The following is a 53879-nucleotide window of genomic DNA, read 5'->3' as shown; positions in this document are numbered from 1 at the left end:
TTCGAGCGCGATAGTTGGACCCAGGATGATTTGCTTGCCGCCGCGTTCGCCGGCTACCAAAAACGTGATGCGTTGCTCAACGAAGCGGCGCCTAGGGATCTCCCATGAAAACTGCATCTCCTGCCGGCAAACGTAGTGGCAACTTCTATGGCCTGGGCACTTATCTGGGCCTGGCCGGTGCCTTGCTGGCGATGATTGCGCTGTTCTCGGTCTTGAGCAGCCACTTTCTGTCGTATAACACCTTCAGTACGCTGGCCAACCAGATTCCTGATCTGATGGTGCTGGCGGTCGGCATGACCTTCGTATTGATCATTGGCGGCATCGATCTTTCGGTGGGGTCGGTGCTGGCATTGGCTGCTTCGACGGTCAGCGTTGCCATTCTTGGCTGGGGCTGGGGCGTGTTGCCGTCAGCGTTGCTCGGCATGGCAGTGGCCGCACTGGCTGGCACCGTCACCGGTTCGATCACGGTGGCGTGGCGGATTCCATCGTTCATCGTTTCTCTCGGTGTGCTGGAAATGGCTCGGGGTCTGGCTTATCAGATGACGGGATCGCGCACCGCGTACATCGGTGATTCGTTTGCCTGGCTGTCGAACCCGATCGCGTTCGGCATCTCGCCATCGTTTATCATTGCCTTGCTGGTGATTATCATCGCTCAGGCCGTGTTGACCCGTACCGTGTTCGGTCGCTACCTGATCGGCATTGGCACCAACGAAGAGGCGGTGCGCCTCGCGGGGATCAATCCGAAACCCTACAAGATTCTGGTGTTCAGCCTGATGGGGCTGCTGGCCGGTATCGCTGCGCTGTTTCAGATTTCCCGTCTGGAAGCTGCTGACCCGAATGCCGGTTCCGGTCTGGAGTTGCAGGTAATCGCAGCTGTGGTTATCGGCGGTACCAGCCTGATGGGCGGGCGTGGTTCGGTGATCAGCACATTCTTTGGGGTCTTGATCATTTCGGTCCTGGCGGCAGGTCTGGCGCAGATCGGTGCGACTGAACCGACCAAACGAATCATCACCGGCGCCGTCATCGTGATCGCGGTGGTGCTCGACACTTATCGCAGTCAGCGCGCCAGTCGCCGGGGCTAAGAGATGGCAACGATCAAGGATGTGGCAGCCCTCGCGGGGATTTCCTACACGACGGTGTCGCATGTGGTGAACAACACCCGTCCGGTGAGTCAGGAAGTGCGGTTGAAAGTCGAGGCGGCGATCAAGAGCCTCGACTATGTGCCGAGTGCGGTGGCGCGCTCGCTCAAAGCCAAGACCACTGCAACCATCGGCCTGCTGGTGCCCAACAGTCTCAACCCGTACTTCGCCGAGTTGGCGCGGGGCATCGAGGATTATTGCGAGCGTAACGGCTATTGCGTGATCCTCTGCAACTCCGACGACAATCCCGACAAGCAGCGCAGCTATTTGCGCGTGTTGCTGGAGAAGCGCATCGACGGTTTGATCGTTGCTTCCGCTGGCGGTGACAGCGGCCTGGCGCAGGGGTTGGCCGGGGTGAAAACGCCGATGGTCATCGTCGACCGAAGTCTGGATGGCGTCGATGCCGATCTGGTGCGTATCGATCACGAATACGGCGCTTACCTCGCGACCCGGCACTTGCTTGAACTGGGGCACCGCGACATCGCCACCATCGGCGGCCCGGCCAGCACCAGTGTTGCGCAGATGCGTCTGGCCGGCTATTGCCGAGCGCTGAAAGAGGCGGGCGTTGATGTCCGTCAGGAGCGCATGCTGGAAAGCGATTTCACCAGTACTGGCGGGTACAACGCAGCGGCGATTCTGCTCGAGCGCAATCCGCCGAGCGCAATCTTTGCCGGTAACGACATGATCGGCATTGGTGTGCTGCGAGCGGCGGCGGAGCGCAATGTGCGCGTGCCGAGCGAGCTGTCGGTGATTGGTTTCGACGATATCCAGATGAGTCGTTACGTCTACCCGGCACTCACCACGGTGGGGCAATCAATCCTGCAACTGGGCGAGATGGCGGCCGAAGTGCTGCTGCGCAGGATTGCCACGCCGAACCTGGGCACTGATCAACGGATCGTGACCCCGAGTATTGTCTTGCGCGAATCCACTGCACCGTTGTCCGGCGTGTTCACCGAATACCGCTGAAACCGAATTGACGAGTAATGATGTATGCCAGCAAATGTAGTGGTAATAGGCAGCCTGAACATGGATCTGGTGACCCGGGCGCCACGGCTGCCGGTCGGTGGCGAAACGTTGATCGGTCATTCGTTTGCCACGGTTTCCGGCGGCAAGGGCGCCAATCAGGCGGTGGCCGCAGCGCGTTTGGGCGCGCAGGTGGCGATGGTTGGCTGTGTTGGCAGCGACGATTATGGCGTGCAACTACGCAACGCCTTGTTGGCCGAACAGATCGATTGCCAGGCAGTGAGCGCTGTCGATGACTCCAGTGGTGTGGCGTTGATCGTGGTCGATGACAACAGTCAGAACGCCATTGTCATCGTCGCCGGCGCCAATGGCGCCATGACGCCCGCAGTGATCGACCGGTTTGATGCGGTGCTGCAAGCCGCAGACGTGATCATCTGCCAGCTCGAAATTCCGGATGCCACGGTGGGGCATGCGCTCAAGCGCGCGCGCGCGCTGGGTAAAATCGTGATCCTCAATCCGGCGCCGGCCAGTCGTCCACTGCCGGCAGACTGGTTTGCGGCGATCGACTACCTGATCCCCAATGAGAGCGAAGCGACCGTGTTGAGCGGGTTGCCGGTGGACTCGCAGGAAACGGCAGAAAGTGCAGCCAGTCAGTTGATCGCCATGGGTGCGGGCAAAGTCATTATTACCCTTGGTGCGCAAGGCTCGCTGTTCGCCAATGGCCAAAGCTTTGAGCATTTCCCGGCGCCCAAAGTGAAGGCCGTCGACACCACGGCCGCAGGCGACACGTTCGTGGGTGGTTTCGCCGCTGCGCTGGCCAATGGCAGGTCCGAGGCCGAGGCGATTCGTTTCGGGCAGATCGCCGCCGCGTTATCGGTAACCCGCGCCGGCGCGCAGCCGTCCATTCCAACCCTATCCGACGTACAGGCCTTTAAACCCGCATGAAAAAGACTCCTCTGCTCAACGTCGCATTGTCGCGACTAATCGCGTCCCTGGGCCATGGCGACATGGTGGTCATTGGTGATGCCGGGCTGCCGGTGCCGCCGGGTGTCGAGCTAATTGATCTGGCGCTGACCCACGGTGTCCCGGATTTCGTCAGTACCCTGAAAGTCGTGCTCAGCGAGATGCAGGTGGAAAGCCATGCACTGGCCAAAGAAATCTTCGACAAGCAACCGACCGCACTGAATGCGCTGGACGCGTTGAATGAAGAGGGCGCTCTGGGCCGTCGTGATCTGCTCAGTCACGAGCAATTCAAGGTTCTCAGCCGACAGGCACGGGCGATTGTTCGTACAGGCGAATGTCAGCCGTACTGCAATATCGTGCTGGTCGCTGGAGTCACCTTTTAACTTTTGATTTCACAAGCACAAGGAATGCGCCATGCAACGCTATGCTCAGAAACTGCATCAACTCATCCGGGGTTTACTGCTTTTGTCCGTAATCACTGCGACCGGCGCTCAGGCGGCGGAAAAAATCGACCTGATCATCGATACCGATCCAGGGGCCGACGACGTGGTCGCCCTGTTGTTCGCGCTGGCCTCGCCGGAAGAACTGAACATTCGCGCGCTGACCACCGTCGCCGGCAATGTGCGCCTCGACAAGACATCGCGTAACGCACGACTGGCGCGCGAGTGGGCAGGGCGCGAGGACGTACCGGTTTATGCTGGCGCGCCGAAGCCGCTGATGCGCACACCGATCTACGCCGAGAACATCCATGGCAAGGAAGGTCTGTCGGGTGTCACCGTGCACGAACCGAAAAAGGGGCTGGCTGAAGGCAATGCGGTCAATTACTTGATCGATACCCTGAAAAAAGCCAAGCCGCACAGCATCACGATCGCCATGCTCGGTCCACAGACCAACCTGGCGCTGGCGCTGATCCAGGAGCCTGAAATTGTTCAGGGCATCAAGGAAGTGGTGATCATGGGTGGTGCGCACTTCAACGGCGGCAACATCACCCCGGTGGCTGAATTCAACCTGTTTGCTGACCCGCAAGCGGCCGAAGTGGTCCTGAAAAGCGGCGTGAAACTGACCTACCTGCCACTGGACGTGACCCACAAGATTCTCACCAGTGACGCGCGACTGAAGCAGATCGCTGCGCTGAACAACAACGCGAGCAAGATTGTCGGCGACATCCTCAATGAGTACATCAAAGGCGACATGGAGCACTACGGTATTCCGGGTGGCCCGGTGCATGACGCTACGGTTGTGGCCTACCTGCTCAAGCCGGAACTGTTCACCGGTCGCTCGGTGAATGTCGTGGTGGATAGTCGTGAAGGGCCGACTTTCGGTCAGACCATCGTCGATTGGTACGACGGCCTGAAGGCGCCGAAAAACGCCTTCTGGGTGGAAAATGGCGACGCGCAAGGCTTCTTTGACTTGCTGACCGAGCGTCTGAAACGTCTGAAGTAAGCCGCTCCCCCGCAGGTGCCAGCCTGCGGGTTTTTACACCCTCTCAGTGTGTTCAACCTGTTCGGTCGGGTAGCGCTCGAAAATCTGCTTGATGAATTGCTGAGCCGCCTCCGTGCCCAGCTCCTTGACCAATAGATCGATACCAATCAGCGCAAGCTCCTCGGTGGTTCCCGGGCTGTAAGAGCTGTGTCCGTCTGCCCATTTGGCATTAATGGCGGCGTCGATGCTGATGGTGGTCATGAGAGCGCTCGAATAGTCGGAAGATCTTGGGTTTGAGTTAACCATTTTGTCGGGCGTTTGGCACTGCGACTTAGGCATGAACGGAGCGCTATGCGACACTTGGTCTTTTAAGGCTTTCCAAGGATTCTGTTGTGCAGATCGATTTGAACACTCCTGACGGCCTCACGCTCGACGCAGTGCGCCAGTTGCTCGCCTCGGCCAGTGATGACGAACACACGCAGCTGCGCGTGACCAAGGGCGGTATCGCTTACATTTCTTCGGGTATCACCGGTGGGCAGGATATCGACGGTTTGCTGTTTCGCCTGGAAACCTGGGCCAAGGGTTCAGGGTACGTGGGTAACGTCGCGGCCAGTGATGAGGTGTGGGTGATGCAGATTTTCAACGCGTTGAAGGAGAACTGGCCGAATCCGCCGTATGACTACATCGATGTCTATTGAGCACCGTTAATATTCAGTCACGATTGATTGATGAAGTGGTACGTGCCGCTCAGGCACACTCGGCGCTTTTCCGGTCGTGGGGCAGGGTGATGGCCTTGGCTGTGAAACCAATCGCTTGAATGGCGGTCGCACGATCTCAGCTTAACCATTTTGAAAACAAGGAGGCTTCATGCCTTTGAAGTTCGCGACACTGGGTGCACTTATGGCCGCTGTGATGTTGGCCGGTTGCAGCACGACCTCCAGCGAGTCGGCAAAGGAATCTGTGGCGACCGAAGCCGGTCATAGCCGCTGTGAAGCATCGGCGGCGGAGTTCGCCATTGGCAAGAAAGCTTCGCCAGAGTTGCTGGAGCAGGCGCGCAACAAAGCCGGGGCGCAAAATGCTCGCTTCCTCAAGCCGAACGACATGATCACGCTCGAGTACCGCTCCGATCGCTTGAATCTGAACACCGACAACAACCTGGTGATCACTCGTGTCAACTGCGGCTGATTAGCGAAGGCTTTTATTGCAGGCATAAAAAACCCCGTCACATGGACGGGGTTTTTTTAGTGCGCGCAGAAATTACTCTGGGCGAACCTGTGCAGCTTGCATACCCTTTTGGCCTTTCTCAGCCACGAAAGAGACGGTCTGGCCTTCTTTCAGGCTTTTGAAACCGTCGGATTCGATAGCTTTGAAGTGTACGAACAGGTCGTCACCGCCACCTTGAGGAGTGATGAAGCCGAAGCCTTTTTCATCGTTGAACCACTTAACGGTGCCGGTTTGGCGATTAGACATGGTGTATCTCCAAGAAACATATATTTTTCAGTACTGTGCTGCTCAGGCCAACTGGGCACACCCGGGTATCATAGTCGAAATGTTCGCTTTGGTAGCCCCCCGGACGTGCTGTTTGCCAATCAGTCGTGTTTTCTTTACTGCCTTTATCGGCTGAAAGCCCCGGTTTACAAGGCTTTTGGCGGAACGTAAAGACGATAAAAAAACCTGTAAAACCTGCATAAATCATCTGAAAAGGCTCAAATTCAGCCCTTTTTAGCGGCGCTGAGCCGACTCAGAATGCTTTTTCGATCACTTTTTCGCCGGGGTGTTTGCCTTGCATTTGGCGATTTGGCCCAGCGCTTTCTGCTGCAATTCAGGAGTGGCTTTGTTGTCCATCAGCGCCTGAATGTCGCTCGCTGGATAAGACTTGATGGCATCAGCGCCGCAAGCACAATGGGATTTGGCAGCCGCAGCACCGATTTGTTGGGTCGCCGCCTGGGTGCACTGGGCCATGTACTTCTCGCGTTCGCCCTTCGGCCAGTCGGCGTGGGCACTCAGCGGCAGCAACATAACTATAGGGGCGACGACGGCGAACAGGGTATTCAGACGCATGCGAGGATGCTCCTTGTGGGTCAATGTCTTGTTATCTGAGGGCTGAAGGGGCCATCAAGTTCAGCACTCTGGCATAAAAACAGACGATTTGCCTTGTGATCAAACAGAGGCATAAGTGACCGCTCATCTGTGCTAGCATGCCGGGCTCAAGCGTTCTCAGGCTCCGGATGACCTACAGTCCCGGCAGCGGTCGACGTGCGAATAATTCGATTTGAATCCCAGTCACTCTGGTTCGGTTTTCCGGTTGGCCGCAAGGCTCCTGCCGCTGTAAGGCAGGCGTTCGTCATTGAATGGCCTGGATCGGATCTTGTACTGGCTCATCCCAACCCACGTGACCTTTGGTAGGGGTCACCACTAGGAGAGGAGGCGCCATGCCAACTATTACTCTTCCCGACGGCAGTCAACGTTCATTCGATCACCCGGTTTCCGTAGCCGAGGTCGCCGCATCCATTGGTGCCGGTCTGGCCAAAGCCACACTGGCCGGCAAGGTCAATGGCCAACTGGTCGACGCCAGCGACATCATCAGCAGCGACGCGACCCTGCAAATCATCACGCCAAAGGATGAAGAGGGGCTGGAGATCATTCGCCACTCTTGCGCGCACCTGGTGGGTCACGCGGTCAAACAGCTGTACCCGACTGCGAAAATGGTCATCGGGCCGGTCATCGACGAAGGCTTCTATTACGACATCGCCTTCGAACGTCCTTTTACTCCGGACGACATGGCCGCTATCGAACAGCGCATGCAACAGCTGATCGAAAAAGATTACGACGTGATCAAGAAAGTCACTCCGCGCGCCGAAGTGATCGAAGTGTTCAAGGCTCGTGGCGAAGACTACAAGTTGCGCCTGGTCGAGGACATGCCGAACGAACAGGCCATGGGTCTGTACTATCACGAAGAATACGTCGACATGTGCCGCGGTCCGCACGTGCCGAACACGCGTTTCCTGAAATCCTTCAAGCTGACCAAGCTGTCCGGTGCCTACTGGCGCGGCGACGCCAAGAACGAGCAGTTGCAGCGCGTTTACGGCACCGCTTGGGCAGACAAGAAGCAACTGGCGGCTTACATTCAGCGCATCGAAGAAGCTGAAAAGCGCGATCACCGCAAGATCGGCAAGCGTCTGGGCCTGTTCCACACCCAGGAAGAATCCCCGGGCATGGTGTTCTGGCACCCGAACGGCTGGACTCTGTACCAGGTGCTCGAGCAGTACATGCGCAAGATCCAGCGCGACAACGGCTACCTTGAGATCAAGACCCCTCAAGTCGTTGACCGCAGCCTGTGGGAGAAATCCGGGCACTGGGCCAACTACGCCGACAACATGTTCACCACGCAGTCGGAAAACCGCGACTACGCGATCAAGCCGATGAACTGCCCGTGCCACGTGCAGGTGTTCAATCAGGGCCTGAAGAGCTACCGCGAGCTGCCGATGCGTCTGGCCGAGTTCGGTGCCTGCCACCGTAACGAGCCATCGGGTGCTCTGCACGGCATCATGCGCGTACGTGCGTTCACTCAGGACGACGCCCACATCTTCTGCACCGAAGAGCAGATGCAGGCTGAGTCCGCCGCGTTTATCAAGCTGACCATGGACGTTTATCGTGACTTCGGCTTTACCGATGTCGAGATGAAGCTGTCCACTCGTCCGGAAAAACGTGTCGGTTCCGACGAGTTGTGGGATCGCGCTGAAGCTGCATTGGCTGCAGCCCTTGATTCTGCGGGCCTGCCGTACGATCTGCAGCCGGGTGAGGGCGCGTTCTACGGTCCGAAGATCGAGTTCTCGCTGAAAGACTGCCTTGGTCGAGTCTGGCAATGTGGTACTCTGCAGCTCGATTTTAACCTGCCTGTCCGTTTGGGCGCTGAATACGTCTCCGAAGACAACAGCCGCAAACACCCAGTGATGTTGCACCGTGCGATCCTCGGTTCCTTCGAGCGTTTCGTCGGGATTCTGATCGAGCACTACGAAGGTGCGTTCCCTGCCTGGCTCGCGCCAACGCAGGCGGTGATCATGAATATCACTGATAAACAGGCAGATTTTGTTGCAGAAGTTGAAAAAACTCTCAACGAAAGCGGATTTCGTGCCAAGTCCGACTTGAGAAATGAAAAGATCGGCTTTAAAATCCGCGAGCATACTTTGCTCAAGGTTCCCTATCTCTTGGTAATCGGAGATAAGGAAGTCGAAATGCAGACTGTCGCTGTGCGTACTCGTGAAGGTGCTGACCTGGGCTCGATGCCCGTCGCCCAGTTCGCTGAGTTTCTCGCGCAAGCGGTTTCCCGGCGTGGTCGCCCAGATTCGGAGTAATTATTATTAAGCGTGAAATGAGACAAGATAAACGAGCTGCACCGAAAGCCCCGATCAACGAGAATATCTCGGCACGCGAGGTTCGGTTAATTGGGGCTGAAGGTGAACAGCTTGGGATTGTGTCAATTGAAGACGCGCTTCTTAAGGCTGAAGAGGCCAAACTGGATTTGGTGGAAATTTCCGCCGATGCAGTACCCCCTGTTTGCAAACTGATGGACTACGGCAAATCGATCTTCGAGAAGAAGAAACAGGTTGCCGCAGCCAAGAAAAACCAGAAGCAGATTCAGGTTAAAGAAATCAAGTTTCGTCCAGGGACGGAGGAAGGGGATTACCAGGTAAAACTGCGCAACCTGGTACGTTTCCTGAGTGATGGGGACAGGGCCAAGGTATCCTTGCGATTCCGCGGCCGTGAGATGGCCCACCAGGAGCTGGGGATGGAACTCCTCAAGCGGGTTGAAGCTGACCTGCTCGAGTACGGTTCGGTCGAACAGCATCCTAAGATGGAAGGACGCCAGCTGATCATGGTCATCGCCCCGAAAAAGAAGAAGTAATCAACAGGGCACGGCAGGCCTTCTGATTATGTTTATCAACTGAATGCGGAGTATCCGAACATGCCAAAAATGAAAACCAAAAGTGGTGCTGCTAAGCGGTTTCTGAAAACTGCTAACGGTATCAAGCACAAGCACGCTTTCAAGAGCCACATCCTGACTAAAATGTCGACCAAGCGTAAGCGTCAACTGCGCGGTAGCAGCTTGCTGCATCCGTCTGACGTGGCAAAAGTCGAGCGCATGCTGCGCCTTCGTTAATTTTAGTCAAGAATAGAGGAAGTAACTCATGGCTCGTGTAAAGCGTGGCGTCATTGCCCGTAAGCGTCACAAAAAAATTCTGAAACTTGCTAAAGGCTACTACGGCGCACGCTCCCGCGTATTCCGTGTTGCCAAGCAAGCGGTAATCAAGGCAGGCCAATACGCCTACCGTGACCGTCGTCAGAAAAAACGTCAGTTCCGCGCTCTGTGGATCGCTCGTATCAACGCCGGTGCTCGTGTTAACGGTCTGTCCTACAGCCGTTTCATCGCTGGCCTGAAAAAAGCGTCCATCGAGATCGACCGTAAGGTTCTGGCTGATCTGGCAGTGAACGAAAAAGCGGTGTTTGCTGCGATTGTCGAGAAAGCTAAAGCCACCTTGGCTTAAGTACCCCCGACAATCACCCGGCCTCACTTCCGTGGGGTCAGGTGGTAAACGTCTTAAATAGGGGAAGAGCCTTCAAGCTCTTCCCCTATTTTGTATCTGGAGTCTGTACATGGAAAACCTGGATGCGCTGGTCTCTCAAGCACTAGAGGCTGTGCAAAGCGCTGAAGATATCAATGCCCTGGAGCAAATCCGGGTTCAATACCTTGGCAAAAAGGGCGAATTGACTCAGGTGATGAAGACCCTGGGGAATTTGCCGGCAGAAGAGCGTCCGCAAGTCGGCGCCCTGATCAACGTTGCCAAGGAACGTGTTACAGGCGTTCTCAATGCGCGCATGGCTCTGTTTGAAGAAGCCGAACTGGCTGCCAAACTGTCTGCCGAATCCATTGACGTGACATTGCCGGGCCGTGGTCAGACCTCCGGTGGTCTGCATCCGGTGACCCGGACTCTGGAACGTGTCGAGCAGTTCTTCACCCGCATCGGCTACGGCATTGCCGAAGGCCCTGAGGTCGAAGACGACTATCACAACTTTGAAGCGCTCAACATCCCAGGCCATCACCCGGCCCGGTCGATGCATGACACCTTCTATTTCAACGCCAACATGCTGCTGCGAACCCATACCTCGCCGGTACAGGTCCGCACCATGGAATCGAAGCAGCCGCCGATCCGCATCGTCTGCCCAGGCCGCGTGTATCGCAGCGACTCCGATATCACCCACTCGCCGATGTTCCACCAGGTCGAAGGCCTGCTGGTTGATCGCGACATCAATTTTGCCGATCTCAAAGGCACCATCGAAGAATTCCTGCGGGTGTTCTTCGAAAAAGAGCTGGCCGTACGTTTCCGTCCTTCGTACTTCCCGTTCACCGAGCCATCCGCTGAAGTCGACATGGAATGCGTGATGTGCAGCGGTAAAGGCTGCCGTGTCTGCAAGCAGACTGGCTGGCTGGAAGTGATGGGCTGCGGCATGGTTCACCCGAACGTGTTGCGCATGTCCGGCATTGATCCGGAAGAGTTCTCCGGTTTTGCTTTCGGCATGGGTGTCGAGCGTCTGGCCATGCTCCGTTACGGCGTGAACGACTTGCGTCTGTTCTTCGACAACGACTTGCGGTTCCTCGCGCAATTTCGCTAGTCGTAACGAATTCTTAGGAGAGCAGGATGAAATTCAGTGAACAATGGCTGCGTGGCTGGGTTAGCCCGCAGGTAGATCGCGATGAGCTGGTTGCTCGTCTGTCGATGGCGGGCCTTGAGGTCGATAGCGTGACCCCGGCCGCCGGTGTTTTCAGTGGTGTGGTGGTGGGCGAGGTGCTGAGCACCGAGCAACACCCTGATGCCGACAAGCTGCGTGTGTGCCAGGTCAGCAATGGCGCGGAAACTTTCCAGGTCGTGTGCGGTGCGCCAAACGTGCGTCCGGGCCTGAAGATTCCGTTCGCCATGATCGGCGCTGAGCTGCCGGGCGACTTCAAGATCAAGAAGGCCAAGCTGCGCGGCGTCGAGTCGAACGGCATGCTGTGCTCGCAAGCCGAGCTGCAGATCGGTGAAGGCAACGACGGTCTGATGGAGCTGCCGGTCGATGCACCGGTGGGCGAAGACTTCCGTGTGTACCTGGATCTGGAAGACGCCAGCATCGAGGTCGATCTGACCCCGAACCGCGGCGACTGCCTGTCCCTGGCCGGTCTGGCCCGTGAAGTCGGCGCACTGTATGCCGCGCCGGTCACCCGTCCGGTGGTCATGGCCATTCCTGCCGTGCACGATGAAGTGCGTTCGGTAGAAGTGCTGGCGCCTGCCGCGTGCCCACGTTACCTGGGCCGCGTTATCCGTAACGTTGACCTGTCCAAGCCGACGCCGCTGTGGATGGTGGAGCGTCTGCGTCGCGCTGACGTGCGCAGCATCGACGCTGCCGTCGACATCACCAACTACGTGATGCTCGAACTGGGTCAGCCATTGCACGCTTTCGATCTCGCCGAAATCAACGGTGGCATCCGTGTACGCATGGCGGAAGAGGGCGAGAAGCTCGTTCTGCTCGACGGTCAGGAAGTCAGCCTGCGTAGCGATACGCTGGTCATTGCCGACCACACTCGTGCACTGGCGATTGCCGGTGTCATGGGCGGCGAGCACAGCGGCGTCTCTGCGACGACTCGCGACGTATTCTTGGAGAGTGCGTTCTTCGACCAGATCGCTGTTGCTGGCAAGGCTCGCTCCTACGGCCTGCACACCGATGCTTCGCACCGTTACGAGCGTGGCGTCGACTGGCAACTGGCCCGTGAAGCCATGGAGCGCGCCACTGGCCTGCTGCTGGACATTACTGGCGGCGAAGCCGGCCCGATCATCGAGACCGTCAGCGAGCAGCATCTGCCGTCGATCGCGCCGATCACTCTGCGTTCCCAGCGCATCACCCAGATGCTCGGTATGGAAATGGATTCCGCGCAGGTCGAGCGTTTGCTCGGCGGTCTGGGTCTTGGCATTACTGCCGACGGTGAAGGTCAGTGGCGCGTAGAAGTGCCAAGCCATCGCTTCGACATCAGCCTGGAAGTCGATCTGATCGAAGAGCTGGCCCGCCTGTACGGCTACAACCGTCTGCCGGTTCGTTACCCGCAAGCACGCCTGGCACCGCAAGCCAAGGCTGAAGCGCGCAGCGATCTGCCGGAGCTGCGCCGTCTGCTGGTGGCGCGTGGTTATCAGGAAGCGATCACTTACAGCTTCATCGATCCGCGTCAGTTCGAACTGTTCAACCCGGGCGTCGAGCCGTTGTTGCTGGCCAATCCGATCTCCAATGACATGGCGGCAATGCGCTCTTCGTTGTGGCCAGGTCTGGTCAAAGCGCTGCAGCACAACCTCAACCGTCAGCAAGATCGCGTGCGTCTGTTCGAAAGCGGTCTGCGCTTCGTCGGTCAGCTCGAAGGCCTGAAGCAAGAGCCGATGCTGTCCGGCGTGGTTTGCGGTAGCCGGCTGCCGGAAGGTTGGGCGCAAGGTCGCGACACGGTTGATTTCTTCGACGTCAAGGCTGACGTGGAAGCGGTGCTGGGCTTCGCCGGTGCACTGGATTCGTTCACCTTCGCTCCGGGCAAACACCCTGCGTTGCACCCTGGTCAAACCGCGCGCATTGAGCGCGAAGGGCGTGAAGTCGGTTTCATCGGCGCCATTCACCCGGAATTGTCGAAAGCCTTGGGTCTGGACCGTCCGGTCTTCGTTTTCGAGCTGGTTCTGGCTGAAGTGGCACTCGGTAAAATGCCGAAATTCCACGAGTTGTCGCGCTTTCCTGAAGTGCGTCGTGACCTTGCACTGATTGCGCACAAAGACGTCGCGTCCGCGGCCGTACTGGACGTAATCCGTGAAAATGCAGGCGAATGGCTCACGGATCTCAGGCTGTTTGACGTGTATCAGGGTAAAGGCATTGATCCTGATAGAAAAAGCCTTGCAGTTGGCTTGACCTGGCAGCATCCATCGCGCACTCTTAATGACGATGAGGTGAATTCGACGACGCAAAATATCCTCACCTCGCTCGAACAAAGGTTGAACGCCACGTTAAGGAAGTGACGTATGGGGGCTTTGACGAAAGCTGAGATGGCGGAACGTCTGTATGAAGAGCTGGGCCTGAACAAGCGGGAAGCCAAGGAATTGGTAGAACTGTTTTTCGAGGAAATCAGGCACGCTCTTGAAGACAACGAGCAGGTCAAATTGTCCGGTTTCGGCAATTTCGACCTTCGGGACAAACGCCAGCGGCCTGGCCGCAACCCGAAAACGGGGGAAGAAATCCCGATCACGGCTCGCCGTGTGGTCACCTTTCGTCCAGGGCAGAAGTTGAAGGCCCGAGTTGAGGCTTATGCTGGAACCAAGTCATAACGACGAACTACCCGTCATCCCGGGCAAACGCTACTTCACCATTGGTGAAGTCAGCGAGCTGTGTGCCGTAAAGCCACACGTGCTGCGCTACTGGGAGCAGGAGTTTCCTCAACTCAACCCCGTCAAACGCCGCGGAAACCGCCGGTATTATCAGCGCCAGGACGTGCTGATGATCCGGCAGATCCGCGCGCTCCTTTACGATCAGGGTTTCACCATCGGCGGCGCACGCTTGCGCTTGTCCGGCGATGAAGCCAAAGACGACACGACCCAATACAAACAGATGATTCGGCAGATGATTGCCGAATTGGAAGATGTGCTGGTGGTTCTCAAGAAATAAAAAGCAGCGTTTGAATACTTCCAGTTTTCAAACGCTTGCGCTATATTCTTGAGCGTTCTTCGAGGTGAAGAACAGTTGCAAAACCAGTCGGGGCGTAGCGCAGTCCGGTAGCGCACTAGCATGGGGTGCTAGGGGTCGAGTGTTCGAATCACTCCGTCCCGACCATAATTCCTGATTAAAATCAGACACTTAAGCCGATCAGATGGATCGGCTTTTTTGTGCCTGCGCAAAACCCGCGCAAAACTTGCGCAAAACTACCCGGTGAATTCGCTGATATTGAGGTCTGGAATTGCTTCAGACCAAACGATTTCGGCGTGATCCTTCTGGTAGTTTTTGGTCATGCTCTCACTGGCATGTCCGGCGATTTTCTGCCCGTCCTTTCCGGCTTTCTGATACAGGTGCAACGACAGCGCCCGAACTTCATGGAAGCCCGGCATTTCCTCTTCTTTCCATCCCTTATAGCAACCCGCCGCCTCCCGAGCCTTTTTAAAGGCTCCGGTCAAATATCGTTCTTCGACCTTTGTCCAGTGTTCCTTCGTCAGTGCCTGTTTCTGCTTTTTGCGGTCAGGTCTGCGGTGGATCAGGTAAGGCGAGACGATGTCATCCCGGCACCGGCTGATGACCGCCTGGAGCTCGTCGGTCACTTTGAACCGGATCCACGCCGCATCACTGGCCTTGGCTGTCTTTTGCTGTACCACATACAAACAGCCTTCCCGAACACCATCGAATCGCATGTTGAGGATGTCGGTTCGACGCTGCGCAGTGATCAGCGCCAGGTCGATTGCGTTCTGCAGCCACGGCGGAGACTTCTCTCGGATGGATTTCAGGCCTTCAACGGTATGCCGCTTGCGCTGCTTCTTCTCGATCCGGTTGATGGTGCTGCCCGCTGGGTTGTCCGGGCACAGGCCCTTAGCCGCTGCGTGGTTGAAGATGTCGATCAGCAGGGCGCGGCACTGGTTGGCAGTGCGCGGCGTGAGGGCGTCCAGCATCTCCGCAATCATACGAATCGTGATCTGGTCGACCGCTTTACCTTCGAACTGCTTCCGGAAACGTCGGAAGTGAACGGCATATAGGCCCAAGGTTCCTTTCGCCAGTTCGCGCGGCGGCAGCACGTCGCGTTCGTATGCGTCCAGGAAGCCGGCGAATGACTCGGAAGTGCTGCCCATCACTGCGCCAATCAGGTCGGCGCCGCGCATGAACTCCAGATTTAGCTGCTTCGCCGCATCGATCGCTTTGATTCGGTCCGAGCCGAACTGGAACCACTTACCGTCGGTAGGCCGGCGGTAGCGATAGGTCGAACGCCGCGAATCGAAGTACAGGTTCTGCGGAAGGCTCTTGTTCGCCTTGTTGCGCGGCCGTGGGACCATCATGCAGCTCCTTTCAATACCATCGCGACCAAGTCATTGCCGTCTGACCTGCTGAACGCCGTCCAATCAACGTACCAGAGTTTCCCGATCTGCTCGCCGGGTACCTGGCCATTGCGGATGTAGTTGCGGATTGCCTGGGGGCACGGAGGCGTGCCGTTCTCGCCCCAGCGCCGGCGCTGGAACTCACTGATCTTGATCAGCTCTTTTCTCATTGTGATGCTCCATGCCGCGCGTGGCGGCAGAAGGTGGTTAAATATTTCGAAGTTCTTTTCGCTGCTCGGGGGACTGGGCGGGGTAACCGAAGTGAAAGCGCCGTTTGCCCGTGTAGCCGCACTCGCCGCATCCAGATGACGGCCCGCAACTACAGCCACCCTCACATCCGCAACTGCACCCGCTACACGACAGCGTCACGACGCCGTCTTCCTCAACCTCGCCGTCCTCGGTAATCCAGTAGTTGCGCCGCCGATCAAGACGGAACCCTGCAGCCTCTTCTGCCTGCTCATATGTGGCAGGCTCGATTCGGAAGCCGTGTTCCGCACTTTGGTCTGCGACCCATCGCATAACTTTTGGCATGCAGAGTTCCTCGCCCGCCGAACACCGGCAGGCTGTTGAGTTGGGGGGCTATTGCTGGATCAGTTCGACGGGGACCTTCACCGCAGCGCCGCGCTTGGCAAAGACCACGGCGCGGAACACAGCGATGGTTCGGGTTTCGCCGGTCTGGCGATTGAACGGGTCGTTTGTCATGTCGGCCAGCCATGGGTGCCGATGGCCAACATCGACCCAGACGCCGTACTTCGTGATCAGTTGCTCGGCGTCGGGCAGGGCGAAGAGATCCAGCTGACCCGCTGCGGGCTGCTGATCACCCTCGATCGCGTTGATTGCCCAGTCCAGCGCCGGGCCGGTCAGTTCCTCGGTGCGGACGCTGACCATGCGGTTCATAAGTAAGCAACCTGTGCGGATAATCGTTCTTCAAAGACTCTCAGCTTGCGATGCATTCCCTGGACGATCCTTTCCTCAAGCTCTACCGACGCCAGCAATATGGCCAACGACTCGGCTTTTGCATTAACCCACGCCGCATGAGCCTCAAGCTCTGAGCTGAAGTAACCAAGTGCCTTGCGATGGTTGCCGACGTTGCATTGCGCTCGATATTTTCCAGAGGCTTTGTGAAAGCTCACGCCTACAAGTCCGGAATTTTTATCCCCGCACTTCGTCCAGAAAACGTTCACGCTTTTTGGGACGAAGCAGCATGTCTGTGGAGAGTAATAAGTGCCGTCGCCGAGGATATCCTTGTCCAGTTCATTGCCCTGCCACGGCATGCTTTCCATCCAAGCCCTGAATTTCGAGAAGCTCTTCCACTCATCACAAACGGTTGTGTTCGCGTAGGTTGGATTTCTGGATCTGAACTTGCCGCTGTGGCACCGCATGAGCATATGTGACCAGCGCCGGTAATAAGGGCAGTCGAACTCTGTAACGTATTTTTTGACTCCATTAGCAAAGTGCGGCTTGTTCACCTGGATTTCGTAATCGGCATCGTTGATACCCCACCCACAAACCAATTTATTCATCGCCAAGGACCTCGATAGATGAGGTAGGTCATGTAGAGCGGGGCGAAGATCATGGCGCGGCCCTCCTGACATCCTCGACGGTCACAGTGTGCGGGGTGATCTCCTTGATGGTGAAGAAGTCAGGCTGGCAGTGCTTCCGCGCCCAGGCCATCAGTGGACGCATTGCTCGCTCAAGATCCGCCTTCGCCGCAGTGTCGAGCGTTGGATAATTGTCGACCCACTCGCCGGCGTCGCTGTCATAGGCGCGCTCGCTCATGTGTTCGAGCAAATCATCCTGGTCTGGCAGAAAGGTTGCCGGGTCATCCTTGCACTCGGTACCGCGATAGACCGTCCCGCCTTCGTAAAGGCCAGGTCTGAAACTGGCCGGGTGTCCATCACCATCACTGTCATGGCCGTAGTTGTCCTTGAGCAGTTCATCAAGGCTGTCGTAATCCCACGAACCGTTCTCACCGGTGAGTGACCATTTCTCGCCGGTTGCCGGAGCTTCGTAGTCTGGAATTGAGTTCGCCGCAGCGATAGGCAGAGCCACCCTGAACTGTTCAAGGTAATCGGCCGGCTTCGATCCCCAGCGATTGACTAGGCAGTCCGCATCAACCGGCATGCCTTCGTCTTCTGGCTCGCCTGACGGTTCGCCCGGCACCATGAAGAACTCGCGCTCAACATCTTGCAGAAGATCGGAGAAGCGCTTGGTGTTTTCGATGTTGGCCAGCAGTGTCGACAGTTCATGGTTGGAGCTGAGGCTGAACACGCTGAAGAGGGGGGCCAGCTCTGGTTTATGTTTGGGCATGACTTCGTCCTTGCCGCTATTGCGGCTATCAAATTCACATGAGGGAGAGGTATCGTTGCCGCCATTAAAAAATGGAGGTGGGAAGTGGTCGTTCACGGAGTCGAGTATCGGTTTTGCTGCGTTTCAAGCGTTGCTGAAGGACACGATGGCCTTGCGCTTGAATGCTGGAGAGGTAACAACGGACCGTTATTTGAAATCTTTCGAAATGACGAGACACTTCGCTTTGAGGTGACTTTGTTCGTTCAGGACGTTCCGCTTGAGCTGCTTGAATACGCTGTACCGATCGCCCGAGAACGTTTAGGGGATTTTGTTCCTTATTCCTGACACTTCGTCCTTGCCGCTATAGCGGCTGACTTGAATGTGGGGTAGGGGTGAGGTTTTTGCGGGTGGAGTACAAATATACTCCTATCGGGATTTAGCTGGCTCAGTCTTCACGGCTAGGCCCTTTACTGCCTTGCTGTAGATGAACTTGATCTGGTCCCATGGGATGGTGTGATTCTGCCCATACTCGCCTCCACCGTCGCAGATTGAGCAGTCTTCGGTAGGCTCTTCAAGCTCGCAACATTCAGGGCATTCTTTGGTAACCGGCAACTTGAACTCGCGAAGCAACAGGGCTTTGGCACCATTCTCTGCGGTGAGCTGCTTGGGAATCAGGCAGTGGCCATCAGGGATCGATATAGCTGACGCGCTCAGCTCTGTGCTGGCTGATAGGAGGGTTTCAAGGTGGCTGTGCTGCATAATTTAGCGCATAAAAAAAACCGGCTTCTCAGCCGGTTTTTATTATTCTTTGCTATATATTTCTCTAAGGAAATATGTGCCGCTTTTTTTAATTTCATCTTCGACCCACTGAGTGGAGTATGAGTTGTTTAGTTGATCGTTTTCAACTAGAAAACTTTCGAAACTCATGTTTATCGAGGTCATGTTTTCACGTATCTCGGCAGCGCGTTCGCTGTCGAGGCTAGGCTTGGAGGTTAGTCCGAGAAAATAATCCTTTAGGCTCATTGATTTCCTCCTCCGGGAGCGTCCATTGCTGCAATGTTACGCTCAATATATATTGACAAGAGTTTTGCGGTAGTTAATGCAAAAAACTTATCAAGCTCCCAATCAAATTGATTGGTGTGACTACTCGTGAACACTAGCACTCCTAGCGGTTTTTTACCATTCGTATTGCAGGTGTCACTCACAGGTATAGACATAAATGAGCGATATTTTGTTTTGTCAATAGGCTCATTTGATGCTGATGTGGCAAGCTCAGAGCTGGTGAGAATATCATGACAAATTTTTGCCTCTCGTTGAGCAAATGCCAATCCCACGTGGCCTACGCCTGGCTTCCAGCGGCGGTTGGAAGTCGCTAATCTATCATCATGCTTCCGCCAGGCGATAAAAAGCTCATCGCTCTTGGCATCATAGAGATAGAGCGCCATATTATAAAGGCTGTCGGCCTTATATCCAAAAAGTTGGGTTCGGTGCTTGGCGATGTGCCAAAGCATTGCTTGAAGGCCCTTTTCCCAATTTTTCCATCGATTTCGGAGTAATCCATTTTCCGGGACGGTGTTTAACTCTTCAATACGTGCTTCCAGCTCAAGTGTCATCAAATAGATCACACTTTGCTGCGCGGCTGATTTTTCGAATAGTTGCTCTGCTTTAGGAATTATCTCATTTTTATATTTTTCATTTTTTTCAAGGATTTCATCAACAGCTATTGATAGTGATTTTTTATTCGCCGCTTCAAACATTGACCAAGCAAATTTAAGGTGAATTAGTGCTGCTACCCCGTACAATACCCATTCTGTATTGTCTATCGGGGTTGTGCCGAATATCTTGCTGGCAAGCAAGCCGATGATTAAAGGGGCGGCTAATGTCATCCAAGTGTTGGCGCAATACAGCGAAAATGACGCTATCCGTACTTCAATTGCTTTGTTGTAAATGTTGTTAGTTCTGATGTCCATCTCGTTGCTTCTCAATTACGTACGCACCTGTATGCTCTAACGTAGCGCTCACGTCAAGATCTTGGCATCATTCTGGCCAAGGTTTCTTGGATTCTTATCCCGAGCCACCGCACAACTGTCACGGCCTTGGAGTTGCCGATCGCTTTGTAGCGCGGGCCATCCGGGCATTCGCTGGCAGGCTTGCCGCGCCACGGGATCAGCGTGTAGTCGTCTGGCATGCCCTGGAGGCGTTCGCACTCGCGTGGGATGAGGCGCCGAACCTTCGAGGCGGCGGCAAGATAGTTCTGTTGCTGCGCGCCTGTTTCGGCCGCGAGCGCACCAACTATCTGACCGTCGCCGCCAATTTGCCTGACTTCACTGCGACTGTTCTGGGTGAAGGCAACAATCGGCTGGCCGCGCCCAGTACCGTCCTCGCTCCCGTCGAAGCCGTCGGCCTTCAGCGTGTGCGTGATATCGCCAGTGATGCACACTGCGACCTGGCCGCCGGCGTTCGCATGGCTTCCAGAGTGATTCATTGCGCGAAGTGTTGGCGCGACATCGCCGGCGTCGGCGCCGTGATCTTTGCAGGAGAACGCGAGAACAGCGTTTTCTTGTCCATGGTTCCGGCCGAGGGCGAAGGCTGTTGAATCGCTCACGCCAGGATCTTGCGTGCCATGGACAACCAGCAAACCGGATTCCGCATCCTGCTGGGTTGCGCTGCCGGCCGCTTTACCGTTGGCATTGAGTGTCCCGGCCACGATGAAAGCCTCGGAGTCGGCACGGTGGCTGCTTTGTGCCTGAGCTCTAAGCGCTGGCGCGGTGATCGGGATATCGTCGAGCGAGTAACCTCCGGACTTGCGTCCGCCACCGGCCAATGTTGGCGCCACGAAGAACGTCTCGCTTTCCATGTCGAGTCGAGTGTCCTTCGCGGTGAGCGTGGCAGACCGTTCAACGGAACCACCCAAGCTGTGGCCGCCGAACGCCGGCACGCCGCAGAACACACCAACCGCCGGGCCTTCGTCGCCCTCGCAGCTCGGGCAACCGTATTGCCCTAATGACTCGTCGAAGGTGTATCCGCATCCGCACTGGAGCGCAGGGCCGAAAGGAGCTGATCCGGTAACGTCTTGCCCCTCGCCTCGGCGCGGCGCAGTATCCCGGCGCACGCCTTCTCGCTCAAAAAGTACCTCGGTGGGATCGAATCCGTCTCGAGCACTTGCGACAACGAACACACGGCGGCGTCGTTGGGCCAGGCCGAAATATTGGGCGTCCAAGATCCGCCACGCGATTGTTCTTTTGGGTCCATACACACAACCAGCGTCCGGCCATTTCTTCCCTGAAGGCTGCAGTTCGCAGTCTTCCCCAGCAAGCGCGCCAAGAAAGCATCCGAAGGCGTTGCCTTTGTCGCTGAGGACACCGGGGACGTTTTCCCAGACGATGACGCAGGGCGGCTTTCGCTGGCCTGCTCGAACATAGTCAACTGCATCTGCGAGCTCCACGTATTTGATTGTGAGGGCGCCGCGCGGGTCGGTGAGGCCTTCGCGCATCCCGGCGACCGAGAACGCCTGGCACGGGGTTCCGCCAACGAGCACGTCCGGTGCGGCGATCTTGCCGGCCAGCACCAGGGCGCCGAGCTTGGTCATGTCGCCGAGGTTCGGCGTGTTTGGGTAATGGTGGGCGAGTACCGCGCTGGGGAACGCTTCGATCTCGGCGAACCAGGTCGCCTGCATGCCGAGCGGCTTCCATGCAAGCGTTGCCGCCTCGATGCCTGAGCAGACCGAGCCGTAAGTGATGGGCATAGTGGCGCCTCGCCGGTATATTTGCCGGAAACAAATTGGGGTTTGTGATGATTCTGGATATTCGAAGAAAAGGTCTGATTGGAACGCTGGTAGGGCATGCAACACTTTTAGCCTGCCTCGTCATTGTTTCGACTAGAGCAGATGTTCAAACCAATCAGGTTATTTCGGGATGGCTTCAGGCTGTCGGTTCGGTACTTGCTATTGTCTTCGCGGTAATTGTTGCAAACACGCAGTATTTGCGAGCCGCAGAGGCAAAAAAACTATCGGAGGTAGAGCACTGTACAAAGCTCGTGCTACAAGCTGCGCACCTTTGTGTTGGGATGGAAACCAGCCTTAAGCTTATGAAGGAAAATAACCTTTCGCAGCCAGATTTTGAAAGACACAAAAACCTATTAGAAAGCGCGATGCGCGTATATCACTCATTCAGCGTAGACTTGATTCATAGCGCTGAAATATTCAGCGCATGGTCAACAATTGGTCATTGCTGCGAGGACTTTTTAGCTGATTGTCACAGTAATGACGGTGATCTTCTTATGGTCATGAATCAGCGTCTGACGCATATGGATCGATGTTACGAGAGAGCTGCTGCTGCCGATAAAAAGCTTGAGGCGCTGTGGCGTATTTCGAAAAGTAAAATCCAGCATTAATCGAGAATGTGTTCAGTGCCGGTCGCGGCGAACGCTTCAAGCTGCCGCGACCACTTATCCTTAACGACGATTTTAGGTCGCGACATTTTTACGAAGCGTTCCGACTCTTCCGCAGGCGCTGCGGCGAGATTGATCATGAACGTCGACACCGTCTCCTGCCATTCCTCGAAGCCGTGGCGCTCGCCGAGCACCTGAAGCGCATCATCAAGCGCCTTCGAAACAATCAACGATCGCTTCTCGGCGCCGATCCGATCGAGCAGCGCCTTCTCCTTGGCTCGCTTGTCCTTCTGCAATTGCGCGTTGCTCTTGGCCATGGCCTACCTCTTCAATTCCGCTGGCCGGCAAGTCCAGCCAGGTCTGTCGTTTGCGTTGTTGGGTGCGAAAATGTCTCACGCTGCGACCTTCACCTGATGCCAGGCGCCGGCGGCGTAGAACAGCTTCGCGGCTTGGGCTTCGTCCATTGATATCTCATCCGGAATAGCGATCCAGCCTGACGCGACCAGATGGGTCGGGTTCGCGCTGTTGCGCAGCTCCAGGTAGTAATGCTCGATGGCGTCGGTAAGGCGCTCGACCTTGTAGATGCCCTCGGGCGATATCTCGACCGACTTGATGTACTCAGCGCCGCGCTCGTCGCGACACATGGCGCCGATGTAAATCGTCCAACGGTAGGAGAATTCGAAGATTGCGTTGGCGATCGCCAGACTGCGGATCTGCCGGCAGCTCTTCCAGTTCGCCATGATCTGGCTGCCGCTGGGGTCAATGTTCACCACCGCGACGTGGTTGGTGCGCAGCAGCGCCCGGCAACTGCGTTCGGCCCGGGCGAAACCGTTGTTGGGTTTGCGTTTCGACTTCATATCAAGTCCGCCATTTTTCGCAGAGCCTTGCGGTCGGCGGCCGATATCGGCTTCGGCCGACGCTTGAGGACCGTCTCAGGGTCTACCCAATCGCGCCGCTCAGGCTTTGGCTTCATTCGAGCCGGCGGCAGTTCCTTGAAGGTACTGCCGGGCCGACTCCAGAAGTCAGCCATCGCAGCGGCGATCCGTTCCGACTCAGTCTGCTTTTCACGAACTGCATTTAGGTTGAGGCTGATCATGCTCAGGCTCCTAATCGATGGGCTTGTGCCCGCGCTTTATCAGCCACTTCGTCAACCATCCGGCCAAGCTCCAAATTGAACTGGACCAGCTCTTGATGAAGCATCGCGATGTACTCGTCATCGCGCTTGATGGTCTCGATGTACAGGCGGCAGTCTTCATCTTGTCGCGGATCGAAGGACAGGAAATCCCACCATTCCCGGCCCGTGACGAACATGCAGCCCTGAACCTGCGGCTTGTGTTCGTCGGGCATTCCTTCGAGCCAGGTACGGACGTGAACGGCCTCATTGAAAGGACACTTCGACTCAATGCCGCCGTCTTCGCCAATCAAACCGTCCGGCGAGCAGCCCAGCCAGTCGTATTTTGGGTGAACCACAAAGCCCGACTTGATGACTGTATTGCCGGTGAGAATTTCGTAAAAGTCGTGACTCGACTGCTCAACCTCGGTACCCCAGGCCATCGACTTGCTGCTGACCGAATGCTTTGATCGGTTGGCCAGTCGCTCGAAAGCCAGCTCGCGCATATAAGTGGTGCGAGCCGCGAGCGGCTTACGTTTGCCATTTTTGTCACGATCACCCCAAGCGATCACATCCTTGAACCTGCTTGCCGTTAGGCGCCCGCTGCGGTCTTGATGCCACTGCTCGGTGCGCTGAAGGTCTACTGAGGCGTTCATTGATCGCCGTCCTGCAGATCGTTGTCAGCACTGACGTTCGAGCTTTCATTGAGGGTTGTGAACTCTGCCTCGATTGTCTGCGCAATCGACTTCAGCTCACCGTGACGTGTCACGCCAATAGCACCACGTTGCTGCGGCTTCAGCGCCTTCCATGCTTTTTCGTAGCCATCAATACCTTGGTCTTGAGCGATCTTTTTGAGCTGCTCGAACAGGTCCGTAGTTGCGTCGGTTGTGTCGCCCTGAGGAACCGACGCGGCTCCCACATCTGCTGGCTTCTCGTTGGTAGATCGGGGGGTAACATCCGTTTCCGGAAGCGCGTAGCCGTCGTCCAGCTCGTCACGTGTGTACACGCCCAGAATCACGTCGGGGCAATACAGACGAGCCCATTTTTTGAGGGCCAAGTATGCGATCTGCTGCTTCGGATCGTCCGCCCATAACCCGGTCCCGCTCTGTTACGGCAAGCGCCGTGTAGGCGGAGCAATCATAAGCGCCGCGATCTACGCCGAAGACCAGATGTAGCCGAACGAACGAACGAACACCATAACCGCCCGAGAGGCGGTTTTTTATGGCCTGGAGGAAAAGATGGGCGCAGTTCTGCAAATGGAAGTCCACGGCGAGAAGAGCGGCAGCAGCAAGCCAAAAACGCCGACCGAGGCGCCAGATAGCCTGCGCTCTGTGGCCGTGGCAAAAATGCTGATCGCGATGGGTGAGGGCGAGTTTGCCGGCAATCCCACCGCTCAGGACATCTATCTCGACAACACGCCACTGCAAGATCCGCAAGGAAACATGAACTTCCCGAACGTGAAGTTTGAGTATCGCAACGGCTCAATTGAACAGGACTACATCCAGGGTATTCCGTCAGTAGAGAATGAAACCACTCTTGGCATTGAGCTGCGCAGCGGGACGCCTTGGGTGCGTGCGATTACCAATACCGATTTGTCGGCGGTGCGCCTGCGCTTTGCCTGGCCCATGCTTCAATCTGTCGATGCAAACGGCAACGTGAATGGCTACCGGATTGAGTACAAGGTCGAACTTGCCACAGACGGTGGCACATATCAGCAGGTGCTGAGTGAGGCGGTCGACGGCAAAACCGGAAGCACTTATGAACGAACCCGCCGTATTGACTTGCCTACCGCCACAAGCGGTTGGCTAATGCGCGTCACTCGAATCACACCGAATCAGAACAACCCCAACAAAATCGCCGACACGATGAACATCGCGGGCTTCACCGAGGTGATCGACGCGAAGCTTCGGTACCCGAACACTGCGCTGCTTTACATCGAGTTCTCTGCCGAACAGTTCCGAAGTATCCCGGCAGTGACTGTCGACACCCTGCTGAAAAAACTGCCGGTGCCGAGCAACTACAACCCGGAAACTCGAAGCTACACCGGGATCTGGGACGGCACGTTTAAACAGGCCTGGTCGGATAATCCTGCATGGATGACTTACGACATCACCGTCAGCGATCGCTTCGGCCTTGGCCGGCGCATAAAGCCGTGGCAAGTCGACAAATGGGAGCTTTACCGAATCGCCCAGTATTGCGACCAATTGGTGCCGGACGGGAAGGGTGGTCAAGAACCTCGATTCCTTTGTAGCTTGAACCTGCAAGGCAAAGCCGATGCTTGGTCGTTGTTGCGCGACATTTCGGCAATTTACCGAGGCATGACTTACTGGGCTCAAGGCCAAGTGTTTTCGCTTTCGGATATGCCGCGCGCGACTGACTTTGACTTCGCCTACACCAGGGCGAACGTGATCGACGGCAAGTTCACTTACTCGAGCGCATCGGAGCGCACCCGGTACAGTCGCGCCCTGATCAGCTACGACAATCCGTCGAACAACTACGACACCGATGTCACGGCTGTTACTGACCCAAAACTTCAGCGCCGTTATGGTGATAATCCACTTGAGATCAGCGCCATCGGCTGCACTCGAGAGTCGGAGGCGCAGCGCCGCGGGAAGTGGGCGCTACTTACCAACTCGCGCGATCGTGCAATCACCTTTAAAGTCGGCCTTGATGGTCGGATTCCGTTGCCAGGATATGTGATCCCCGTTGCGGATGAACTGCTTGCAGGTCGCCCCATCGGCGGACGTATTTCGGAGGTCGCTGGACGTACCATAAAACTGGATCGCGACACTCAAGCGAAGGCCGGTGATCGGCTGATCTTGAATCTGCCGAACGGCACCTGCGAGGGACGCACCGTGCAATCGGTAGCCGGCCGCGCGATCACGGTCACCGCAAATTACTCGGTGGCCCCAGAGTCTGAACTGGTCTGGGCGCTGGATGCCGATGACCTTGCCGTCCCTTTGTATCGGGTTACTGCGGTGTCTCGGCCGGAACCGGGAGTGTTTGAGATCTCGGCCGTCCAGTACGACCCGAGCAAGTTCGCACACATCGACACTGGTGCGCGACTAGAAGAGCGCCCAATCAGTGTGATTCCAATCACTGTGGTTCCACCGCCAGCCAGCGTTACGCTTACTTCTGCTTCGGTCATTTCGCAGGGCTTGTCGGTAGCCACTATGACTATCGCCTGGCCAGCCGTTCCCGGCGCAGTTGGCTATGACATCGAATGGCGCAAGGACAGCGGGAACTGGATCAAGCTGCAGCGCACCGGCATGACCAACGTGGACGTGGTCGGCATCTACGCTGGCGCCTACGTGGCCCGGGTGCGCGCGGTAAGCGCCTTCGATATCACGTCGCCGTGGCGAAACTCGATCCTGACCAACCTCAGCGGCAAGCAAGGGTTGCCGCCGGCGCTGGCTTACCTAACCGCTACACCGCTGTTGTTCGGCATCTATCTCAAGTGGGGCTTCCCTGCTGGCGCCGAGGACAGCCAGCGCACGGAGATCTGGTACGGGCCGACTACCGAACTGGATGCCGCGACCAAGCTGACAGACCTGGCCTATCCGCAGAGTGATTTCTCCATGCTCGGCCTGCGCGCCGGCGTGACCTTTTTCTTCTGGGGGCGGATCGTCGACCGGATAGGCAACATCGGGCCGTGGTATCCGATCGGCCTCGGTGTGCAGGGTCAATCCAGCTCCGATGCTGCTGCCATTCTGGAGATGATCGCCGGGCAGATCACGGAAACAGAGCTTGGCCAGGATCTGCGAGACGAGATCGACAAGATTCCGGGGTTGCAGGCGCAGATCGATGCGTTGGATGGTTTGAAGGGTTACGACCCCGAAGCCACCTATGAGGAGTACGACCTCGTAGTGCAGGGCAAGCGGATCTATCAGGCCACTGGCCCGGTACCGCTCAACATGCCGCCGCCGAACCCGCTTTACTGGCTCGACGTTGGTCAGACGGTGGAAACGGCAAATGGCCTTGCTCAGCAGGTGGCGACAAATACCGCCGAGATCATCGAGATCGACGGAGTTGTTACTGCCCAGGCCGCGTCGTTCGAAGCCCTTCGCGCCTCCTATCGAGACGATGACGGCGCTGGCGATCTCGCGGACGCGATCAAAAGCCACACAAGCACCGCCGCGATCGCTTCCGAATCGAAGGTTCGCGCCTCCGAGAACGAAGCAATGGCAAGGCGCGTAACCACCTTCGACGCAAAAATCGGGCAGAACGCGGCAAACATAACCGAGCTTGAAGAGGTGGTGGTCACGAACCAGCAGGCAACCGCTCAGCAGCTAACCCAGCTCAACACCATTGTCGGCAGCCAGCAAACGGCGATTCAGCAAAACACCTCGATCATCAATGACGTGAACGGCAAAGTTACTGCGAGCTGGTCGGTGAAGATGCAATACAACTCCGGCACGGGCCAGTACATCGCTGCGGGCGTCGGCCTTGGCATTGAAAACGGACCAGCAGGATTGCAAAGCCAGTTTCTGGTCAGCGCTGACCGTTTCGCCATCGTCAACACTATTGCTGGAGGTGCCATTGCGGTTCCGTTTGCAGTGCAGGGCGGGCAGGTGTTCATGAACTCGGCTTTCATCCAGGACGGAACGATCACCAACGCCAAGATCGGCAGCTACATCAGCTCCACCAACTATATTCCCGGCCAGCAAGGCTGGATCCTGAACAAAGACGGCACACTTGAAATAAACGGTATCGTTCCGGGGCAGGGGCGTCTGGTAATCAACTCACTGAACGTCTCGGTCTACGACGCCAACAACGTGTTGCGTGTTCGTCTCGGCTATCTGGGGTAATCAATGGCGCTATTTGGACTGCGTGTCTTTAACGAGAGCGGTCAGCTCGCTATGGACACCAACAGCTTCACCTACCAAGTGATCTGGCAGGGCGTGATTGACTTCAGCGGGGCGGTACCCAGCTATACGCTGAATATCCCTGGCTTCAATCCTGCCAATTGCGTGTTCATGATCATCCCGACGAGGGTGCAGGACGTGCAGCCATCCGAGACGGACGGCAGCGCTAACCAAAAATCCTATCCATTCGTCACCACTGCGGCAGGCCAAGTTGTTGTGCTTAAGAAAAATCCATCAGCGAGCGCTTCCACAATCGGGTCAACGGTAGTGGCCAAGGCTTACGCGATTAGGTATGCGATATGAGTTACGGGTTTCAGAGCATCAATGACAACGCTTTCGTGCAAATCGACTCGGAGGCTCCACGGCTTTGTATGTTGACGCGGGGGTCGTATTCAGGGGCGGCCAACGCTACGGCAACATTTTCTCGCGCAGTAACGAGCCAAGATCCACCGCTTGTTTTCATTCGGCCTGATCAAACTGGAGTAATTCAGGTTCCGTACTCGGTCTGGTTCACCGGAGGGCCTGGAAATTGGACGGGGTTTTCGATGAACGCCTCCAAGGTCAACGAGTCGTTGAGCGGTCAGTATTTCGTTGCGGCATGGGCGTCGATGGGCACCGCCTCTTACGGTCTTCGCCTATGGGATCAAAACGGTGCGCTTTGCTACGACAGCGGTGCGCCGGCGGTCATCGTGACATTCGCGGCGGGAGACTGGACGTATATAGGGATGGAGCAACTGAGTGTTGGTCGCCGATATGTCTGGGGCATCAACAAAGCGCTTGGAACTGGGGAGTACGTATCTATAAACCCTTTCACTATGGCCTGTCATAACGAAGGCACCGGCGGTAGTTGTGCGATCGGCGTCGATTACGCCAACGGCCGAATCATGATGTACAGCCTCGCTTTCACTGCGTGGACCAATCAGGGCCACCGCCCGTTTCTCTGCGCCAAATTGCTGGCCTGAGCCTTTCATATCTGGAGATACACAATGCCCTGGTACAAGACAGGAACGGTCTCTGTCACCCAAAATTCTAATGCGGTGATCGGTGCAGGTACTGCGTTCATTGCCAACAGCCGGGTCGGCGACGGTTTTCGTGGACCTGATGGGCGGTGGTACGAAGTGACCAACATCGCCAGCAATACCGCGCTGTCGATCTCTCCGAACTACGAAGGCCCGACAGCGGCTGACGGCTTCTACGCCATCATGCCGGTTCAGGGCTACCAGAAGGATCTGTCCGACCAGGTACGCGCGATCCTCAACGACTACGGCGAGAAGCTGGCGGCGCTCGGCACGACAGGAAACTACGACATTTTGCCGCCCAGCAAGGGTGGCACTGGCATCACCGATCTTTCGGTTTTCATCGAAGGGTTATTGAATGATGCGGACGCACCAGCGGCCCGCACCACGCTTGGAGCTGCCAAATCTGGTGCCAACGCCGACATTACATCACTCACTGGCTTGACCACAGCTGTGCCTGTTTCTATGGGCGGGACTGGCGGAACTGATCAGGCAGGAGCTCGTACAGGCCTCGGGCTTGGATCGGTAGCCGTCGAAAACATTGTGCCAGTGACTAAGGGCGGGACTGGTGGAGCGAGTCAGGCAACTGCCAGATCCGGGCTTGGCCTTGGCACTGCGGCTGTGGCGGCGATCGGAACTGCGGCTGGGCAGGTCCCTGTAGTCGGAAACTTCGGCGTTGGTGATGTCTCGATAACAAACGCTAGTTGGAACAATTCCCTTAGAACCGGTTTCTCGTCCTATAGCGGCACTGCCACCGGGGGGCCAACATTTAACGGGGGTAACTGGTTCGCCAACGGAATAGACGTAGTCTATGGGGTGGATCCCACAGTAAAAACGCAACTGGCGATACGAGTGAACTCGTCTGACTTCGCTATGCGATCCTTGAATATGAATTTGGCTTCAGCAAGTAGCTGGGTTTACTTCTGGAATACCGGAAACACGACAGTCGACGGCAGTGGCTTTATCAAAAAAGCTTCACCGATTGTTCGCATCACGAATCCTGTGAAAAGCACGCGACCCGACTTGAAGGATGGATTTTTTGAGGCGGGATACGGAACTGTCAACGAGGAAGCGTTTGGCGTCACAGTAGAGCGCCTCGAGTTGGGGAGATATTTGATCCGTGGGAGCATGGGACTTGCGAAATCCGGCTGGCAGGTGAACTCTCCGTCAGACCGTAATGGGGGTAAACTGTTTGGCTTGGCTGTAGGCGAAGACCTAACGGACGGGACAATTTTGATTGAGTTCCGCAAGATCAAATACGCGCTTACAGATGAGGGTGAGCTGGAGCAGGTTCATGGCGAGTTGGTAGAGGCACCAGTGGATAACTGGATTGATGTTAGGGTGGATATGCCCGCGCCTTAAGCAGGCGGGCCACCTTCACATGACGCCGTTGTTGATAGCGGGCAGGCCGGACATTATTAGGATGTGAATACGTCCGGCCTGAAACGCAGCGTGGCTTGCGAGCCGCATTTAGCAATAAGATTGATAAATTAGGATCTGAAGGCCTGCAAAAAGCGTCTTAGCGGAGCGGTGATTCGCCAGCTAGTGGAAGCAAGGACAGCATCGAGCATATCACCGAGCTCCTTGGACTTGGCCCGCTCAGCCTCTAGAAGATTTGCGAATGTGTCTCTGTCTGTCACAACCCGCTCGAAATCAGCAACTGAAACCATTGAGGATCGAGGATCCGGAAGCTTATAGGTAGGCGGGCTGCAAACTCGTCTTTCAAACTCGCTTATTTTTTCGTCAGGGACCAGGATAAAATCCCAATACACATGATTAAGGCAAGACCGCCACGAGATCACGTCGTCCACCTTATTCAAAAATAGATCATACGGAGTGTAGCAGTGCGCTTTGGCAAACTCGAAAAGTGTGTCGCTTGAGTTTCCGTAAGCTTTGTACGTTAACTCTCCGTATTCAAGAGCGATGATAGGTCTGAATTTTGAAATTGTTACTTCGGCACCTCGAAGACAATTTATTTCACCGCCTTCTATGTCAATTTTAATGAAAGATACAGAGGTCAGTGATTGAGTGTAGTTGTCGAGAGTGTCGACCTTTACATTTATCTTTGAGGGCTTGGCGGAATCCGGATTGTTGAACTCTCGCTCAACCAAGCCGCTTTCTTCTGGAGAACCTTCGGCGTATGTGAACTCAGAAAATCCGGTGTAATCCGAAAGTGCCATGTTATTCAGCGTCACTGGGCAATCAGTGAATTTGGATTCTAGCGTTTTATAGATGGCCGGGATCGGCTCAAACGCAATCGCTCTGCCTGTTTGGCCAATGCAATCTAGCAACGGTCTTAGGTGCCGCCCTACGTGAGCTCCAATATCGATAACTGTATCACCCGGCTGAACCCACCGCCGGTAGTGGTGTTCGAGTATCTGTTCGAAATCGAAGTAAACAAAACCTCGATCAATCAAGCTTCTTACTTGATCCAGCTTCGTTCTTATCAGCGTCCGTTCCATGCTGCGCTCCGATCTAATCGCAAGAGTTTAAAAATGCCGGTGATTGTATCTGAGTTGTGGCCATCCAGACGTAATTTTTTGCCCGGAGGAAAGTGATGATTACAACCGATAAAGACCGTGACATCCTTGCTCGCACACTGTGGGGTGAGGCTCGAGGGGAAAGCATCGCCGGCCAGATCGCCGTGGCCTGGACGATCCGCAACCGCGTGTTTGATGGAAAGACGAATTCTTGGTGGGGCGAGGGCTACGCCCGTGTATGCCAGAAGCCGTATCAATTCAGCTGCTGGAACAAGAACGACCCGAACTATCAGTTCCTGATTGGCGTGCAGCAGATCCCGTTCCGCGAACTCGCGCAGTGCCGGATCGCGGCTGACCAGGTTATCGACGGCAAGGTGCCTGACCCAACTGACGGCGCCACGCACTATTACGCCGCCAGCATCAAGGCGCCGGCCTGGGCGGCGAAGGCAAAGCAGACGCTCAAGCTGGGCGGGCACGTCTTCTTCAAGGATGTGCCGTGATGGTCGTTCCGTGGCGGCTTCTCGGGGCGCTGGCGCTGGTGCTCGCCGGCTTCGGCAGCGCCTGGCAGTTTCAGGACTGGCGCTACGGGAGGCAGTTGGCCGAGCAGGAAAAGCTGCATTCCGAAACCCTCAACCAACTGACCCGGGCCGCCGCCACCGCGCAGCAGGCCGAGCAGGACAAACGTCTGGCGCTCGAGCAGCGGCTGTCGGCCAGTGAGCAAACCCACTTCAGGAAAATGAGTGATGCCCAACTTGACCAAGATCGCCTGCGCGATCGCCTTGCCACTGCTGATCTGCGGTTGTCAGTCCTCCTCGACGCAACCGACGTTGCCAAAAGCTGCGACGTGCCAACCACCGCCAGCGCCGGCAGCGTGGATCATGCAGCCGTACGAGCCAGACTTGACCCGGCGCATGCTCAACGAATTATCGCCATCACCGATACCGGCGACCGCGGACTGATCGCCTTGCAGGCGTGTCAGGCCTACGTTCAGGAATTGTCCCGCTGATGAGGGAAGGGATCTTTGAACGGACTGTCCCCGCTGAGGATCCGAATCTGGGTTCGCAGCTCGGCTATATGCTTGTCCTTCGCCATCAGCTCCCAGTTGCTTTTGGTCTCGATATCGGTAGCTCGCCGGCTGGCGGCCGACGTTTCTGACTTCGCAACGCACAATTGAGAGCGGAGGGTTTCGCACTCAGCCGACGCAGCAGCGTGCATCTCAACCAGCTTGAATATCCGCTCCCTGGACTGTTGCAGTTGAAGGTTCAGTTCCTCGAACTCATTTTCGTAGAGGGCCAGCTGGTGCCGGCAAGTTTCGAGCGGCGTCGCGCAGCCGAGCCAGTCGTCGGTATTTTCGATATTGGAGGGGGCCACGGGAAATGCCTTGCTGATTACTGTTCGGATATACAGTAATCGGGGAGTGGGCGAGGGTGAGGCGACGAACTGTAGCGGTGCGGCTACTTTCGGCCAAGAGCGGACTATGGTGGATGGCAACAAGATCTCCTAAGCTGCTGATAGTGCGTTTAGAAAAGCAGGGCCAATTAAGACGTCGGATCTATACCCAATTGCGAATGCAAACCTGCCTGAAAGGGACGGATTCAATTTCCCTCCGGCATACTGAGCTTGTATGTACATCGCTGAATAAATCGGAGAAGAAGGCGTGGCAGGTACAAAATTGGTTGCGGCACGCAAAGAAATCGCACTTGCAAGGAAATCGCTTGACGGGCTGAAGTCGGCACCCAGTCATGACGAAGAAGAGATACATTGGAAAGAGTTTATAGGTCGTCTCACGCGTTTCTGGAACAAGACTGAGTCCGCCTTGAAGGGCGACCCCAAGTTCTTCAATTCGCCACACGTGAAGCGTGTAAAGACTGCTTTAAAGTCTGATGAGTTAATCCGATACCTTTCCCAAGCTCGTCATGCGGACGAACATCGACATGAAGAAACGACTGACGTTATGCCAGGTGGTTTCGAGAACGTCTCGACTAGAGATCCCGAGATGCGAGTGCGCAACCCGAAAATCACGATAAACGGCGTCACGATGAACGTGCCACCACCACCGGGCTATCAGAGGAGGGCAGTAAGGGCCGAGCTTCGCCTAAGGACGGTGAAAAATCGAGATCAGACCTATGCTGTGCCGCGTACCCATGCGGGCCACGACATCACGCTGGCAACAGTCCAGACCTACGCAGAATTAGGATTGGCGTTCTATGAATCCGTTTTGGACGATCTTGAACAAGATGGATGGGACGCGTGACAGTGCACATAGCCGAAGGATGCGCGGCAACTCGATAACTTCTTGTCACGCTATCGAGATGGCCACTTCGAGCCCGTAAAGGTCGATCCAACTTTAAAAGGCAAGTGGCCGCTCGTGGCCGATAGCGGTCAGTCGGGCGTCATCAAAACCGCAAGCGTCATCTTGATGAACTCCTCATTTTTGTCGATTGCCCAGAGGGCGCCGCGGACGTTCTCGGCGACGTCAGCCGATCCGCGCTGCTCGACCCAATTGGATAATTCCATGATGGCGGCTTCGAGGGCGAGTTGGTTTTCGTTGATCTTGAAAAGCAGGGAAGGGAGCAGGTCAGAGTTTGGCATTTGGTTTCCTCCGTGGACGAAACCAGCGTAGCAGGGGGGTTGATTTTCAAGTGGCAGAACGCCGGGGGAAGGAGCAACCACTGTAGGAAAATACAGCGCTAAGTTGTTGATTCTTATGGGGGGTAATGGCGATTTTTTACCCTGCGATTTTAGGGCTGTTTCTCTTCTATATCAGTAGCTTACGATCATTCAGAAGTCACCTTGACATGGTGGGCGCCTAAGCGCCCGCCGTTGGTGCAAGCTACTGCGCAGTGTTTTTCACGTAGTACGAGATGTCTTCAGCAAGCTGAGCAAAGCTGTCCAGATCATTCTCAAATGTCTTGGCGTCGTTTTCCCGGTATTCAGCCAAGCCCAGGACAATCGCCTCTCGGAAATTGTCGACCCCAATGGGGGTTCCCAATTTTTTGAATGCAGACTTGAGTGCCTTATGAAAGCGCTGCTCATCCAAGGCGTGGCCGGTGTGCCAGGTTTCCGCGGCAAGCCAAGGCTTAAGTGAATTCTTCAGTTGTTCGATATCCATTGCACCTCCAGGAACCGACTCGAAATGGCCGGCATTTGCAAAGGTGCCCGGAAGGGAATTCATTGGCAACAACGGGATGGTTCAAAGTTTTCTTGGCGCGCGCAAAACCTCCTCTGCAGGCCGCGTCTTTCCGTTTGCATAAGCACAAAAAAACGGATGTTTTGCTAACTTGCAAACAGGGTGTTTTCCTTGTAAAACAACAGCTTGGCTCTCTTCAGTCCCCAGCATGGGGTGCTAGGGGTCGAGTGTTCGAATCACTCCGTCCCGACCATATAATTCAATGACTTAGCCCAATCTGAAAAGATTGGGCTTTTTCATGCGCAGTGATTTTTGGCTCTCTATAGAAGAGCATTCCCCGTCAGCTTCTTCCATTCGCCGTTTTCTGCGCCGAATCGATGCAAAGCGAATAAAAAGTTTTCTGAAAGTCAGCCACCACCTTCTCCTGCTTCCTCGCGTCCGACTCCCTCGGCATGTCGTAGGCCTGCCCGATCAAGGCTTTGTACAAACTACCCACATACTCGCTCTCCTTTCCTGCGTTGTCGGCCAGTTCCAGAACGGAAGAGAGGGGCACGCCTCCTTGCCTGGCTTTCATGATGGCTTTGGCCGAATTTTCGACTCGCTGGCACTCTTCCAGATATTCGCTGGGCAAGGGTGCGCTGTGTGCTGCAAAGCTGAAAGTGAGCAGTATTGCCGTTGTCGCCAGAAACCGTTTGAACATGGCACGCCATCCCTGAATGTTGGCCGGGAACGTTAGCATTCATGGCTCGGCGCTACCATCTGTTCATCGGCCAAAAGCGGCGGTTCACTGGCTGGGTTTTTTAACATCTGCAGAATCGCTCGAGGTGTTGGCATCCTTCTGTGTTTCGTGTGCTTCGGCACCGGAATTTGATCCGGATGCTTCCTCACCTTTCTTGTCAGCTTTGTCTTCTTTTGACTCGGATCCGCCTTGGTTTACGCCGGGAATCGCAGTGGCTGGAACTGAGGAGCCGCCTGTTTTTTCAGCCGCAAGGGAAAACAGTGGGCACAGTGAAAGCAGGCTTGCCAATCCGATAGCAATCATTCGCTTGTTCATGAGGTTGTCTTCCAGGTCGGGGATGTACTGCATTGGAAGAACTCACAGGGCGAAGGTGCGGTACATCAGACCAGCGGCATCCGGTCAAGTAAGGTGGCCAGGCGTTATACGTCTCAGAGATCTACGGCGACAACTGGCTCCATTCAATCCCGAACCGGCCCAGGTACTTGCGCAAGCGGTCCGCATCATTAGGCTGCGCCTTGGCCAGGCGCGAGATGCCAAACAAGCGGCGACCGGCATCTGACAGGCTGTCTGCTTGCCGGCAGACCTCAAGCACTGCCCGCAACTGCAAGCGGTCAAACAGATCCATGCTCTCTTCATTCCCTGGCAAATCTTCTGACTTGCTTCCCACTTGGGTCAGGCCCCAGGAATAACGCAACCGCTCAATCTCTTCCTGTACCTGCGCCTCATCAATTCTCCCGCTATCCGCCAATGTCGCCATGCGCGTGATCGACGCAGACAGTTCGCGGAAATTGCCCAGCCACGCCGCTTCGCTAGAGCTGGCGAAGGCCAGATAGCGGCGGCGTGCTTCAAGGTTGAAGCGCACCAATTGCCCATGCTCACGGGCATGGCGCTGCAACTCGAAATCAATATTCGGCTCGATATCCTCGCGGCGGCCGGCGAGGCCGGGAAGGTCGAACGTCCAGAGGTTGATGCGTGCGTACAAGTCTTCGCGAAACAGGCCTTCAGCGACCCGGCTGCGCAGGTCGCGATGGGTGCCGGCGATGATCAGGAAGTCGCTCTCCACCTCCTTGTCAGAACCCAGTGGAAAGAAGCGTTTTTCTTCAATCGCTTTGAGTAGCATCGCCTGCTCGTCGGCGCCCAGTTCGCCGATTTCATCGAGAAACAGCATGCCGCCATCGGCCGCACGCAGCAGGCCGTCGCGGGCGTTCTGTGCGCCGGTGAAGGCGCCTTTGCTGTGGCCGAACAAGGTCGACATCGCGCCGTCGCCACGCAGGGTGGCGCAGTTGACTTCAACAAAGCGGCCCTGCATCTGATGGCGGTTGCGTTTGAGTTCGTAGATGCGTCGAGCCAGAAAGGATTTGCCGGCACCGGTCGGGCCGATCAGCAACATGGGGGCTTTCGAGCGCACCGCAACGCGTTCGATCTGCTCGATGGAACGGTTGAACGCGGCATTGCGTGTGGCGATGCCGGACTTCAGAAATGCCAGTCCTTCCAGGCGTTTATTGGCAAAGCGTGAGGCGATGCGATCGTATCGCGACAAGTCGAGGTCGATCAGGGCATGGGTGCCGCAGGCGTGCTCGTCTTCGCTCTTGCGCTTGGCGGGGGAGGTCTGGATCAGGCGAGCGGGCAGGTAGCGCGCCTCGGTCAACAGGAACCAGCAGATCTGCGCGACGTGGGTGCCGGTGGTGATGTGGACGAGGTAGTCCTCGCGTTCGGTGTCGAACGCGTAGGCAGTGGTGAAATCGTGCAGCGCGCCGTAGACCTCTTCAAAATCCCACGGATTGCGCAACGCCATCGAGTGCAGGCGCACTTCGGTTTCCGGTGAAACCTGCTGGATGTCGGCGCGCACCCGCTCGGCGAGACTGACGTCGCGGGCGTCGATGCCGTGAATCAGCTCAAGCCGATTGATTAGCGCATCCGGCTGCTGGCAGAGGCCCACGCTCGGCCGCCAATGGCTCCAGCGATTGGCGCCTTTACCGACGCGATCAAGGGTGGCTCCGATAAAACCGATGGCGACGGTACGTCTATTTTGCATGCTTATCTCAAAAGATAAAAAACGATATCTAATGATAATTTTTCTACGCAGGGTTTGTCGTCAATTCAAACACTCAAAAAGTCGATAGATAATAAATGTCATTTAAAACAGAGAGTTATGAAGTTTTTTCAGGGAAATTGAAAACCTGGCACGGCCGCTGCTATGTCTATCGCAACGAACAGCAAAACCCAGCGAGACGCCATGATGGCCAACTCAAATTTCTTTAATACGCAGTCGAATAAAGACATGAAAGATCACACTTACCAATTGCTCGAAGTCGCCAACGGCAAACCGATCAAACTCTGGACCGAAGGCGTTCCGGTGGAAAACGAGGCCCGCGAGCAGTTGATGAACACCGCAAAAATGCCGTTCATCTTCAAACATCTGGCGGTCATGCCGGATGTGCACTTGGGCAAGGGCTCGACCATCGGCAGCGTGATCCCGACAGTCGGCGCGATCATTCCGGCAGCGGTCGGCGTCGACATCGGCTGCGGCATGATTGCCGCGCGTACCTCGCTGACCGCCGCTGATTTGCCGGACAACCTGCTCGGTCTGCGCAGCGCTATCGAGCAAGCGGTGCCGCATGGCCGCAGTTCGACCCGTTCGCGACGCGACAAGGGCGCCTGGGATGAGATCCCGCAGCAAGCAGATCAGGCCTGGGCGGGGCTGCAGCCACGGTTCAAATTGATCACTGACAAGTACCCGAAACTGGCCAACACCAACAACCGCGGGCACCTCGGTACGCTCGGCAGCGGCAACCACTTCATCGAAGTGTGCCTGGATGAAGCCAACCGGGTCTGGTTCATGTTGCACAGCGGCTCGCGTGGCGTCGGCAATGCCATCGGCAACCTGTTCATCCAGATGGCTCAGGCGGATATGCGCCAGCACATCGCCAACCTGCCGGATCGTGATCTGGCCTACTTCGAAGAGGGCAGTCAGCACTTTGATGATTACGTGGAAGCGGTGGGTTGGGCGCAGGACTTCGCCAAACAGAACCGCGAGCTGATGATGCGCGCGGTGATTCAAGCGACACGGCAGATTATCCGCAAGCCGTTCGAAGTGGCGCTGGAAGCGGTCAACTGCCACCACAACTACGTGCAGAAAGAGCTGCATTTCGGTGAAGAGGTACTGGTCACGCGCAAAGGTGCGGTGTCGGCGAAGAAGGGCGAGCTGGGGATTATTCCAGGCTCGATGGGCGCCAAGAGTTTCATTGTCCGCGGCCTGGGTAACGAAGAATCCTTCAGTTCCTGCAGCCACGGCGCCGGCCGCACCATGAGTCGGACCAAGGCCAAGAATATGTTCACTGTCGAGGATCAGATTCGCGCCACGGCCCATGTGGAGTGCCGCAAGGACGAGGCGGTGATCGACGAGATTCCGATGGCCTACAAGGACATCGACAAAGTCATGCACGCCCAGCGTGAGCTGGTGGAAGTGCTGCACACCTTGCGTCAGGTGGTGTGCGTCAAAGGATAAAAGGAAAGCAAGTCATGGAACTGGAAGAGCGTCACCCGCTGTGCGCCACGATGCGCGCGCGGGTTCTGGCAGAGCTTGCGCGGATAGAACGCGAGCGCAATGTCACGGTGTTATACGCCTGTGAGTCCGGCAGTCGGGCCTGGGGTTTTGCCTCGACCGACAGCGATTACGACGTGCGGTTTGTCTACGTGGAGAAGCCCGAGTGGTTCGTTCAGGTCGATGCGCCGCGCGATGTGATCGAACGTCCGCTGGACGATGAACTTGATGTCAGTGGTTGGGAGCTGCGCAAGACCCTCGGGTTATTGCGCAAATCCAATCCGACCTTGCTGGAGTGGCTCGACTCGCCGCTGGTTTATCGCAGTGAAACCGCGCAGGTGGCACAGCTGTGCGAACTCGCCGAAGCGTTCTACAGCCCGCCAGCAGCGCGCAATCACTATCTGTCGATGGCAAAGAAGAACTTTCGCGGTTACCTGCAAGGTGAAACCGTGCGTTTCAAAAAGTACTTCTACGTGCTGCGACCATTATTGGCCGTGCGCTGGATCGATCAGGGACGAGGCCGGCCACCGATGACGTTTGCCGACCTCCTGACCACCGTCGACGACCGCGCGTTGCTCGATGAAGTCGACGAATTGCTCGCCCTTAAACGCAATGCCGATGAGAGCGCCTATGGGCCGCGTCGACCGGCGTTGCACGGGTTCATCGCGGCCGAACTCGAGCGCGAAGTGCCCACATTACTCAGAACTCAGGAAGACTCGCGACGGCTGGATCAGTACCTCCGGGATAACGTCGGGCTGTATGCGCAAGGAATGCCATGAAACAGGAAGTGATAGAACTGGACGGTGCCATCGGTGGCGGCCAGGTGTTGCGCAGCGCCTTGAGCCTATCGATGGTGACGGGCAGGGCGTTTCGCATTAAACAGATTCGTGCCAGGCGCAGCCGTCCGGGACTGCTGCGCCAACACTTAACGGCGGTGATGGCGGCGGCCGAGGTGTGTGGTGCAACGGTTGGCGGTGCACATTTGGGTTCGCAAGCCTTGAGCTTCGAACCCGGCGCGATTCGCGCTGGCGACTTTCAATTCGCCATCGGCACGGCCGGCAGTTGCACACTGGTGTTACAGACTTTGTTGCCAGCACTGTTACGGGCACCGCAGGCGAGTCGGCTGCGGATTTCCGGTGGCACGCATAACCCGCTCGCGCCGCCGGCCGATTTTCTCACGCGCAGTTGGCTGCCGCTGCTGCGCCGCATGGGGGCCAACGTTGAGTTGGACTTGTTGCGCCATGGTTTTGCCCCGGCCGGCGGGGGCGAGATTGAGGTGAATGTGCAACCGGCGAACCTGACGCGACTCGATCTGTGTGACCGTGGCGAAGCGATTTCACCAAGCGCGTGGGCTCTGACCGCCGGGCTTGGACCTACGGTCGCCCAACGTGAGCTGAGCCGAGTGGCCAAGCGATTGAAGCTTCCGGCTACGGCGCTGCACTCTGTGACGCTCGATCCGGCTCGCGGGCCAGGCAACGTGTTGCTGCTGGAGTACGCTTTCGAACACGTCACCGAGGTGTTCAGCGCGTTTGGCCAAGTGTCACTGCGCGCAGAGAAGGTTGCCGATGCTGCGATCAGTCAGGCTGCCGACTGGTTGCGCAGTGGCGCTGCGGTCGCTGAGCACCTCGCCGATCAGTTGCTGTTGCCAATGGCGCTGGCCGGCGGTGGCTCGTTCACCACGCCGCGAATGACCGAGCATTTGCACAGCAATATCGCGGTGATCGAGCTGTTCTTGCCGGTTCGTATTGATTGTCGCGAGGAGGGTGCCGATCGACTGCGCGTTGAGGTCATTGTCAATTGATCGGTCATGAACGGGGCGACGGGATTTTATCGGGAAATCCTGTCGCCCTTTTTTTGGCCCGCAAAAAACTCTGAAAAGGCGGCAAATTGCTGGCCCCCGGACGTTCGCTTCCCCGGCAAAATCGCCTTTTTTCAAAAGGTTAGGTGGGCTCTATGCGGACGATTGTTATCACCGTTGCAACGCTTTCCCTGGCTGTCTTCGCCACAGGCGTGCAGGCGAAAGAGTTAAGCAAAAGCCATCGCTTTGCCTGCACCTGGGGTTCGGATATCGCTGCCGGTGCTCAGCAATCGAAGCTGTCAGGCGTCTCGCTGTATGGCGCGCGCAAACAATTGCAGGTACGACGATTCCAGCAACCGTGGATGCGTATGACCGCGATGGGAATCACCGAGCAAACCTACAACAGCACGTCGAAGCTCAAGCCGGCGGCGGTCAAACAGACCTATTACGAACAATGTGTACGCCACGAATTGGCCCAGCGCTGAAGCAAAAAGCCCAACCTGAACCGGTTGGGCTTTTTCATGGCTGACGAAATTTCAGCGTCACTTTTCGCTTTCGCAGTTGACCATCCACGACACGCCAAAACGATCGACCAGCATGCCGAAACGCGCCGCCCAGAACGTCGCTTCCAGCGGCATGTCGATGCGGCCGTCGCTGGCCAGTGCGTTGAACACGCGCTCGGCTTCGGCGATGCTGTCGACGTTCAGCGAAATCGAGCAGCCACTCATGCCCAGAGTCGGGCGATCGGGTGTGGTGTCCGAGGCCATGATCATCTGCTCACCCACCTTTAGACAGGTGTGAATGATCAGGTCGTGGTGTTCTTCGGGCACGTGTTCGGCGGCGGGCGTTTCGCCGAACGTCATCATCGCCTCAAGCTTTCCTTGCAAGGCTTGCTCGTAAAAGGTGAAGGCCGCGCGGCAATCTCCGTTGAAGATCAGGTAGGGATTGATTCTCATGTCTCTGCTCCCGGCAGTCAGGCGCGGAGCGGGCGGGTGTCGCCGGGTTCCGCGTAGGGCGGTTTAACCATAGCAGAGCGTTGGACGCCGGAAAGGGCAGGGTCTTCCAGATGTTTTTGTTCTGAAAAGCACGTCGACGATAACGCGGTCGTCGTTTGAAATTCAGTCGTAGCGCTGGAGTACCATGACGCACAATCATCACCTGCAGAGTCCAATGCCCCATGCCTGATCTATCGCGCTTCACGTCGTTGTTCGATCAGGCGCAGCGAGCCTTGCGCCTGGTCTGGGGGACATCGCGTGGCTTGTTTCTGGGGCTGGTGCTGGCAACGTTGGTTGCCGGTTTGCTGCCGGCACTGGCGGCATGGTTGGGCCAGCGGATTGTCGATGCGGTGGTGGCAGCGATGCAGTTGAACGCGCAGCACGGCAGTGCGCCGCTGTGGCCCGTGTTGCGTTACGTGTTGTTGGAGGCTGGTGTATTGGCGCTGTTGTCCGGCACGCAACGGGCACTGTCGGTGCAGCAATCGCTGTTGCGGGTGCAGCTGGGGCAGAAGGTCAATACGCTGATTTTGCAGAAAGCGCAGACCCTGTCACTGGTGCAGTTCGAAAACTCCGAGTTCTACGACAAACTGGTGCGTGTCCGTCGCGAGGCTTCGACCCGGCCACTGGCGCTGGTCATGAAGTCGTTGGGCTTGATTCAGAACCTGATCATGCTGATTAGCTTCGGGGTGCTGCTGGTACATTTTTCCCCTTGGGCGCTGGCGTTGCTGGTGGTCGGTGCGTTACCGGTGTTTTTTGCCGAAGCGCATTTTTCCGGTGACGCCTTTCGTTTGTTTACTCGCCGTGCGCCGGAGAGTCGGCAGCAGAATTACATCGAAACCCTGCTGTCCCACGAAACCTATATTAAAGAGGTCAAGCTATTCGGCTTCGCGCCGCTGTTACTGCAACGCTACCGCGACACGTTCGCCAGGCTGTATGCCGAAGACCGCCGTTTGACTTTGCGGCGCGATGGCTGGGGTTTCGGCCTTGGCCTGCTCGGTACTGCGGCTTTTTATGTGGCCTATGCCTGGGTGGTCATCGATGCCGTACATGGCCAGATCAGCCTTGGTCAGATGACCATGTATCTGGTGCTGTTCAAGCAAGGCCAAAGCGCTGTGAGCAGCAGTCTGAGTGCGATCAGTGGCCTGTACGAAGACGGCCTCTACCTGACCAGTCTGTATGAATACCTGGCCGAACCGGTTCAGGTCGAAAGCGGCCACCTGACGGTCGGCGTCTGCCCGGGTGATGGCTTGCGTTTCGAGAACGTCGGTTTCCGTTATCCGGGTGCCAGTCGGCCAGCGCTGGAAAACATTGATCTGCAACTGGTGCCAGGCAAGAGCGTGGCGCTGGTCGGCGAGAACGGCTCGGGCAAGACCACGCTGATCAAGTTACTGACCCGGCTCTATCGTCCTGATCAAGGGCGCATCCTGCTCGACGGCAGCGATTTGCAGGATTGGCAGGAGACCGCGTTACGTCGACGCATTGGGGTGATTTTTCAGGACTACATCCGCTACCAGTTCAGCGTCGGAGAAAACATTGGCGTTGGCGATACCCTGGCGTTCAACGACGCGCAGCGCTGGAAGGAGGCCGCCGCCCAAGGCATGGCGGCTCCCTTCATCGAAGGGCTCGACAAGGGTTATGCCACGCAGTTGGGACGCTGGTTTGCCGGTGGCCAGGAATTGTCTGGCGGGCAGTGGCAGAAGATTGCCTTGTCCCGCGCGTACATGCGTCGTGATGCCGACATTCTGATCCTCGATGAGCCAACGTCCGCCCTTGACCCGGCGGCCGAGGCGGCGGTGTTCGAGCATTTCAGCCAACACAGCGAAGGTCGCATGACGTTGCTGATTTCCCATCGTTTTTCCAGCGTGCGCAATGCCGACCACATCATCGTGCTGCAACAAGGCCGGATTCTGGAGCAGGGTGGCCACGATCAATTGATCGCCGCCGCTGGGCATTACGCGCAACTGTTCGATTTGCAGGCTCGCGGCTACCGTTAAGTGTCCCGCCCGTTGCGCACGGTGGCAGGTCCGGCCACCCGGGGGGCCGGTTTGCTCTGCATCAGGCTGTCGAGCGCCTTGCGGTAATTCTGCCCGCCAAGCGCCATGCTGTTGTTGTGCGTCGCGCCCGGCACCAACAGCAGGCGCTTGGGTTGTTGCGCGGCGTTGAACAGTTGCTCGCTGAAGCGCGGCGGCACGAAAGCGTCAGCTAAACCGTGGACCACCAGCAGTGGCATATGAATATCGGCGATCTTGTCGATCGAATCGAATTTCTGCGACAGCAGCCAGCGCACCGGCAGCGAAGTGTTGGCCACCGACGCGGCAACATCCGCCAGCGTGGTGAATGTGGACTCGATCACCAGTCCGCGAACCGGCAATGCAGAATGATCGCGAGCAGCGGCCTGGCCGAGTTCCGCGGCCAGATCGATGGCCACGGCGCCACCGAGGGAGTGCCCGTAGATCAGGCGTTTGGCTGGGTCCGGTTGCAGCAGTTTGAAGCGTTCCCACGCCACCCGCGCATCTTCGTAAACGCTGCTTTCCGACGGCAGATCACCATGGCTCTTGCCGAATCCTCGGTAGTCGATGGCCAGCACTGAATAGCCCGCAGCGCGCAGTTGCTCGATACGGAACAACTGCCCGGTGAGGTTCCAGCGCACGCCATGCAGATAGAGAATGGCCGGCGCATTGGCTTTTTCCGCCGGCCACCACCAGGCATGAATGTTTTCCCCGGCCTTGAAGCTCTTCGGTTGCAGGTCGAGTTCCTGCACGCTCCCGGGCAAGCCGCGATACCAACCGGCGGTGCCCGGTTCGATGCGAAACAGCAGTTTGCGTTCGGTGTGTTCGAGCACGGCACAACTGGTCGGCACGCCGATTATCAGCGCGGCCATGCAGGCAAACGCCAAACGGCGGCGTCGCAGACGCGTCATGAAGGACAGGAACATTAAACGTTTCACCCAGGCGCAGATAAAGAAGGCTTTTTACCAGATGCCTCGGTCTGCGCGTGAGTTTTTCGACCACCGCCCCGGCGCAACGATTACCAAATGCTGCAAAGACTCACACGACCTGCAGAACGATCTTGCCGATATGGTCGCCAGCCTCCATGTGCGCGTGAGCCTGAGCGGCGTCGGCGAGCGGGTAGTCCTTGTCGATCATCGGCAGGCAGCGCCCGGCAGCCAGCGCCGGCCATACGTGCTCGCGCAGTTGATCGGCAATCGCAGCTTTTTCAGCAGCGGTACGGGCGCGCAAGAGGGAGCCGGTGATCACCGCACGTTTGGCCATCATTGCCAGCAAGTCAAAGTCATTGGCTCGCGCGCCGCCGAGGAAACCGAGCATGACCAGACGGCCATCCATCGCCAGGGCGCTGACGTTATCGTTGAGGTACGAGCCGCCCATTATGTCGAGGATCACATTGACGCCTTGGCCTGCGGTTTTCTCGGCGATGACTGCCGCGAAATCCTCATCGCGATAATTGATCGCTTCGCCGCCCAGATCGCGAATCGCTGCGCATTTGTCCGGGCTGCCGGCGGTGGCAAACGCTTCAATACCGAATTCGCGGCACAGCATCAGTGCGGTTGTGCCGATGCCGCTGGTGCCACCGTGAATCAGTGCGCGCTGACCACGACTGGCGCCGCCGAGGCCGAACAGGTTGGCCCACACGGTAAAGAAGGTTTCCGGGATTGCGGCGGCGTGCACCCAGTCCAGACCGTGTGGAATCGGCAGGGTCTGGCCGGCGGGGACGGTGCAGTATTCGGCATAACCACCGCCGTTGGTCAGCGCGCAGACTTTGTCGCCCACGGCGAACTGATTGACACCCGCCCCGAGCGCCACGACTTCACCGGCGACCTCCAGCCCGGGAATCGGGTTCATGCCGGGTTTCATCGGGTATTTGCCGGCACGCTGCAAGGCGTCCGGCCGGTTGATTCCGGCGGCGTGTACGCGGATCAGCACCTCGCCTTCTGCGACAGCTGGAAGCGCCACGCGTTTGGGTTGCAAGACGTCGGGGCCACCGGGTTCGCTGATTTCGATTCGGGTCATTTCGTTGGGCAGGGACATATCGATTCCTGTTGGCATAAGTTCTGTAGATGGGAGCGTGCTGTGCAAGCAATGATTCCCTTCAATTTGCACAGCAGCGCGACTCAGTAGGAGCGGGCAACCATTTCATGGCTTGCTCCAGCAGCAGCGCCACGACGATTGCGCCAGCGGCAATGACGAACAACAGCGCGTGATGACCGCCGCTGGCATTGAACAGCGCTGAATAGGCAAATCCGGCCAGCGCCTGAAAGGTGGCGAATGACACCGTGGCACGGCTCCAGGCGATCTGCTGACGATGGTGTTCCGGCACCAGCTCATGCACTCGCGCCAGAGCCAGCGGCACAATGCCGGGCGGAAATGAACCAAGAATCACCGCCAGCAACGCCAGCGCCAGAAACGAGTGAGTCATTGCCAGCAACCCAAGGACAATCGCCTGCACCACCAGCACCAGGCGAATGCCGGAGCGTGCGCCAAGCTTATCGGCAAGAAAGCCATAACTCACCGGGCCGACAATTGCGCCCAAACCGTACATCACCCAGATCAGCGCGCCGAGATGTGCCCCAGCACCGAGTCCACGTGCCACGTAATCCACCAGAAACACCATGGCCGGCACCAGTCCGGCGGCCATGAAGGCGTATTGGGCGAACAGCACATACACACCGCGCGGCGTCGGTTCTGCGGACACCGTTTCTTGCGCAACGACCGGGTGCGGGAAATCGGACGGCCAGCCGAACCAGCTCAGCGCCGTCAGCAACAAAGCCAACGCCCCCAGGCCCAGCCATGTCGCTTGCAAGCCGAGGCTCAACAGCGGCGGCACCAGCGTCCCGGAGCCGGCAATGCCAAGACCGATGCCGAGAAAGATCGCGCCGCTGGCCAACCCTTTACGCGCCGCCGGAACGTGTGGCAGTACGGTCGCGGCCACCAGCACCATGATCGCACCGCCGGCAATCCCCGACAGCAGTCGCCAGCCGAAGAACCAGCTCACCGACAACGGAAACGCGCAGGCAAAAAATGCCGCCGTGACCACCAGCATCATCAATCGCAAGGCATTTTTATTGCCGAGCTGGCGCGCTGTCGGCCGGCCGAGCAGGGCGCCGATCAGGTAGCCCACCAGATTGGCCGCACCGAGGTAGACCACATCGTTGGCGCTGAACCACTGCGCCTCAATCAGCGAAGGGATCAATGGGGTATAAGCGAAACGCGCCAGCCCGATGCTGACCAGGCTGGCGCAGAGCCCGGCGAAGATCGGCAGCCAGATACCGGTGGAGGTTGAAGTGCGCATGATAGCGATCTCGCGGAAGGTTTATGGCGTTCAGCATATCGGCTATTGTTGCTGCGTTAATGCGGCGATTTAGCGTCGCTGCGATGCGAATTTGCATCACTGGGAGGCAGCATGAATTGGGATGACGCACGGGTATTTCTGGCCGTTTGCCGCGAGTCGACGCTACGTGGCGCTGCGCGGGTTCTGGGGGTGGATCAGGCCACTGTCGGGCGACGGATCACAGCACTGGAAAAGTCCCTGAGCGCGACGTTGTTCCTGCGCACCTCCGACGGCTACGCGTTGACCGCTGTCGGTGAGGCGGCGCTCAGGAGTGTGGAGAAAATGGAGCATTCGGCACTGGAGTTGGAGCGGCAGATTCAAGGTCTGGACGATCGCCTGACCGGCACGGTGCGCGTCAGTACCACGGATTCGCTGGCGATCGACTTTCTGATCCCGGCCATCGCCCGTTTGCACGAGCAGCACCCGGACGTACGAGTGCAACTGGATGCGTCCACGCAGATCCTCAGCCTGGCCAAGCGCGAGGCGGATATCGCGGTGCGCAACACCCGGCCGGACAATCCTGATCTGATCGCTCGGCGAATCGCCCGATGGCCGGTGGGCTTGTTCGCCTCTCAGGCCTATATAGACGCCAATGGCGTGCCGCAACCGGACACTGCGTTTGAGGGGCATGATCTGGTGGTCTATCAACCGTATCTGCAAAGCAAAAAGGACCTGACCCTGGTGTCGGAACCGCTAAGTCGCGGCCGCATCGTCGCCAGCCTCAGTTCCAGCTTGCTCGTTCGCCGGTCAATTGCGGCTGGGTTGGGTGTAGGAGAAATCCCGGTGTACATGGGTGAGCGCGATGGTCTGATCAGGCTCTGGCCGGAGCGCACTCGACCATTGCCGTATGAAGTGTGGTTAGTGACCCACGCGGATTTGCGGCATACCGCGCGGGTGAGGGCGGTGATTGAGCAGATTGTCGACGTGTTCGCGTCGGAGAATGACTAGGCAGATGTTCTTTTGGCAGGGCTACAAGCTCTGACGAAACGGCCTACATCAGAGGCAGAATCTCCCGGCTTGTGAGGAGGTTGGATGGGGCCTATTGTTTCGTCATGTCGGTGAGGGGCGCAGGGCTCGCACTGATGTTGATACCAGGGACGGTATCGGTAAACCCAGGAAGGTGTCGAATTGAGAACCACGGAATTCAGTCAAAACCCAATCAGTGACCTTGCGAGCAAAGGTCGGAATACTCAAGCCATGAACGCTATCAGTCGTGAAGAATTCAATGCCAGGATCGAGACCATTGAGAGCAGGATGGACGCTCGGGTCGAAGGTGTGTCGGCGAGAATCGATGCTTATCTTTTGACTCAGGCGGAGAGGGACAAACGATACGATTTGATGTGGGACGGCGTACAACAAATCGCCGAAGACTCAAAAGAAGCCATCAAACATGTCTCGACAGTGAAGGCACATTACTGGGCGACGACCGCCGTCCATTTTCTCGGAATGATCACCGTCGTCGTAGGGGCGCACTTTGCCAATCAAGCAGCGGTATTAACCACCTTGCAGACGACACTCGCGGCGATCCAGATCGGCAAGGATATAAGTGCACCAAGACCTGCTTCGCAACAAGTACCCGAATCACCACAATAGAAAACGGCCTTCAAAGAAGGCCGTTTTTCGTGAGCATTGAAACACCGCATCATGGCATTTCTGGCAACTCCTGCGGCCGCAAGTCGAACACCAGCACTTCGGCATCGACACCATTGCTCAAGGTCAGCAACTGTTCTTCGCGAACCCGTACGCCGTCACCTTCCTGCAACGACTGGCCATTGAGTTCAACACTGCCGCGCGCCACATGCACGTAGGCATAACGGTTGGCTGGCAGCTCCAGCGTGGCAGTTTCTTTACCGTCGAACAGCCCGGCAAAGACCCGTGCGTCCTGACGCACTTTCAGCGAACCGTCGTTGCCGTCCGGCGAGATGATCAATTGCAGGCGACCGCGTTTTTTCTGTGCGCTGAAATGCTCCTGTTGATAGCGCGGTTTGGCACCGCTGACATCTGGCACGATCCAGATTTGCAGGAAATGCACCGGTTTGGTCGCCGAGTGGTTGAACTCGCTGTGCGCTACGCCGCTGCCGGCGCTCATCAACTGCACGTCGCCCGGGCGAATGACCGAGCCGGTGCCCAGTGTGTCCTTATGTTCCAGTGCGCCTTCCAGCACGTAGGAAAAGATCTCCATGTCGCGATGCGGGTGCTGTCCGAAGCCTTTACCAGCGGCAACGCGGTCGTCGTTAATCACCAGTAGATCGGAAAAACCTTGCTCACGCGGGTCACGGTAGCTGGCAAAGGAAAAGGTGTGAAAGGACTTCAACCAGCCATGATTGGCGAGGCCACGATCGGAGGCTTTGCGAAGGGTCAGCATGATGAAATCTCCTTGTGGGACGTGAATTCGTCCGAGTGAGGAGAAGGTTACTGTTTACTGTGTTGCGCAATAAGTAGATGAAAATTGAAAGACTGTCCCTGTCAGGTTGACAGTTTTGCGATAGCCTTCACACAAAACTTTTGCGCTCAAACGGCTACAGTTGGCCATAATGTCTGGTCCGTATCATGTCTCTCTGATTGAAGTGATGTCTTCCCATGAAAACCGTGGCAATGGTGCTGTTTCCCGACTTTCTTCTGCTCGACATGGCCGGGCCATTGGAGGTTTTTTCGGTTGCCAATCGCTACCTGAAACCCGAAGCGCATTATCAATTGATCACCCTTGGCACCGAAGAGGGCCCGCTGCGGGCGTCAAATGGTGTGATGGTGCAGGCCGACCGGATCATTGGCGACGACACCGAGCGTTATGATTTGCTGCTGGTGCCGGGAGGCCCCGGTGCCTACAACCAGCAGTTCCCGTCGTTGTTTGCCTGGCTCAAAGAAGCAGTCCGGCGGGTCGAGTACTACGGATCAATCTGCACTGGCGCTTTTGTCCTGGGGCACGCCGGTTTGCTTGACGGTTACCGTGTAACCACGCACTGGAACTACACCGAACGCCTGATCAAGGGGTTCCCGAAGGCCCATGTCACGACCGATCAGATCTATGTCGAGGATCGCAACCTGATCACCTCGGGAGGTGTTACGGCGGGGATCGATATGGCGCTGGCCGTGATCGCCCGCGATCACGGCAAGAAGCTCGCGCAGGATGTGGCCAAAGTCCTGCTGGTGGTGATGAAGCGCCAGGGCGGGCAGGCGCAGTTCAGCCCGTTGATGGCTGCCGTGGCACCGCAGGAAACGCCGATTACCCGCGCGCAGAGTTACGTGCTGGAACACCTCGACGAAGCCTTCACGGTCGAGCGCATGGCGGCGATTGCCAATATGAGCGCGCGGCACTTCGCGCGGGTGTTCACCCGCGACATCAACATGACGCCGATGGAGTTTCTGCAAAGTGCGCGCATCGACTGCGCACGAAACTTGCTGGAAACCAGCGATCTGCCGCTTAAAACCGTGGCTTACAAAAGTGGTTTCGGCAGTGTGCGGCACATGCGTTCGTTGTTCGCTGAAAAGCTCGGCCTGACGCCCGCGCAATACCGCGAACAGTTCAGCTAGAGCGCTGTTGTCCGTCTGGCGCACCCGTATGTCCGAATTGAGTCTCGTGTAGCGGTTGTCGCGTCATCTGAGGCTGCCAATATAGTTGGCATGGATAGCCTCATCGATTTGAACACGGCGTCGGTGCTGCATTTCGGCCCCTACGCCTTCCACCTGCGCCAACGGCTGATACTCGACGGAGATCGGCCTTTGCGCATGGGTGGTCGTGCGCTGGATATTTTGCAAGTGCTGGTCGAGCATGCCGGGCGAGTGGTCAGGAAGGAGCAATTGATTGCCCTGGTTTGGCCAACGTCGGTGGTCGAGGAGATCAACCTGCGCGTGCACATCGCCGCGCTCAGGCGTGCCTTGGGTGACGGCGAAAACGGTCAGCGCTACATCGTTAATGTGCCGCAATGCGGTTACAGTTTTATCGCCCCGGTGCGCTGCGACAGCGTCGCGCAAGTGGTCTTCGAGGGTCTGCAAACGCCCGAACATAATCTGCCGGCGCGATTGACCCCGGTCGCCGGGCGCGACTCGCTGGTCGGCGGGCTGGTGCGGCAAATGCCGCTGTGTCGGCTGATGACCGTCACGGGCGCGGCTGGTGTGGGTAAATCCACTGTCGCGTTGCGGGTCGCGGAACTGCTGTTGCAGTACTACAGAGACGGCGTGTGGCAGATTGATCTGAGCTTGACCGACGATGACACACCGCTGCTCGATCAGGTGCTGGGCACCCTCGAAAGCGATTTGCCCGGACTGTCCACTCGCCATGCGTTGCTGCTGCTGGATAACTGTGACCACCGTCTCGCCGCTTGCCGGGCAGCGGTTGAAACGTTGCTTGAGGCCGCTCCCCGGCTGTCGATTCTCGCCACCAGCCGCGAGGCCTTGCAGGTCGGTCTGGAAACCCTTCAGGGCGTGCCACCGCTGACCCTGCCGAAACGTTCCGCAGGCGATTGCATCACTGAAGCCATGGGCCATTCTGCGGTGCAATTGTTTGTCAGCCGCGCTCGGGCGCGACAGCATGATTTCTGCTTGCGTGAACAGGATGTCAAAGCCGTCCTTCAGATATGTCGCCAACTCGACGGTTTACCGCTGGCGATCGAACTGGCGGCGGCGCAGATCGATGCCTTGGCATTGGTCGGCTTACAGGCGCAAATGAGCAATGGCCTGCATGTGCTCAGCCATGGCCGGCGCACGGCGGTGCCGCGGCACCAGTCGATGCAGGCGGCACTCGACTGGAGCTATCAACGCTTGAGCGAGCAGGAGCAACGCGCGCTGCAGCGTTTATCGGTGTTCAAAATGGCGTTTACCCTGGAGGCGGCACTGGCGGTGATCAGTTGCCCGCAACTCGCGTCGTCGCGGCTTGCCGCGATCATTGAAGGCCTGACGTGCAAGTCATTGCTGGTGGTGGAACGAGGCGGCAGTGCAGGCCGATACCGAATGCTCCACACCACTCGCTGCTATGCGCGCAAGCAACTGGAGCGTTGCGGTGAAGGGATTGATCTTGAGCGCCGGCATACGCTCTATATCAACCGGATACGCCGGGCCTCAGGCGTGCCTGTGCTCGCGTAGTTCGTCAATGAGCAAGCGTACCTTGCGCAAGTCCGGAGTCGCGTAGCCTTCGGTGAAGCGCTGATAGATCGGCGTGAGCAAATCCAGCGCCTCTTGGCAGCGCGATTGGCGCCGCCAGAGTTGCGCCAGTGAGGTGGCACTGCGCAGTTCCCAGGCGAGCGCGCCTTGGCTGCGGGCGATGGTCAGCGATTGTTGCAGGAGTGCTTCGGCTTCCTTGAGGGCCTCTTCGCGAGCAGGCTCGCTCCCACATGGGTTCTGAGTACACCCAGAATTCCTGAGGGAGCGAGCTTGCTCGCGAAGGGCCCCGTCCAGGCAATCCGGATCGTCTTTCAATAACGCAGCAGCCCGAGCCCGCAAAATCTCCGCCGTGCTCCATCCCGCATCACCACTCAGCGCTCGCTCAAACAGTGCGTCATCCACAAGGCGGTCATCCAGCGTCACCATGATTTCACGAATCAGCCCACTGCTGTCCTTCGGCACGGGCGTGCTGGTTTGCGTGTCGATCACCTGCGCGTAATGTCGCGCCCACGTGTTGAACAGCAGCACCGAATGCTTCTGCGATTGTTCCAGCAGCAGTTGCAACAGCGCCCGGGCGTTCTGCTGATCGCCGTTGTAATGAGCGATCAGGCAACTGGCCAGTGCCAGGGTGTAACAAATCGAGGTGCCATGGTCGATCTGCACGGCAATATCCAGGGCCAGTCGCGCCGAATGCCACGCTTGCTCCGGCAATCCCTGCATCCATAGCACCCGCGCCAGCACCGTCAGCGACGCGACACTCTGGTCGTACTGCACACCAAAACCGTGGGTGAAGCGGTTGACGTGGCCGCTGTGCGCCATGCGCTGCAGCACCTGCTCGGCATGAATGCGCGCCTGCGGCTGGTCGCCGGCATAGTGCAGGGCCAGGACCCGTAAACGGTGGGTGCTCAATGACAGCAGTGGGTCGCCGTGCACGCCGAGGCGATCGAAGTGCTCACTCTGCGCCAGCGCCATGCGGTAGTGTCCGCAACTGAGGTTGACCGCCATGTGTCCGGACACCGCGCGCAATTGCCCGGCGACGTCGTCGTGCTCAATGGCCAACTGGCGAGCCTCAACGAACGCCTGGATGGTTTCCGGGGTGCCTCCCCACGTGTGATAACAGGCACTGCCGAGGGCCAGTTTCAGGGAGATTTTCAGACGCGGGCAGGGTTCGCCGAGTTCATCGAGCAGGCTCAGCGCCCGCCGCACATAGCCGCCATACTCCTTGAGCAGCGACAACTCTTGCCACAGGGGCGCCGACGCTGCTGTCAGGCGAATTCCCAGACTACCCGGGCCGACACCGTTCAGGCTCCAGTCCAGCGCCGCGCGCAGGTCTTCCAGCCCTCGGGCGTAACGCTCGATCCACAAAGCCGTCGGTGTCATTTCCCAATCGCTTTGCGCCTGTTGCATCAATGCCAGGCAGCGTTCGGCATGGCGTTCGCGGGTTTCTTCGCATTCGGCGACGTG

General features: G+C 57.3%; 62 protein-coding genes, 1 tRNA gene and 1 pseudogene (2 of these 64 only partly in view). 35 read left to right on the top strand and 29 right to left on the bottom strand.

The genetic code is table 11. The annotated features are described in order from the left end of the window. The 6 genes in view from CKW26_RS04255 to CKW26_RS04230 are tightly spaced (at most 31 nt apart) and all read left to right on the top strand, a layout consistent with a single transcriptional unit that may run on beyond the window. Nucleotides 1-108, top strand: the final stretch of a protein-coding gene (locus tag CKW26_RS04255) for a sugar ABC transporter ATP-binding protein (protein WP_034152749.1). 1446 nt of this gene lie to the left of the window's left edge; only the last 108 of its 1554 coding nucleotides appear in the window; its start codon lies beyond the left edge, outside the window; its stop codon occupies nucleotides 106-108. Then, nucleotides 105-1082: an ABC transporter permease gene (locus CKW26_RS04250; RefSeq protein WP_007913478.1), complete on the top strand. Its 978-nt coding sequence runs from the start codon at nucleotides 105-107 to the stop codon at nucleotides 1080-1082. The genes CKW26_RS04255 and CKW26_RS04250 overlap by 4 nt, the downstream gene beginning before the upstream one ends. 3 nt (nucleotides 1083-1085) lie before the next feature. Then, entirely contained in the window at nucleotides 1086-2105 is a 1020-nt protein-coding gene (locus CKW26_RS04245; RefSeq protein ID WP_095047638.1) for a LacI family DNA-binding transcriptional regulator, read from the top strand. A 24-nt stretch (nucleotides 2106-2129) separates the two neighbouring features. After that, nucleotides 2130-3047: a ribokinase gene (gene rbsK, locus CKW26_RS04240; protein ID WP_095047637.1), complete on the top strand. Its 918-nt coding sequence runs from the start codon at nucleotides 2130-2132 to the stop codon at nucleotides 3045-3047. Further along, the gene (gene rbsD / locus CKW26_RS04235) at nucleotides 3044-3448 is read left to right on the top strand and encodes a D-ribose pyranase (protein WP_095047636.1); all 405 of its coding nucleotides are present in this window, start codon (nucleotides 3044-3046) and stop codon (nucleotides 3446-3448) included. The genes rbsK and rbsD overlap by 4 nt, the downstream gene beginning before the upstream one ends. A 31-nt stretch (nucleotides 3449-3479) precedes the next feature. Continuing rightward, nucleotides 3480-4508 (top strand): nucleoside hydrolase, encoded by a 1029-nt coding sequence (locus CKW26_RS04230; RefSeq protein ID WP_095047635.1) that lies wholly within the window; start codon nucleotides 3480-3482, stop codon nucleotides 4506-4508. Between the two features lie 33 nt (nucleotides 4509-4541). Here the strand turns inward: CKW26_RS04230 and CKW26_RS04225 are convergent, their stop codons facing one another. Then, nucleotides 4542-4748: a hypothetical protein gene (locus CKW26_RS04225; RefSeq protein WP_077571950.1), complete on the bottom strand. Its 207-nt coding sequence runs from the start codon at nucleotides 4746-4748 to the stop codon at nucleotides 4542-4544. Between the two features lie 131 nt (nucleotides 4749-4879). Between CKW26_RS04225 and CKW26_RS04220 the strand changes: the two genes are divergently transcribed. After that, on the top strand, nucleotides 4880-5185 hold the full coding sequence (locus CKW26_RS04220) for a hypothetical protein (RefSeq protein WP_095047634.1): 306 nt from the start codon (nucleotides 4880-4882) through the stop codon (nucleotides 5183-5185). A gap of 169 nt (nucleotides 5186-5354) precedes the next feature. Then, a complete protein-coding gene (locus CKW26_RS04215) occupies nucleotides 5355-5672 on the top strand; it encodes an I78 family peptidase inhibitor (protein WP_034152742.1) in 318 nt (105 codons plus the stop codon). Nucleotides 5673-5744: 72 nt separating this feature from the next. On the opposite strand, the gene CKW26_RS04210 is transcribed toward CKW26_RS04215, so the two are convergent. Further along, nucleotides 5745-5957: a cold-shock protein gene (locus CKW26_RS04210; RefSeq protein ID WP_003179963.1), complete on the bottom strand. Its 213-nt coding sequence runs from the start codon at nucleotides 5955-5957 to the stop codon at nucleotides 5745-5747. Between the two features lie 288 nt (nucleotides 5958-6245). Next, on the bottom strand, nucleotides 6246-6548 hold the full coding sequence (locus CKW26_RS04205) for a hypothetical protein (RefSeq protein WP_095047633.1): 303 nt from the start codon (nucleotides 6546-6548) through the stop codon (nucleotides 6246-6248). A 371-nt stretch (nucleotides 6549-6919) separates the two neighbouring features. Here CKW26_RS04205 and thrS point away from each other — a divergent pair, with 371 nt between their 5' ends. From thrS to CKW26_RS04160, 9 genes are all read left to right on the top strand, one after another. Then, nucleotides 6920-8842, top strand: a complete 1923-nt coding sequence (gene thrS / locus CKW26_RS04200; protein WP_007913488.1) for a threonine--tRNA ligase — start codon at nucleotides 6920-6922, stop codon at nucleotides 8840-8842. Beyond that, the gene (infC, locus tag CKW26_RS04195; protein WP_170947229.1) at nucleotides 8842-9393 is read left to right on the top strand and encodes a translation initiation factor IF-3; all 552 of its coding nucleotides are present in this window, start codon (nucleotides 8842-8844) and stop codon (nucleotides 9391-9393) included. The genes thrS and infC overlap by 1 nt, the downstream gene beginning before the upstream one ends. 60 nt (nucleotides 9394-9453) lie before the next feature. Then, complete coding sequence (rpmI, locus tag CKW26_RS04190; protein ID WP_002553160.1) at nucleotides 9454-9648, top strand: 50S ribosomal protein L35; 195 nt, start codon at nucleotides 9454-9456, stop codon at nucleotides 9646-9648. Nucleotides 9649-9676: 28 nt separating this feature from the next. Next, entirely contained in the window at nucleotides 9677-10033 is a 357-nt protein-coding gene (gene rplT / locus CKW26_RS04185; protein WP_007913489.1) for a 50S ribosomal protein L20, read from the top strand. Between the two features lie 109 nt (nucleotides 10034-10142). Beyond that, nucleotides 10143-11159, top strand: a complete 1017-nt coding sequence (gene pheS, locus CKW26_RS04180) for a phenylalanine--tRNA ligase subunit alpha (RefSeq protein WP_003226365.1) — start codon at nucleotides 10143-10145, stop codon at nucleotides 11157-11159. Nucleotides 11160-11185: 26 nt separating this feature from the next. Next, entirely contained in the window at nucleotides 11186-13564 is a 2379-nt protein-coding gene (pheT, locus tag CKW26_RS04175; RefSeq protein WP_095047632.1) for a phenylalanine--tRNA ligase subunit beta, read from the top strand. A gap of 3 nt (nucleotides 13565-13567) precedes the next feature. Further along, entirely contained in the window at nucleotides 13568-13870 is a 303-nt protein-coding gene (ihfA, locus tag CKW26_RS04170; protein ID WP_002553164.1) for an integration host factor subunit alpha, read from the top strand. Next, nucleotides 13851-14207: a MerR family transcriptional regulator gene (locus CKW26_RS04165; protein ID WP_003179985.1), complete on the top strand. Its 357-nt coding sequence runs from the start codon at nucleotides 13851-13853 to the stop codon at nucleotides 14205-14207. The genes ihfA and CKW26_RS04165 overlap by 20 nt, the downstream gene beginning before the upstream one ends. A gap of 88 nt (nucleotides 14208-14295) precedes the next feature. Beyond that, nucleotides 14296-14372, top strand: a tRNA-Pro gene (locus CKW26_RS04160). An 89-nt stretch (nucleotides 14373-14461) separates the two neighbouring features. On the opposite strand, the gene CKW26_RS04155 is transcribed toward CKW26_RS04160, so the two are convergent. From CKW26_RS04155 to CKW26_RS04110, 8 genes are all read right to left on the bottom strand, one after another. Further along, nucleotides 14462-15574, bottom strand: a complete 1113-nt coding sequence (locus CKW26_RS04155) for a tyrosine-type recombinase/integrase (RefSeq protein ID WP_095047631.1) — start codon at nucleotides 15572-15574, stop codon at nucleotides 14462-14464. Then, nucleotides 15574-15786 (bottom strand): hypothetical protein, encoded by a 213-nt coding sequence (locus tag CKW26_RS04150; protein ID WP_072392567.1) that lies wholly within the window; start codon nucleotides 15784-15786, stop codon nucleotides 15574-15576. The genes CKW26_RS04155 and CKW26_RS04150 overlap by 1 nt, the downstream gene beginning before the upstream one ends. A 409-nt stretch (nucleotides 15787-16195) precedes the next feature. Next, nucleotides 16196-16513: a hypothetical protein gene (locus CKW26_RS04145; protein ID WP_095047630.1), complete on the bottom strand. Its 318-nt coding sequence runs from the start codon at nucleotides 16511-16513 to the stop codon at nucleotides 16196-16198. Beyond that, complete coding sequence (locus CKW26_RS04140) at nucleotides 16510-17139, bottom strand: hypothetical protein (RefSeq protein WP_095047629.1); 630 nt, start codon at nucleotides 17137-17139, stop codon at nucleotides 16510-16512. Before CKW26_RS04140 ends, CKW26_RS04145 begins: the two co-directional genes overlap by 4 nt. Nucleotides 17140-17188: 49 nt before the next feature. Then, nucleotides 17189-18022: a hypothetical protein gene (locus tag CKW26_RS04135; RefSeq protein ID WP_156685505.1), complete on the bottom strand. Its 834-nt coding sequence runs from the start codon at nucleotides 18020-18022 to the stop codon at nucleotides 17189-17191. A gap of 684 nt (nucleotides 18023-18706) precedes the next feature. Then, nucleotides 18707-18928 (bottom strand): hypothetical protein, encoded by a 222-nt coding sequence (locus CKW26_RS04120; protein ID WP_095047625.1) that lies wholly within the window; start codon nucleotides 18926-18928, stop codon nucleotides 18707-18709. After that, nucleotides 18925-19875 carry a GAF domain-containing protein gene (locus tag CKW26_RS04115; protein ID WP_095047624.1) on the bottom strand — a complete coding sequence of 317 codons (951 nt, stop codon included), beginning with the start codon at nucleotides 19873-19875 and terminating at the stop codon, nucleotides 18925-18927. Before CKW26_RS04115 ends, CKW26_RS04120 begins: the two co-directional genes overlap by 4 nt. 53 nt (nucleotides 19876-19928) lie before the next feature. Further along, a complete protein-coding gene (locus CKW26_RS04110; protein ID WP_095047623.1) occupies nucleotides 19929-21650 on the bottom strand; it encodes a DNA cytosine methyltransferase in 1722 nt (573 codons plus the stop codon). Between the two features lie 47 nt (nucleotides 21651-21697). On the opposite strand from CKW26_RS04110, the gene CKW26_RS04105 reads away from it, so the two are divergent. Further along, entirely contained in the window at nucleotides 21698-22297 is a 600-nt protein-coding gene (locus CKW26_RS04105) for a hypothetical protein (RefSeq protein WP_141231845.1), read from the top strand. Here the strand turns inward: CKW26_RS04105 and CKW26_RS04100 are convergent. The 5 genes from CKW26_RS04100 to CKW26_RS04080 form a co-directional block, all read right to left on the bottom strand. Next, nucleotides 22294-22611 (bottom strand): hypothetical protein, encoded by a 318-nt coding sequence (locus tag CKW26_RS04100; protein WP_095047621.1) that lies wholly within the window; start codon nucleotides 22609-22611, stop codon nucleotides 22294-22296. The two genes, CKW26_RS04105 and CKW26_RS04100, sit on opposite strands and share 4 nt — an antisense overlap. Before the next feature lie 75 nt (nucleotides 22612-22686). Next, nucleotides 22687-23151 carry a hypothetical protein gene (locus CKW26_RS04095; protein ID WP_095047620.1) on the bottom strand — a complete coding sequence of 155 codons (465 nt, stop codon included), beginning with the start codon at nucleotides 23149-23151 and terminating at the stop codon, nucleotides 22687-22689. Further along, nucleotides 23148-23390: a hypothetical protein gene (locus CKW26_RS04090; RefSeq protein ID WP_095047619.1), complete on the bottom strand. Its 243-nt coding sequence runs from the start codon at nucleotides 23388-23390 to the stop codon at nucleotides 23148-23150. The genes CKW26_RS04095 and CKW26_RS04090 overlap by 4 nt, the downstream gene beginning before the upstream one ends. 2 nt (nucleotides 23391-23392) lie before the next feature. Further along, nucleotides 23393-24061, bottom strand: coding sequence for a lambda exonuclease family protein (locus CKW26_RS04085; RefSeq protein ID WP_095047618.1), 669 nt, complete (start codon nucleotides 24059-24061; stop codon nucleotides 23393-23395). Next, nucleotides 24058-24462, bottom strand: coding sequence for a hypothetical protein (locus CKW26_RS04080; protein WP_371917958.1), 405 nt, complete (start codon nucleotides 24460-24462; stop codon nucleotides 24058-24060). The genes CKW26_RS04085 and CKW26_RS04080 overlap by 4 nt, the downstream gene beginning before the upstream one ends. 22 nt (nucleotides 24463-24484) lie before the next feature. Here CKW26_RS04080 and CKW26_RS30195 point away from each other — a divergent pair. The 5 genes and pseudogenes from CKW26_RS30195 to CKW26_RS04055 form a co-directional block, all read left to right on the top strand. Beyond that, nucleotides 24485-24580 (top strand): annotated as a pseudogene (locus tag CKW26_RS30195) (tail assembly protein); the annotation flags it as partial. Between the two features lie 63 nt (nucleotides 24581-24643). Further along, nucleotides 24644-28213: a phage tail protein gene (locus tag CKW26_RS04070; RefSeq protein ID WP_095047617.1), complete on the top strand. Its 3570-nt coding sequence runs from the start codon at nucleotides 24644-24646 to the stop codon at nucleotides 28211-28213. A 51-nt stretch (nucleotides 28214-28264) separates the two neighbouring features. Further along, the gene (locus CKW26_RS04065) at nucleotides 28265-28573 is read left to right on the top strand and encodes a hypothetical protein (protein WP_256579866.1); all 309 of its coding nucleotides are present in this window, start codon (nucleotides 28265-28267) and stop codon (nucleotides 28571-28573) included. A 242-nt stretch (nucleotides 28574-28815) separates the two neighbouring features. Then, nucleotides 28816-29232: a hypothetical protein gene (locus CKW26_RS30190; protein WP_256579865.1), complete on the top strand. Its 417-nt coding sequence runs from the start codon at nucleotides 28816-28818 to the stop codon at nucleotides 29230-29232. 24 nt (nucleotides 29233-29256) lie between these two features. Then, entirely contained in the window at nucleotides 29257-30648 is a 1392-nt protein-coding gene (locus tag CKW26_RS04055) for a hypothetical protein (protein WP_095047614.1), read from the top strand. Nucleotides 30649-30776: 128 nt separating this feature from the next. On the opposite strand, the gene CKW26_RS04050 is transcribed toward CKW26_RS04055, so the two are convergent. Then, nucleotides 30777-31748, bottom strand: a complete 972-nt coding sequence (locus CKW26_RS04050; RefSeq protein WP_095047613.1) for an FkbM family methyltransferase — start codon at nucleotides 31746-31748, stop codon at nucleotides 30777-30779. Nucleotides 31749-31843: 95 nt separating this feature from the next. On the opposite strand from CKW26_RS04050, the gene CKW26_RS04045 reads away from it, so the two are divergent. Then, on the top strand, nucleotides 31844-32266 hold the full coding sequence (locus CKW26_RS04045) for a cell wall hydrolase (protein WP_095047612.1): 423 nt from the start codon (nucleotides 31844-31846) through the stop codon (nucleotides 32264-32266). After that, the gene (locus tag CKW26_RS04040; protein WP_095047611.1) at nucleotides 32266-32772 is read left to right on the top strand and encodes a lysis system i-spanin subunit Rz; all 507 of its coding nucleotides are present in this window, start codon (nucleotides 32266-32268) and stop codon (nucleotides 32770-32772) included. Before CKW26_RS04045 ends, CKW26_RS04040 begins: the two co-directional genes overlap by 1 nt. Here the strand turns inward: CKW26_RS04040 and CKW26_RS04035 are convergent. Continuing rightward, complete coding sequence (locus tag CKW26_RS04035; protein WP_095047610.1) at nucleotides 32754-33137, bottom strand: hypothetical protein; 384 nt, start codon at nucleotides 33135-33137, stop codon at nucleotides 32754-32756. The two genes, CKW26_RS04040 and CKW26_RS04035, sit on opposite strands and share 19 nt — an antisense overlap. A 286-nt stretch (nucleotides 33138-33423) precedes the next feature. On the opposite strand from CKW26_RS04035, the gene CKW26_RS04030 reads away from it, so the two are divergent. Beyond that, nucleotides 33424-34020: a hypothetical protein gene (locus tag CKW26_RS04030; RefSeq protein WP_095047609.1), complete on the top strand. Its 597-nt coding sequence runs from the start codon at nucleotides 33424-33426 to the stop codon at nucleotides 34018-34020. 128 nt (nucleotides 34021-34148) lie between these two features. Here the strand turns inward: CKW26_RS04030 and CKW26_RS04025 are convergent, their stop codons facing one another. From CKW26_RS04025 to rtcR, 5 genes are all read right to left on the bottom strand, one after another. Continuing rightward, nucleotides 34149-34358 carry a hypothetical protein gene (locus CKW26_RS04025; protein WP_016774031.1) on the bottom strand — a complete coding sequence of 70 codons (210 nt, stop codon included), beginning with the start codon at nucleotides 34356-34358 and terminating at the stop codon, nucleotides 34149-34151. Nucleotides 34359-34599: 241 nt separating this feature from the next. Beyond that, nucleotides 34600-34878 (bottom strand): hypothetical protein, encoded by a 279-nt coding sequence (locus tag CKW26_RS04020; RefSeq protein ID WP_095047608.1) that lies wholly within the window; start codon nucleotides 34876-34878, stop codon nucleotides 34600-34602. 358 nt (nucleotides 34879-35236) lie between these two features. Beyond that, a complete protein-coding gene (locus CKW26_RS04015) occupies nucleotides 35237-35596 on the bottom strand; it encodes a hypothetical protein (RefSeq protein ID WP_095047607.1) in 360 nt (119 codons plus the stop codon). Nucleotides 35597-35680: 84 nt separating this feature from the next. Then, the gene (locus CKW26_RS04010) at nucleotides 35681-35950 is read right to left on the bottom strand and encodes a hypothetical protein (RefSeq protein WP_095047771.1); all 270 of its coding nucleotides are present in this window, start codon (nucleotides 35948-35950) and stop codon (nucleotides 35681-35683) included. Between the two features lie 121 nt (nucleotides 35951-36071). Further along, nucleotides 36072-37670 (bottom strand): RNA repair transcriptional activator RtcR, encoded by a 1599-nt coding sequence (gene rtcR, locus CKW26_RS04005; protein ID WP_095047606.1) that lies wholly within the window; start codon nucleotides 37668-37670, stop codon nucleotides 36072-36074. Nucleotides 37671-37916: 246 nt separating this feature from the next. Here rtcR and CKW26_RS04000 point away from each other — a divergent pair, with 246 nt between their 5' ends. From CKW26_RS04000 to CKW26_RS03985, 4 genes are all read left to right on the top strand, one after another. Then, entirely contained in the window at nucleotides 37917-39143 is a 1227-nt protein-coding gene (locus tag CKW26_RS04000) for an RtcB family protein (RefSeq protein ID WP_095047605.1), read from the top strand. 14 nt (nucleotides 39144-39157) lie between these two features. Then, complete coding sequence (locus CKW26_RS03995; protein WP_095047604.1) at nucleotides 39158-39958, top strand: nucleotidyltransferase domain-containing protein; 801 nt, start codon at nucleotides 39158-39160, stop codon at nucleotides 39956-39958. Next, the gene (rtcA, locus tag CKW26_RS03990; RefSeq protein ID WP_095047603.1) at nucleotides 39955-40980 is read left to right on the top strand and encodes an RNA 3'-terminal phosphate cyclase; all 1026 of its coding nucleotides are present in this window, start codon (nucleotides 39955-39957) and stop codon (nucleotides 40978-40980) included. The genes CKW26_RS03995 and rtcA overlap by 4 nt, the downstream gene beginning before the upstream one ends. A 152-nt stretch (nucleotides 40981-41132) precedes the next feature. After that, nucleotides 41133-41462 (top strand): hypothetical protein, encoded by a 330-nt coding sequence (locus CKW26_RS03985; protein ID WP_093439361.1) that lies wholly within the window; start codon nucleotides 41133-41135, stop codon nucleotides 41460-41462. A 57-nt stretch (nucleotides 41463-41519) separates the two neighbouring features. Here CKW26_RS03985 and CKW26_RS03980 read toward each other — a convergent pair whose 3' ends face one another. Beyond that, nucleotides 41520-41933, bottom strand: coding sequence for a VOC family protein (locus CKW26_RS03980; RefSeq protein ID WP_095047602.1), 414 nt, complete (start codon nucleotides 41931-41933; stop codon nucleotides 41520-41522). Nucleotides 41934-42154: 221 nt separating this feature from the next. Between CKW26_RS03980 and CKW26_RS03975 the strand changes: the two genes are divergently transcribed. After that, on the top strand, nucleotides 42155-43966 hold the full coding sequence (locus CKW26_RS03975) for an ABC transporter ATP-binding protein (protein ID WP_095047601.1): 1812 nt from the start codon (nucleotides 42155-42157) through the stop codon (nucleotides 43964-43966). Here the strand turns inward: CKW26_RS03975 and CKW26_RS03970 are convergent. The 3 genes from CKW26_RS03970 to CKW26_RS03960 form a co-directional block, all read right to left on the bottom strand. Beyond that, nucleotides 43963-44907 carry an alpha/beta hydrolase gene (locus CKW26_RS03970; RefSeq protein WP_093439350.1) on the bottom strand — a complete coding sequence of 315 codons (945 nt, stop codon included), beginning with the start codon at nucleotides 44905-44907 and terminating at the stop codon, nucleotides 43963-43965. The two genes, CKW26_RS03975 and CKW26_RS03970, sit on opposite strands and share 4 nt — an antisense overlap. A gap of 112 nt (nucleotides 44908-45019) precedes the next feature. After that, nucleotides 45020-46018, bottom strand: coding sequence for an NAD(P)H-quinone oxidoreductase (locus CKW26_RS03965; RefSeq protein WP_095047600.1), 999 nt, complete (start codon nucleotides 46016-46018; stop codon nucleotides 45020-45022). A gap of 61 nt (nucleotides 46019-46079) precedes the next feature. Next, the gene (locus tag CKW26_RS03960) at nucleotides 46080-47279 is read right to left on the bottom strand and encodes a YbfB/YjiJ family MFS transporter (protein ID WP_095047599.1); all 1200 of its coding nucleotides are present in this window, start codon (nucleotides 47277-47279) and stop codon (nucleotides 46080-46082) included. A gap of 111 nt (nucleotides 47280-47390) precedes the next feature. On the opposite strand from CKW26_RS03960, the gene CKW26_RS03955 reads away from it, so the two are divergent. Next, entirely contained in the window at nucleotides 47391-48266 is an 876-nt protein-coding gene (locus CKW26_RS03955) for a LysR family transcriptional regulator (protein ID WP_093439341.1), read from the top strand. Between the two features lie 249 nt (nucleotides 48267-48515). Then, nucleotides 48516-48911: a hypothetical protein gene (locus CKW26_RS03950; protein ID WP_095047770.1), complete on the top strand. Its 396-nt coding sequence runs from the start codon at nucleotides 48516-48518 to the stop codon at nucleotides 48909-48911. Nucleotides 48912-48960: 49 nt separating this feature from the next. Here the strand turns inward: CKW26_RS03950 and CKW26_RS03945 are convergent, their stop codons facing one another. Continuing rightward, entirely contained in the window at nucleotides 48961-49683 is a 723-nt protein-coding gene (locus CKW26_RS03945; RefSeq protein ID WP_095047598.1) for a pirin family protein, read from the bottom strand. Nucleotides 49684-49898: 215 nt separating this feature from the next. Between CKW26_RS03945 and CKW26_RS03940 the strand changes: the two genes are divergently transcribed. Together CKW26_RS03940 and CKW26_RS03935 are read left to right on the top strand one after the other, a co-directional pair. Further along, nucleotides 49899-50849 carry a GlxA family transcriptional regulator gene (locus CKW26_RS03940; RefSeq protein WP_095047597.1) on the top strand — a complete coding sequence of 317 codons (951 nt, stop codon included), beginning with the start codon at nucleotides 49899-49901 and terminating at the stop codon, nucleotides 50847-50849. A 90-nt stretch (nucleotides 50850-50939) separates the two neighbouring features. Continuing rightward, nucleotides 50940-52397 carry a winged helix-turn-helix domain-containing protein gene (locus CKW26_RS03935; RefSeq protein ID WP_095047596.1) on the top strand — a complete coding sequence of 486 codons (1458 nt, stop codon included), beginning with the start codon at nucleotides 50940-50942 and terminating at the stop codon, nucleotides 52395-52397. Here CKW26_RS03935 and CKW26_RS03930 read toward each other — a convergent pair. Next, nucleotides 52374-53879, bottom strand: partial view of a winged helix-turn-helix domain-containing protein gene (locus CKW26_RS03930; protein WP_095047595.1) — the 3' portion only. 1383 nt of this gene lie beyond the right edge of the window; the window shows 1506 of its 2889 coding nt (coding positions 1384-2889); its start codon lies off the right edge, out of view; the stop codon is at nucleotides 52374-52376. The two genes, CKW26_RS03935 and CKW26_RS03930, sit on opposite strands and share 24 nt — an antisense overlap.

The organism is Pseudomonas sp. Irchel s3h9, assembly GCF_900187475.1.
Lineage (GTDB): Bacteria > Pseudomonadota > Gammaproteobacteria > Pseudomonadales > Pseudomonadaceae > Aquipseudomonas > Aquipseudomonas neuropathica.
The sequence above is the reverse complement of the archived record's forward strand: the minus strand, read 5'-3'. Positions and strand labels throughout refer to the sequence as shown.

What these genes read in the sequence shown, in the direction of transcription:
- CKW26_RS03950 (WP_095047770.1), top strand. Translation starts at nt 48,516, where the DNA reads ATGAACGCTATCAGTCGTGAAGAATTCAATGCCAGGATCGAGACCATT.
- CKW26_RS04110 (WP_095047623.1), bottom strand. Translation starts at nt 21,650, where the DNA reads ATGCCCATCACTTACGGCTCGGTCTGCTCAGGCATCGAGGCGGCAACG.
- CKW26_RS04045 (WP_095047612.1), top strand. Translation starts at nt 31,844, where the DNA reads ATGATTACAACCGATAAAGACCGTGACATCCTTGCTCGCACACTGTGG.
- pheT (WP_095047632.1), top strand. Translation starts at nt 11,186, where the DNA reads ATGAAATTCAGTGAACAATGGCTGCGTGGCTGGGTTAGCCCGCAGGTA.
- CKW26_RS04215 (WP_034152742.1), top strand. Translation starts at nt 5,355, where the DNA reads ATGCCTTTGAAGTTCGCGACACTGGGTGCACTTATGGCCGCTGTGATG.
- CKW26_RS03995 (WP_095047604.1), top strand. Translation starts at nt 39,158, where the DNA reads ATGGAACTGGAAGAGCGTCACCCGCTGTGCGCCACGATGCGCGCGCGG.
- CKW26_RS04055 (WP_095047614.1), top strand. Translation starts at nt 29,257, where the DNA reads ATGCCCTGGTACAAGACAGGAACGGTCTCTGTCACCCAAAATTCTAAT.
- CKW26_RS03975 (WP_095047601.1), top strand. Translation starts at nt 42,155, where the DNA reads ATGCCTGATCTATCGCGCTTCACGTCGTTGTTCGATCAGGCGCAGCGA.
- CKW26_RS03955 (WP_093439341.1), top strand. Translation starts at nt 47,391, where the DNA reads ATGAATTGGGATGACGCACGGGTATTTCTGGCCGTTTGCCGCGAGTCG.
- CKW26_RS03985 (WP_093439361.1), top strand. Translation starts at nt 41,133, where the DNA reads ATGCGGACGATTGTTATCACCGTTGCAACGCTTTCCCTGGCTGTCTTC.
- CKW26_RS04210 (WP_003179963.1), bottom strand. Translation starts at nt 5,957, where the DNA reads ATGTCTAATCGCCAAACCGGCACCGTTAAGTGGTTCAACGATGAAAAA.
- CKW26_RS04010 (WP_095047771.1), bottom strand. Translation starts at nt 35,950, where the DNA reads ATGAACAAGCGAATGATTGCTATCGGATTGGCAAGCCTGCTTTCACTG.
- CKW26_RS03945 (WP_095047598.1), bottom strand. Translation starts at nt 49,683, where the DNA reads ATGCTGACCCTTCGCAAAGCCTCCGATCGTGGCCTCGCCAATCATGGC.
- CKW26_RS04120 (WP_095047625.1), bottom strand. Translation starts at nt 18,928, where the DNA reads ATGAGCCTAAAGGATTATTTTCTCGGACTAACCTCCAAGCCTAGCCTC.
- CKW26_RS04100 (WP_095047621.1), bottom strand. Translation starts at nt 22,611, where the DNA reads ATGGCCAAGAGCAACGCGCAATTGCAGAAGGACAAGCGAGCCAAGGAG.
- CKW26_RS04230 (WP_095047635.1), top strand. Translation starts at nt 3,480, where the DNA reads ATGCAACGCTATGCTCAGAAACTGCATCAACTCATCCGGGGTTTACTG.
- CKW26_RS04070 (WP_095047617.1), top strand. Translation starts at nt 24,644, where the DNA reads ATGGGCGCAGTTCTGCAAATGGAAGTCCACGGCGAGAAGAGCGGCAGC.
- CKW26_RS04155 (WP_095047631.1), bottom strand. Translation starts at nt 15,574, where the DNA reads ATGGTCCCACGGCCGCGCAACAAGGCGAACAAGAGCCTTCCGCAGAAC.
- thrS (WP_007913488.1), top strand. Translation starts at nt 6,920, where the DNA reads ATGCCAACTATTACTCTTCCCGACGGCAGTCAACGTTCATTCGATCAC.
- CKW26_RS03935 (WP_095047596.1), top strand. Translation starts at nt 50,940, where the DNA reads ATGGATAGCCTCATCGATTTGAACACGGCGTCGGTGCTGCATTTCGGC.
- CKW26_RS04165 (WP_003179985.1), top strand. Translation starts at nt 13,851, where the DNA reads ATGCTGGAACCAAGTCATAACGACGAACTACCCGTCATCCCGGGCAAA.
- CKW26_RS04250 (WP_007913478.1), top strand. Translation starts at nt 105, where the DNA reads ATGAAAACTGCATCTCCTGCCGGCAAACGTAGTGGCAACTTCTATGGC.
- rtcR (WP_095047606.1), bottom strand. Translation starts at nt 37,670, where the DNA reads ATGCAAAATAGACGTACCGTCGCCATCGGTTTTATCGGAGCCACCCTT.
- CKW26_RS04040 (WP_095047611.1), top strand. Translation starts at nt 32,266, where the DNA reads ATGGTCGTTCCGTGGCGGCTTCTCGGGGCGCTGGCGCTGGTGCTCGCC.
- CKW26_RS03970 (WP_093439350.1), bottom strand. Translation starts at nt 44,907, where the DNA reads ATGTTCCTGTCCTTCATGACGCGTCTGCGACGCCGCCGTTTGGCGTTT.
- CKW26_RS04095 (WP_095047620.1), bottom strand. Translation starts at nt 23,151, where the DNA reads ATGAAGTCGAAACGCAAACCCAACAACGGTTTCGCCCGGGCCGAACGC.
- CKW26_RS04000 (WP_095047605.1), top strand. Translation starts at nt 37,917, where the DNA reads ATGAAAGATCACACTTACCAATTGCTCGAAGTCGCCAACGGCAAACCG.
- CKW26_RS03980 (WP_095047602.1), bottom strand. Translation starts at nt 41,933, where the DNA reads ATGAGAATCAATCCCTACCTGATCTTCAACGGAGATTGCCGCGCGGCC.
- CKW26_RS30190 (WP_256579865.1), top strand. Translation starts at nt 28,816, where the DNA reads ATGAACGCCTCCAAGGTCAACGAGTCGTTGAGCGGTCAGTATTTCGTT.
- rbsK (WP_095047637.1), top strand. Translation starts at nt 2,130, where the DNA reads ATGCCAGCAAATGTAGTGGTAATAGGCAGCCTGAACATGGATCTGGTG.
- pheS (WP_003226365.1), top strand. Translation starts at nt 10,143, where the DNA reads ATGGAAAACCTGGATGCGCTGGTCTCTCAAGCACTAGAGGCTGTGCAA.
- CKW26_RS04015 (WP_095047607.1), bottom strand. Translation starts at nt 35,596, where the DNA reads ATGTTCAAACGGTTTCTGGCGACAACGGCAATACTGCTCACTTTCAGC.
- CKW26_RS04050 (WP_095047613.1), bottom strand. Translation starts at nt 31,748, where the DNA reads ATGGAACGGACGCTGATAAGAACGAAGCTGGATCAAGTAAGAAGCTTG.
- CKW26_RS04065 (WP_256579866.1), top strand. Translation starts at nt 28,265, where the DNA reads ATGGACACCAACAGCTTCACCTACCAAGTGATCTGGCAGGGCGTGATT.
- rplT (WP_007913489.1), top strand. Translation starts at nt 9,677, where the DNA reads ATGGCTCGTGTAAAGCGTGGCGTCATTGCCCGTAAGCGTCACAAAAAA.
- CKW26_RS04225 (WP_077571950.1), bottom strand. Translation starts at nt 4,748, where the DNA reads ATGACCACCATCAGCATCGACGCCGCCATTAATGCCAAATGGGCAGAC.
- rbsD (WP_095047636.1), top strand. Translation starts at nt 3,044, where the DNA reads ATGAAAAAGACTCCTCTGCTCAACGTCGCATTGTCGCGACTAATCGCG.
- CKW26_RS04020 (WP_095047608.1), bottom strand. Translation starts at nt 34,878, where the DNA reads ATGGATATCGAACAACTGAAGAATTCACTTAAGCCTTGGCTTGCCGCG.
- CKW26_RS04245 (WP_095047638.1), top strand. Translation starts at nt 1,086, where the DNA reads ATGGCAACGATCAAGGATGTGGCAGCCCTCGCGGGGATTTCCTACACG.
- CKW26_RS04025 (WP_016774031.1), bottom strand. Translation starts at nt 34,358, where the DNA reads ATGCCAAACTCTGACCTGCTCCCTTCCCTGCTTTTCAAGATCAACGAA.
- rtcA (WP_095047603.1), top strand. Translation starts at nt 39,955, where the DNA reads ATGAAACAGGAAGTGATAGAACTGGACGGTGCCATCGGTGGCGGCCAG.
- CKW26_RS04115 (WP_095047624.1), bottom strand. Translation starts at nt 19,875, where the DNA reads ATGGACATCAGAACTAACAACATTTACAACAAAGCAATTGAAGTACGG.
- CKW26_RS04090 (WP_095047619.1), bottom strand. Translation starts at nt 23,390, where the DNA reads ATGATCAGCCTCAACCTAAATGCAGTTCGTGAAAAGCAGACTGAGTCG.
- CKW26_RS03940 (WP_095047597.1), top strand. Translation starts at nt 49,899, where the DNA reads ATGAAAACCGTGGCAATGGTGCTGTTTCCCGACTTTCTTCTGCTCGAC.
- CKW26_RS04145 (WP_095047630.1), bottom strand. Translation starts at nt 16,513, where the DNA reads ATGAACCGCATGGTCAGCGTCCGCACCGAGGAACTGACCGGCCCGGCG.
- CKW26_RS03965 (WP_095047600.1), bottom strand. Translation starts at nt 46,018, where the DNA reads ATGTCCCTGCCCAACGAAATGACCCGAATCGAAATCAGCGAACCCGGT.
- CKW26_RS04105 (WP_141231845.1), top strand. Translation starts at nt 21,698, where the DNA reads ATGATTCTGGATATTCGAAGAAAAGGTCTGATTGGAACGCTGGTAGGG.
- rpmI (WP_002553160.1), top strand. Translation starts at nt 9,454, where the DNA reads ATGCCAAAAATGAAAACCAAAAGTGGTGCTGCTAAGCGGTTTCTGAAA.
- CKW26_RS04205 (WP_095047633.1), bottom strand. Translation starts at nt 6,548, where the DNA reads ATGCGTCTGAATACCCTGTTCGCCGTCGTCGCCCCTATAGTTATGTTG.
- ihfA (WP_002553164.1), top strand. Translation starts at nt 13,568, where the DNA reads ATGGGGGCTTTGACGAAAGCTGAGATGGCGGAACGTCTGTATGAAGAG.
- CKW26_RS04085 (WP_095047618.1), bottom strand. Translation starts at nt 24,061, where the DNA reads ATGAACGCCTCAGTAGACCTTCAGCGCACCGAGCAGTGGCATCAAGAC.
- CKW26_RS04140 (WP_095047629.1), bottom strand. Translation starts at nt 17,139, where the DNA reads ATGAATAAATTGGTTTGTGGGTGGGGTATCAACGATGCCGATTACGAA.
- CKW26_RS03960 (WP_095047599.1), bottom strand. Translation starts at nt 47,279, where the DNA reads ATGCGCACTTCAACCTCCACCGGTATCTGGCTGCCGATCTTCGCCGGG.
- CKW26_RS04150 (WP_072392567.1), bottom strand. Translation starts at nt 15,786, where the DNA reads ATGAGAAAAGAGCTGATCAAGATCAGTGAGTTCCAGCGCCGGCGCTGG.